The sequence below is a fragment of the Jingyaoa shaoxingensis genome, assembly GCF_014385005.1.
Taxonomy (GTDB): domain Bacteria; phylum Bacillota; class Clostridia; order Lachnospirales; family Lachnospiraceae; genus Marvinbryantia; species Marvinbryantia shaoxingensis.
This window is the reverse complement of record NZ_JACRSZ010000018.1, coordinates 1-57,671: the sequence shown is the minus strand read 5'-3', so window position 1 is coordinate 57,671 and position 57,671 is coordinate 1. Positions and strand designations below refer to the sequence as shown.

General features: G+C 44.3%; 54 protein-coding genes, 1 rRNA gene and 1 other RNA gene (1 of these 56 running past the window's edge). 50 read left to right on the top strand and 6 right to left on the bottom strand.

Annotated features, from left to right (window positions below):
- From H8716_RS14740 to rnpB, 7 genes are all read left to right on the top strand, one after another.
- Nucleotides 1-189, top strand: partial view of a DNA internalization-related competence protein ComEC/Rec2 gene (locus H8716_RS14740; RefSeq protein ID WP_249309795.1) — the 3' end only. 2,010 nt of this gene lie to the left of the window's left edge; 189 of the gene's 2,199 nt are visible here — the last part of the coding sequence; its start codon lies beyond the left edge, outside the window; the stop codon is at nucleotides 187-189.
- Entirely contained in the window at nucleotides 170-1,204 is a 1,035-nt protein-coding gene (locus H8716_RS14735; RefSeq protein ID WP_330606651.1) for a deoxyguanosinetriphosphate triphosphohydrolase, read from the top strand. Before H8716_RS14740 ends, H8716_RS14735 begins: the two co-directional genes overlap by 20 nt.
- Before the next feature lie 160 nt (nucleotides 1,205-1,364).
- A complete protein-coding gene (gene dnaG, locus H8716_RS14730; protein WP_249309794.1) occupies nucleotides 1,365-3,134 on the top strand; it encodes a DNA primase in 1,770 nt (589 codons plus the stop codon).
- Between the two features lie 72 nt (nucleotides 3,135-3,206).
- The gene (locus H8716_RS14725; RefSeq protein ID WP_249309793.1) at nucleotides 3,207-3,899 is read left to right on the top strand and encodes a tRNA (adenine(22)-N(1))-methyltransferase; all 693 of its coding nucleotides are present in this window, start codon (nucleotides 3,207-3,209) and stop codon (nucleotides 3,897-3,899) included.
- Nucleotides 3,896-4,684 carry a Nif3-like dinuclear metal center hexameric protein gene (locus tag H8716_RS14720; protein ID WP_249309792.1) on the top strand — a complete coding sequence of 263 codons (789 nt, stop codon included), beginning with the start codon at nucleotides 3,896-3,898 and terminating at the stop codon, nucleotides 4,682-4,684. Before H8716_RS14725 ends, H8716_RS14720 begins: the two co-directional genes overlap by 4 nt.
- 18 nt (nucleotides 4,685-4,702) lie before the next feature.
- Entirely contained in the window at nucleotides 4,703-6,370 is a 1,668-nt protein-coding gene (locus tag H8716_RS14715; protein WP_249309791.1) for a TGS domain-containing protein, read from the top strand.
- A 54-nt stretch (nucleotides 6,371-6,424) separates the two neighbouring features.
- An RNA gene (gene rnpB / locus H8716_RS14710) (RNase P RNA component class A) lies at nucleotides 6,425-6,767 on the top strand.
- 72 nt (nucleotides 6,768-6,839) lie between these two features.
- Here rnpB and H8716_RS14705 read toward each other — a convergent pair.
- The 3 genes from H8716_RS14705 to H8716_RS14695 form a co-directional block, all read right to left on the bottom strand.
- Nucleotides 6,840-7,268, bottom strand: coding sequence for an aspartate carbamoyltransferase regulatory subunit (locus H8716_RS14705; protein ID WP_249309790.1), 429 nt, complete (start codon nucleotides 7,266-7,268; stop codon nucleotides 6,840-6,842).
- Between the two features lie 22 nt (nucleotides 7,269-7,290).
- Nucleotides 7,291-8,211 (bottom strand): aspartate carbamoyltransferase, encoded by a 921-nt coding sequence (pyrB, locus tag H8716_RS14700; RefSeq protein WP_249309789.1) that lies wholly within the window; start codon nucleotides 8,209-8,211, stop codon nucleotides 7,291-7,293.
- A gap of 70 nt (nucleotides 8,212-8,281) precedes the next feature.
- A complete protein-coding gene (locus tag H8716_RS14695) occupies nucleotides 8,282-8,659 on the bottom strand; it encodes a putative ABC transporter permease (RefSeq protein WP_249309788.1) in 378 nt (125 codons plus the stop codon).
- A 266-nt stretch (nucleotides 8,660-8,925) separates the two neighbouring features.
- On the opposite strand from H8716_RS14695, the gene H8716_RS14690 reads away from it, so the two are divergent.
- From H8716_RS14690 to H8716_RS14670, 5 genes are read left to right on the top strand one after another with little or no spacing between them, the layout of a single operon-like run.
- Nucleotides 8,926-10,218: a bifunctional folylpolyglutamate synthase/dihydrofolate synthase gene (locus tag H8716_RS14690; RefSeq protein ID WP_249309787.1), complete on the top strand. Its 1,293-nt coding sequence runs from the start codon at nucleotides 8,926-8,928 to the stop codon at nucleotides 10,216-10,218.
- A 3-nt stretch (nucleotides 10,219-10,221) separates the two neighbouring features.
- Complete coding sequence (gene pheA / locus H8716_RS14685) at nucleotides 10,222-11,352, top strand: prephenate dehydratase (protein WP_249309786.1); 1,131 nt, start codon at nucleotides 10,222-10,224, stop codon at nucleotides 11,350-11,352.
- A gap of 59 nt (nucleotides 11,353-11,411) precedes the next feature.
- The gene (locus H8716_RS14680; RefSeq protein WP_249309785.1) at nucleotides 11,412-12,695 is read left to right on the top strand and encodes an ATP-binding protein; all 1,284 of its coding nucleotides are present in this window, start codon (nucleotides 11,412-11,414) and stop codon (nucleotides 12,693-12,695) included.
- A gap of 18 nt (nucleotides 12,696-12,713) precedes the next feature.
- Nucleotides 12,714-14,228 carry a Ppx/GppA phosphatase family protein gene (locus H8716_RS14675; RefSeq protein WP_249309784.1) on the top strand — a complete coding sequence of 505 codons (1,515 nt, stop codon included), beginning with the start codon at nucleotides 12,714-12,716 and terminating at the stop codon, nucleotides 14,226-14,228.
- Between the two features lie 12 nt (nucleotides 14,229-14,240).
- Nucleotides 14,241-16,370: an RNA degradosome polyphosphate kinase gene (locus H8716_RS14670; protein WP_249309783.1), complete on the top strand. Its 2,130-nt coding sequence runs from the start codon at nucleotides 14,241-14,243 to the stop codon at nucleotides 16,368-16,370.
- A 75-nt stretch (nucleotides 16,371-16,445) separates the two neighbouring features.
- Here the strand turns inward: H8716_RS14670 and H8716_RS14665 are convergent, their stop codons facing one another.
- Nucleotides 16,446-17,729 (bottom strand): fibronectin type III domain-containing protein, encoded by a 1,284-nt coding sequence (locus H8716_RS14665; protein ID WP_249309782.1) that lies wholly within the window; start codon nucleotides 17,727-17,729, stop codon nucleotides 16,446-16,448.
- Between the two features lie 167 nt (nucleotides 17,730-17,896).
- On the opposite strand from H8716_RS14665, the gene H8716_RS14660 reads away from it, so the two are divergent.
- From H8716_RS14660 to H8716_RS14540, 25 genes are all read left to right on the top strand, one after another.
- Nucleotides 17,897-20,599 (top strand): YfhO family protein, encoded by a 2,703-nt coding sequence (locus H8716_RS14660; RefSeq protein WP_249309781.1) that lies wholly within the window; start codon nucleotides 17,897-17,899, stop codon nucleotides 20,597-20,599.
- Nucleotides 20,583-21,362, top strand: coding sequence for an ABC transporter substrate-binding protein (locus tag H8716_RS14655; protein ID WP_249309780.1), 780 nt, complete (start codon nucleotides 20,583-20,585; stop codon nucleotides 21,360-21,362). The genes H8716_RS14660 and H8716_RS14655 overlap by 17 nt, the downstream gene beginning before the upstream one ends.
- A gap of 151 nt (nucleotides 21,363-21,513) precedes the next feature.
- Nucleotides 21,514-22,812: a bifunctional folylpolyglutamate synthase/dihydrofolate synthase gene (locus H8716_RS14650; protein WP_249309779.1), complete on the top strand. Its 1,299-nt coding sequence runs from the start codon at nucleotides 21,514-21,516 to the stop codon at nucleotides 22,810-22,812.
- Entirely contained in the window at nucleotides 22,805-22,951 is a 147-nt protein-coding gene (locus H8716_RS14645) for a hypothetical protein (RefSeq protein ID WP_249309778.1), read from the top strand. The genes H8716_RS14650 and H8716_RS14645 overlap by 8 nt, the downstream gene beginning before the upstream one ends.
- Before the next feature lie 12 nt (nucleotides 22,952-22,963).
- Complete coding sequence (locus H8716_RS14640; protein WP_249309777.1) at nucleotides 22,964-24,607, top strand: tetratricopeptide repeat protein; 1,644 nt, start codon at nucleotides 22,964-22,966, stop codon at nucleotides 24,605-24,607.
- A gap of 140 nt (nucleotides 24,608-24,747) precedes the next feature.
- Complete coding sequence (locus H8716_RS14635; RefSeq protein ID WP_249309776.1) at nucleotides 24,748-25,062, top strand: STAS domain-containing protein; 315 nt, start codon at nucleotides 24,748-24,750, stop codon at nucleotides 25,060-25,062.
- Between the two features lie 49 nt (nucleotides 25,063-25,111).
- The gene (spoIIAB, locus tag H8716_RS14630) at nucleotides 25,112-25,549 is read left to right on the top strand and encodes an anti-sigma F factor (RefSeq protein ID WP_249309775.1); all 438 of its coding nucleotides are present in this window, start codon (nucleotides 25,112-25,114) and stop codon (nucleotides 25,547-25,549) included.
- Nucleotides 25,550-25,551: 2 nt separating this feature from the next.
- On the top strand, nucleotides 25,552-26,271 hold the full coding sequence (locus H8716_RS14625) for a SigB/SigF/SigG family RNA polymerase sigma factor (RefSeq protein WP_249309774.1): 720 nt from the start codon (nucleotides 25,552-25,554) through the stop codon (nucleotides 26,269-26,271).
- 73 nt (nucleotides 26,272-26,344) lie between these two features.
- Nucleotides 26,345-26,971 (top strand): stage V sporulation protein AA, encoded by a 627-nt coding sequence (locus tag H8716_RS14620; RefSeq protein WP_249309773.1) that lies wholly within the window; start codon nucleotides 26,345-26,347, stop codon nucleotides 26,969-26,971.
- Between the two features lie 10 nt (nucleotides 26,972-26,981).
- The gene (locus H8716_RS14615; protein ID WP_249309772.1) at nucleotides 26,982-27,398 is read left to right on the top strand and encodes a stage V sporulation protein AB; all 417 of its coding nucleotides are present in this window, start codon (nucleotides 26,982-26,984) and stop codon (nucleotides 27,396-27,398) included.
- Between the two features lie 11 nt (nucleotides 27,399-27,409).
- A complete protein-coding gene (locus H8716_RS14610; RefSeq protein WP_249309771.1) occupies nucleotides 27,410-27,853 on the top strand; it encodes a SpoVA/SpoVAEb family sporulation membrane protein in 444 nt (147 codons plus the stop codon).
- Between the two features lie 109 nt (nucleotides 27,854-27,962).
- Complete coding sequence (locus H8716_RS14605; RefSeq protein WP_249309770.1) at nucleotides 27,963-28,448, top strand: Na+/H+ antiporter subunit E; 486 nt, start codon at nucleotides 27,963-27,965, stop codon at nucleotides 28,446-28,448.
- Nucleotides 28,432-28,782: a monovalent cation/H+ antiporter complex subunit F gene (locus H8716_RS14600; RefSeq protein WP_249309769.1), complete on the top strand. Its 351-nt coding sequence runs from the start codon at nucleotides 28,432-28,434 to the stop codon at nucleotides 28,780-28,782. The genes H8716_RS14605 and H8716_RS14600 overlap by 17 nt, the downstream gene beginning before the upstream one ends.
- The gene (locus tag H8716_RS14595; protein ID WP_249309768.1) at nucleotides 28,769-29,143 is read left to right on the top strand and encodes a cation:proton antiporter; all 375 of its coding nucleotides are present in this window, start codon (nucleotides 28,769-28,771) and stop codon (nucleotides 29,141-29,143) included. The genes H8716_RS14600 and H8716_RS14595 overlap by 14 nt, the downstream gene beginning before the upstream one ends.
- Nucleotides 29,143-29,424: a hydrogenase subunit MbhD domain-containing protein gene (locus H8716_RS14590; protein ID WP_249309767.1), complete on the top strand. Its 282-nt coding sequence runs from the start codon at nucleotides 29,143-29,145 to the stop codon at nucleotides 29,422-29,424. The genes H8716_RS14595 and H8716_RS14590 overlap by 1 nt, the downstream gene beginning before the upstream one ends.
- Nucleotides 29,421-30,380 (top strand): hydrogen gas-evolving membrane-bound hydrogenase subunit E, encoded by a 960-nt coding sequence (mbhE, locus tag H8716_RS14585; RefSeq protein WP_249309766.1) that lies wholly within the window; start codon nucleotides 29,421-29,423, stop codon nucleotides 30,378-30,380. Before H8716_RS14590 ends, mbhE begins: the two co-directional genes overlap by 4 nt.
- A 4-nt stretch (nucleotides 30,381-30,384) precedes the next feature.
- The gene (locus tag H8716_RS14580; RefSeq protein WP_249309765.1) at nucleotides 30,385-30,768 is read left to right on the top strand and encodes a sodium:proton antiporter; all 384 of its coding nucleotides are present in this window, start codon (nucleotides 30,385-30,387) and stop codon (nucleotides 30,766-30,768) included.
- Entirely contained in the window at nucleotides 30,768-32,282 is a 1,515-nt protein-coding gene (locus tag H8716_RS14575) for a complex I subunit 5 family protein (protein ID WP_249309764.1), read from the top strand. The genes H8716_RS14580 and H8716_RS14575 overlap by 1 nt, the downstream gene beginning before the upstream one ends.
- Nucleotides 32,283-32,294: 12 nt before the next feature.
- Nucleotides 32,295-33,773 (top strand): complex I subunit 5 family protein, encoded by a 1,479-nt coding sequence (locus H8716_RS14570; protein ID WP_249309763.1) that lies wholly within the window; start codon nucleotides 32,295-32,297, stop codon nucleotides 33,771-33,773.
- Nucleotides 33,770-35,245 carry a complex I subunit 5 family protein gene (locus tag H8716_RS14565; protein WP_249309762.1) on the top strand — a complete coding sequence of 492 codons (1,476 nt, stop codon included), beginning with the start codon at nucleotides 33,770-33,772 and terminating at the stop codon, nucleotides 35,243-35,245. Before H8716_RS14570 ends, H8716_RS14565 begins: the two co-directional genes overlap by 4 nt.
- Before the next feature lie 15 nt (nucleotides 35,246-35,260).
- Entirely contained in the window at nucleotides 35,261-37,423 is a 2,163-nt protein-coding gene (locus H8716_RS14560) for a complex I subunit 5 family protein (RefSeq protein WP_249309761.1), read from the top strand.
- Between the two features lie 11 nt (nucleotides 37,424-37,434).
- Nucleotides 37,435-38,445 (top strand): asparaginase, encoded by a 1,011-nt coding sequence (locus tag H8716_RS14555; protein WP_249309760.1) that lies wholly within the window; start codon nucleotides 37,435-37,437, stop codon nucleotides 38,443-38,445.
- Between the two features lie 137 nt (nucleotides 38,446-38,582).
- Nucleotides 38,583-38,993, top strand: a complete 411-nt coding sequence (locus tag H8716_RS14550; RefSeq protein ID WP_249309759.1) for a hypothetical protein — start codon at nucleotides 38,583-38,585, stop codon at nucleotides 38,991-38,993.
- A gap of 257 nt (nucleotides 38,994-39,250) precedes the next feature.
- Nucleotides 39,251-40,261 (top strand): stage V sporulation protein AD, encoded by a 1,011-nt coding sequence (locus H8716_RS14545; protein WP_249309758.1) that lies wholly within the window; start codon nucleotides 39,251-39,253, stop codon nucleotides 40,259-40,261.
- Nucleotides 40,262-40,292: 31 nt separating this feature from the next.
- On the top strand, nucleotides 40,293-40,649 hold the full coding sequence (locus tag H8716_RS14540; RefSeq protein WP_249309810.1) for a SpoVA/SpoVAEb family sporulation membrane protein: 357 nt from the start codon (nucleotides 40,293-40,295) through the stop codon (nucleotides 40,647-40,649).
- Between the two features lie 74 nt (nucleotides 40,650-40,723).
- Here the strand turns inward: H8716_RS14540 and H8716_RS14535 are convergent, their stop codons facing one another.
- On the bottom strand, nucleotides 40,724-42,430 hold the full coding sequence (locus H8716_RS14535) for a hypothetical protein (protein ID WP_249309757.1): 1,707 nt from the start codon (nucleotides 42,428-42,430) through the stop codon (nucleotides 40,724-40,726).
- Nucleotides 42,421-43,320 carry an AAA family ATPase gene (locus H8716_RS14530; RefSeq protein WP_249309756.1) on the bottom strand — a complete coding sequence of 300 codons (900 nt, stop codon included), beginning with the start codon at nucleotides 43,318-43,320 and terminating at the stop codon, nucleotides 42,421-42,423. Before H8716_RS14530 ends, H8716_RS14535 begins: the two co-directional genes overlap by 10 nt.
- Before the next feature lie 305 nt (nucleotides 43,321-43,625).
- On the opposite strand from H8716_RS14530, the gene H8716_RS14525 reads away from it, so the two are divergent.
- The 13 genes from H8716_RS14525 to H8716_RS14465 form a co-directional block, all read left to right on the top strand.
- Complete coding sequence (locus tag H8716_RS14525) at nucleotides 43,626-44,183, top strand: helix-turn-helix domain-containing protein (RefSeq protein ID WP_249309755.1); 558 nt, start codon at nucleotides 43,626-43,628, stop codon at nucleotides 44,181-44,183.
- Nucleotides 44,184-44,323: 140 nt separating this feature from the next.
- On the top strand, nucleotides 44,324-45,763 hold the full coding sequence (locus H8716_RS14520) for an ABC transporter ATP-binding protein (RefSeq protein WP_249309754.1): 1,440 nt from the start codon (nucleotides 44,324-44,326) through the stop codon (nucleotides 45,761-45,763).
- Nucleotides 45,764-45,772: 9 nt separating this feature from the next.
- Nucleotides 45,773-46,567, top strand: coding sequence for an ABC transporter permease (locus H8716_RS14515; protein ID WP_249309753.1), 795 nt, complete (start codon nucleotides 45,773-45,775; stop codon nucleotides 46,565-46,567).
- A complete protein-coding gene (locus tag H8716_RS14510; protein WP_249309752.1) occupies nucleotides 46,567-47,367 on the top strand; it encodes an ABC transporter permease in 801 nt (266 codons plus the stop codon). The genes H8716_RS14515 and H8716_RS14510 overlap by 1 nt, the downstream gene beginning before the upstream one ends.
- A gap of 1 nt (nucleotide 47,368) precedes the next feature.
- Nucleotides 47,369-48,895, top strand: coding sequence for an extracellular solute-binding protein (locus H8716_RS14505; RefSeq protein WP_330606649.1), 1,527 nt, complete (start codon nucleotides 47,369-47,371; stop codon nucleotides 48,893-48,895).
- Between the two features lie 16 nt (nucleotides 48,896-48,911).
- Nucleotides 48,912-50,396, top strand: coding sequence for an AAA family ATPase (locus H8716_RS14500; RefSeq protein ID WP_249309751.1), 1,485 nt, complete (start codon nucleotides 48,912-48,914; stop codon nucleotides 50,394-50,396).
- 77 nt (nucleotides 50,397-50,473) lie between these two features.
- Nucleotides 50,474-51,082, top strand: a complete 609-nt coding sequence (locus H8716_RS14495) for a cytidylate kinase-like family protein (protein ID WP_249309750.1) — start codon at nucleotides 50,474-50,476, stop codon at nucleotides 51,080-51,082.
- A gap of 70 nt (nucleotides 51,083-51,152) precedes the next feature.
- Entirely contained in the window at nucleotides 51,153-52,049 is an 897-nt protein-coding gene (locus H8716_RS14490) for an alpha/beta hydrolase (RefSeq protein WP_249309749.1), read from the top strand.
- Between the two features lie 11 nt (nucleotides 52,050-52,060).
- Nucleotides 52,061-52,987, top strand: coding sequence for an alpha/beta hydrolase (locus tag H8716_RS14485; RefSeq protein WP_249309808.1), 927 nt, complete (start codon nucleotides 52,061-52,063; stop codon nucleotides 52,985-52,987).
- Nucleotides 52,987-54,795, top strand: a complete 1,809-nt coding sequence (locus H8716_RS14480) for a DUF6320 domain-containing protein (RefSeq protein WP_249309748.1) — start codon at nucleotides 52,987-52,989, stop codon at nucleotides 54,793-54,795. The genes H8716_RS14485 and H8716_RS14480 overlap by 1 nt, the downstream gene beginning before the upstream one ends.
- A gap of 2 nt (nucleotides 54,796-54,797) precedes the next feature.
- A complete protein-coding gene (locus H8716_RS14475) occupies nucleotides 54,798-55,808 on the top strand; it encodes a LacI family DNA-binding transcriptional regulator (protein WP_249309747.1) in 1,011 nt (336 codons plus the stop codon).
- 470 nt (nucleotides 55,809-56,278) lie between these two features.
- Nucleotides 56,279-57,049 (top strand): SDR family NAD(P)-dependent oxidoreductase, encoded by a 771-nt coding sequence (locus H8716_RS14470; RefSeq protein ID WP_249309746.1) that lies wholly within the window; start codon nucleotides 56,279-56,281, stop codon nucleotides 57,047-57,049.
- Nucleotides 57,050-57,449: 400 nt separating this feature from the next.
- A 16S ribosomal RNA gene (locus tag H8716_RS14465) occupies nucleotides 57,450-57,671 on the top strand; the annotation flags it as partial.

Sequence of the window (57,671 nt, the reverse complement as noted above, 5' to 3'; positions counted from 1 at the left end):
GATACAATTGGTGCGAAAGTGGCAGTGATTTCCTGCGGAAAGGGGAACCGTTACGGGCATCCCCATCGGGAACTGCTGGATCGGCTGGAAAAGAACGGATATCAGATACATCGTACCGATCTGGAAGGTATGATCCGGTTTACTCTCAAAAAAAGAAAGGAAGACAGTGATGCAGGCAGGCGGATATAAAAAAATGTTCACTATTCGGGAACAGGCGGAAGCAAGAGAAAAGGCAATGCTTAGTCCTTATGCTTCCCTGAGTGTGAATACCAGAGGAAGAGAACGGAATGAAAAACCCTGTGAGATACGTCCGGCATATCAGAGAGACCGTGACCGTATTCTGCACTGTAAGGCGTTCCGAAGGCTGAAGCATAAGACGCAGGTATTTTTGTGCCCGCAAGGGGATCATTACCGTGACCGGCTGACCCATACGCTTGAGGTATCTCAGATTGCAAGAACGATCAGCTGCGCATTGTCTCTGAATGAGAGTCTGACAGAAGCCATTGCCTTGGGGCATGATCTTGGACATACGCCGTTTGGACATTCCGGGGAACATGTGTTGAATCAGCTAAATCCGGGCGGTTTTATCCACTGTGACCAGAGTGTGAGAGTGGTGGAGATTCTGGAGAAAAAAGGGCAGGGTCTGAATCTGACCTGGGAGGTGCGTGACGGAATACGCAATCACCGTACCAGTGGGCATCCATCCACGCTGGAAGGCAGATGTGTTCAGCTTGCGGATAAGATTGCTTATATTAATCATGATATTGATGATGCGGAACGGGCAGGGATTCTGAAAGAAGATGATATTCCGGAAGAATACCGCAGAATTCTGGGAAGTTCCACGAAAGAACGGCTCAATACTATGATCTGTGATATTGTAAAGAACAGTATCGGAAAGTCACAGATCAATCCCACCGGAGATATTGAATGGGCAATGAAGAATCTCCGTGCATATATGTTTCGGAACGTATATACCGGCAGTATAGCCAAATCCGAAGAGGGAAAGGCGGAGTCAGTAATCCGTTCCCTGTACGATTATTATACAGAGCATCTGGAAAGTTTGCCGGAGGAATATCTGGTTATGATTTATCATAGAGGAGAAGGCGTGGAGCGCGTTGTCTGTGATTATATTTCAGGCATGACAGATCAGTACGCCATGGCAAAATATACCGAATTATTTATACCTAAATTATGGCAGTTCTGAAGTAATTGTTTACAGTTTATGTCCTGCGAGGTGTTTTTTGTGAGCGTAGGTCACAGAAAACCCGAGACATACCGCGCGACATCATGCATCTGCATGATGTCTGTGCATTGCGAAGCATGTTGCTGTGAACGAAGTGAACTGTAACGCTTGAGGAGTTATTATGTTTTATGCAGAGAGCCTGATTGAAGAAGTCAGAATGAAAAATGATATCGTGGATGTGGTATCAGGATATGTGAAGTTACAGAAAAAGGGAAGTTCTTATTTTGGACTGTGCCCGTTTCATAATGAAAAGTCACCATCGTTTTCTGTATCCCCATCTAAGCAGATGTATTATTGCTTTGGATGTGGAGCAGGGGGCAATGTGCTGACTTTTATTATGGAATATGAGAATTATTCCTTTCCGGAGGCATTGAAGTATCTGGCTGACCGGGTGGGAGTGGAACTTCCACAGCAGGAAATGAATGAAGAAATGAAGCGGCAGCAGGATCTGCGCAGCAGAATCCTTGAGATGAATAAAATGGCGGCGAAATATTACTACTATCAGTTGCGCAGCGAGCACGGAATTCAGGCCATGAATTACCTGAAGGGCAGAATGCTCAGTGATGAGACAATTCATAAATTTGGCCTTGGATATTCCACAAAATACGGGAATGACCTGTACAAGTATCTGAAGAGTAAAGGGATCAGTGATGAGCTTCTCGCCCAGTCCGGACTGATGAACGTGGATGAAAAGCGGGGAATGTATGATAAATTCTGGAACCGCGTAATTTTCCCAATCATGGATGTGAACGGAAGGGTAATCGGATTTGGAGGCCGTGTCATGGGAGATGGTAAACCGAAATACCTGAATTCGCCGGAGACGAAAGTGTTTGACAAGAGCCGGAACCTGTATGGATTGAATATTGCCCGTACATCCCGAAAAAAATATATGCTGGTCTGTGAAGGCTATATGGATGTAATCTCTATGCACCAGGCAGGCTTCACCAATGCGGTGGCATCTTTGGGAACGGCACTGACTTCCCAGCATGCCAGCCTGCTGAAGCGGTATACAGATGAGGTTATACTGACCTATGACAGTGATGAAGCAGGGGTGAAGGCAGCCTTACGTGCCATTCCACTGCTGAAAGAGGCGGGGGTGGCAACCAAAGTATTGTCTATGCTGCCATATAAAGATCCGGATGAATTTATCAAGGCACTTGGAACAGAAGAATTCCAGAAGCGGATAGATGAGGCACAGAACAGTTTTCTGTTTGAGATCGATATCCTTCAGAGAAATTATGATATGCAGGATCCTCAGAGTAAAACTGCATTTTATGAGGAGACAGCAAAGAAGCTGATGGCATTTGACCAGGAACTGGAGCGAGAAAACTATATCGAAGCAGTTGCCTCCAGGTATGGCGTGGGATTTGATGCTCTGCGCAAGCTGGTGAACCGTATGGCAATGAAGAATGTACCGATTCCGAAGACACCGGTAAAGATCCGGCAGGCACGGCAGGAGAAGGACGAAGGCGTAGTGAAGTCACAGAAGCTGATGCTGACCTGGCTGATTGAATATCCGTCTCTGTATCCGGTGGTAAAGAAATTCCTGAAGAAAGAAGATTTTTCTACCGAGCTGTACGAGACAGTAGCAGGACTCTTGTTTGAACAGTATGATGCAGGAGAACGAAATCCTGCAAGAATTATCAATCATTTTACAGAGCCTGAGGAGCAGAGAGAAGCAGCGTCCCTGTTTAATACGACGATCCAGGTAGAAACAAATGCAGACAGGGAGAAAGCATTTAAAGAGACGCTGGGAAAGATCCTGTCCCATAGTCTGGAGCAGCGAACTGCAAGTCTGGATCCGACGGATATGAAGGGACTGCAGGAGATGATTGCAGACCGAAAGAAGCTGGCACAGATACAGAAAATCCAGGTGAAGTTTGGCGAATAGTAAATGCTGCATTCATACCTGTGAAGGTACTGAACAGATGCAGTAAAAATAAGAACAGAAATGGAGCATAGTATGCAGTTATCAAAGAGACTGGAAGCAATTGTAAAACTGGCAGGAACATGCCACTGTGTGGCGGATGTGGGAACCGATCACGGATATATCCCCATCTATATGACAGAACATCATCTGACAGAAAAAGCAATTGCCATGGATGTGAATAAGGGCCCGCTGGAGCGGGCACAGAGAAATATCCGTGCATACCGGATGGAACAGCAGATTACCACAAGACTGTCTGATGGAGTGGCGAAGCTGAAGGCCATGGAGGCTGATTGCGTGATCATTGCAGGTATGGGAGGGCTTCTCACGATACGGATTCTGGAAGCCGGAAAAGAGATACTGACAACTGTCCCGACGATGATCCTGCAGCCACAGTCTGAGATTGGTCAGGTTCGTAAGTTCCTGGCAGAACATGGTTATCGAATTACAGCAGAGGACATGGTGTTGGATGAAGGAAAGTATTATCCTATGATGCGGGTGGAACATGGTAGTCAGGAAGAATGGACTGAGCAGGAATATGCTTTTGGAAAATATCTGATTGTATCCGATAATCCGGTATTGCTGGAATTCTTGGAAAAAGAAGAGAAGCTTTGCGGGGAGATTCTACAGTCACTGAAAGGAAAAAGTGGTGAACATATTGAAAAAAGGCGTGGAGAGATCCTGGAGCGGCAGGAGCTGGTACGTCTGGCAAAGGAGCAGATGAGATGACGATAAAAGAACTGACACATAAACTGGAACAGAAGTTTCCTCTGGAAAAAGCAGAAAGCTGGGATAACAGCGGTCTTCAGGTGGGACGAAAAAACAAGGCAGTACGAAAAGTACTGCTGGCACTGGATGCCACAGATGAAGTGATCGACGAAGCAGTACAGTGGCAGGCAGATCTGCTTCTGACCCATCATCCGCTGACACTGGATGGTGTACGTAAGATTCAGGCAGAGACCCTGACCGGGCACAAAATATTCAGCCTGATTTCCCAGGATATCTGTCACTATGCCATGCACACTAATTATGATGTGGTAGAAATGGGAGGCACGGCCGGCGAGATGATGAAACTTCGGCAGCCGGAGGTGCTGGAAGTAACAGGAACAGACAGTAAGACCGGAGAACCGGAAGGAATCGGAAGAGTCGGTTCTCTGGTACGGCCTGTGACAGTGGAAGAATGTGCGCAGATTGTCAAAAGAATTTTTGCGCTGGATACGGTAAAAATATTCGGAGATCTGGATCAGGTGATTGAGCGCGTTGCCATCTGTCCAGGATCCGGCAAGAGCATGATTGGGACTGCGATCCGAAAAAAAGCACAAGTGATAATTACCGGAGATATCGGACATCATGATGGAATCGATGCCGTAGATCAGGGAATCGCGGTGATAGATGCAGGACATTATGGACTGGAACATATTTTTGTGGACCATATGGCACAATATCTGAGGCAGCAGTTCCCTGAACTGGAAATCAAAAAGACAGGAAGCGGGAATCCGTTTCAGGTGATCTGAAGAAAGGAGAAACTTTATATGCAGGAAAAAATGTTACAGGTAAAAATCGACGGAAAAGAAGTGACATACAGGGAAGGAACCCGTTATCTGGATGCTGCAAAGGAGTTTCAGAAAGATGCAGACAGTAAAATAGTGTTGGCATCTGTGAATGGAAAATTAAAAGAACTGACAAAAAAGATCAAAGACCAGGATCAGATAGTCTTCCTGACCATAAAGGATAAGAATGGCTTTATGACTTATCGCAGAAGCATGATTCTGCTTATGCTCAAAGCAATCTACTCGGTAGGCGGATTTGAACTGGTAGACCGGGTAGGCATTCATTATTCCGTGGGAAATGGTTTTTATGTAACAGTAAAAGGACAGAAAAAAGTAGAAAATTCTTTCCTGGAGCAGGTAGAAAAAACCATGCATGAAATGGTGGAGAAGAAGCTTCCGATTACCAAGACATCTGTTTCCACAGATGATGCCATAGATCTGTTTCACAGGCTTGGAATGGAAGATAAAGAAAAGCTGTTCCATTACCGGATCGCTTCCAAAGTCAATATTTATGATCTGGCAGGGTTCAAAGACTATTTTTACGGTTACATGGTGCCGGACACCGGTTATCTTGACCGATTTGTATTGATTCCGTATGATGAGGGATTTGTACTCCAGATGCCGAACAGAATGCAGCCGGAATTGGTACCGGAGTTCCGTGCAGATGCCAAACTGTTTCAGGTTCAGAAGGAGTCTCTCAAGTGGGGCGAGATGATGAATATCCGCACAGTAGGAGACTTAAATGAACGGATTGTGTCAGAAAGTGTGCATGACCTGATGCTGGTGCAGGAAGCACTGCAGGAGAAGAAGATCAGTGAGATTGCTTCCATGATAGCAGCACAGCCGGAGAAAAAGCTGATTATGATTGCAGGTCCTTCTTCTTCCGGAAAAACGACATTTTCCCACAGACTTTCCACTCAGTTGTCTGCCAACGGGATGAAGCCACATCCGATTCCAATGGACAATTACTTTGTGGAGCGGGAAGATACACCAAAAGACGAAGATGGCAATCCGGATTATGAGTGTCTGGAAGCCATTGACATTGAACTGTTTAACCGGAATATGACAGATCTGCTGGCTGGAAAAGCGGTGGATATGCCGATCTTTAATTTTAAGACAGGAAAGAAAGAGTATAAGGGCAATATTCTTCAGCTGGGAACGGATGATGTACTGGTCATTGAGGGGATTCACGGATTGGATGACCGGCTTTCCTATACACTGCCAAAGGAAAGTAAGTTCAAGATCTATATCAGCGCTCTGACACAGTTAAATATTGATGAACATAACCGAATCCCGACTACTGATGGAAGACTGCTTCGCCGGATTGTCCGGGATGCCAGAACAAGAGGAACATTGGCAAAAGATACCATAGCTATGTGGCCGTCTGTACGCAGAGGAGAAGAAGCACACATTTTCCCATATCAGGAAGAAGCGGATGTAATGTTTAATTCGGCACTGATCTATGAACTGGCAGTTCTGAAGGTGTATGCACAGCCACTTCTGCTTGGAATTCAGCGAAATGAGCCGGAATACCAGGAAGCGAAGCGTCTGCTGAAGTTCCTGGATTACTTTGTCAGCATTCCAAGCGAGAACATTCCGCTGAATTCGCTTTTAAGAGAATTTGTGGGAGGAAGCTGCTATCAGGTATAAAGATCATAAAATTTGTTTGACAAAAATGAAAGGATAGGATATAGTATCATCTTGTGAGTAAGGTAAATGATCGCGGCTGGCAGGCCGAAAGGTGCCAGACGAGGAAAGTCCGGGCTTCACAGGGCAGGATGCCGGATAACGTCCGGTGGAGGCGACTCCAAGGATAGTGCAACAGAAATGTACCGCCTCATTAGAGGTAAGGGTGGAAGGGCAGTGTAAGAGACTACCGCCTGGCTGGTAACAGACAGGGCATATGTAAACCCCATTCGAAGCAAGACCGAATAAAAGCATATGGCGGCCCGTCAGCTTTAGGTAGGTCGCTTGAGCCTGGTGGCGACATCAGGCCTGGATAGATGATCATTCACGACATAACCCGGCTTATCGCTTTGCTCACATAAAAAGCACATGACAGCAAAAAAGACGTTCCGAAACAATAATGGTTGTTTCGGAACATCTTTTTAAGATTTCATTATAATTCTTTATATTTCTGTTCGCAGTATTTGCAGCGGTATACTTCTTTTTCTGGGTCGGTCAGAGTAAAGATCTGATCCAGTCCCTGTTCGATTGAAGTGATACACCTTGGGTTCTTGCATTTCAGGATATTGACAATTTTCTTTGGAAGTGTCAGCTCTCTTTTTTCTACGATTTCTCCGTTTTTGATGATATTTACGGTAATGTTGTGGTCAATGAAGCCGAGAATGTCGATGTTCAGCATATCGATTGGACATTCTACTTTGATGATATCTTTTTTGCCCATTTTATTACTGGTTGCATTCTTAATGATGGCAACGGTACAGTCCAGCTCATCCAGCTTCAGATAGTGGTAAATGGTCATGCATTTGCCGGCTTCGATATGATCCAGAACAAATCCTTCATGTAACTGTCCTACATTTAACATAATTTTATACTCCTTTTTTGAATTACTGGTCACGCCATTTCAGCAGTGTAAGAATCAGTGCCATTCGTGCATAGACGCCATACTGAACCTGCTTGAAATAAGCAGCTCTTGGATCATCGTCTACCTCTACAGCAATTTCATTGACACGAGGAAGCGGATGAAGTACCAGCATATCCTGTCCTGCCAGTTTCATTTTTTCTTTGTCCAGAATATAGAAGTCTTTCATTCGTACATAATCCTCTTCGTTGAAGAAACGCTCCTTCTGTACACGGGTCATGTACAGCAGATCCAGTTCCGGAAGTGCATCTTCCAGACGAACGACTTCTTTATAAGGAACATTATTTTTGGCAAGAACATCTTCACGGATGTAGCTCGGTACGCGAAGCTCTTCCGGGGATATCAGTACAAAGCGCACATTCGGGTAACGGATCATGGCGTGGATCAGAGAGTGAACCGTACGTCCAAACTTCAGATCACCACAGAATCCCACGGTCAGGTTATCCAGATGTCCTTTCAGGGAACGGATGGTCAGTAGGTCGGTCAGTGTCTGGGTAGGATGTTGATGTCCGCCGTCACCTGCGTTGATAACGGGAATGGAAGACTTGGTAGAAGCTACATAGGCAGCACCTTCTTTTGGATGACGGATGGCACAGATATCTGCATAGCAGGAAATCATGCGGATGGTGTCGGCAACACTTTCACCCTTGGTTGCGGAACTGCTTGCGGCCGAAGAAAAACCAAGTACCTGACCACCCAGATTGATCATAGCAGCTTCAAAACTGAGTCGTGTTCGTGTACTTGGTTCATAAAATAAAGTAGCAATTTTAAGGCCATCACATTTATGTGAATACTTGGAAGGATTGGCTTCAATGTCATTGGCAAGATCAAGAATACCGTCGATTTCTTCTACGGTAAGATCCAGAGGGTTCATCAAATGTCTCATCTAATTATCTCCTTTTCGTATACTCTGCTAAACAGTATACACGAAAAGAAAAAAATAGCAAGAAAAAAAATCAGGGTTTTAGAACTTTTTCAAAAAAGAGTCCGGTGACAAACCAGACCGGTGCATAGTCCAGACGAATGACGCCACGTAAGTTCAAGGGTGCGTCACTGTAATCCCATGGACACATATTTTTCTTTTTCAGAAGAGAACCGGTCAGATATTCCATGCTGAAAATTCCATTCATGTAGATCAACCCACGAAGAGCCATATTTCTGTTTTTCAGTTTCGTTGACAGAGGACCGATGACAGCAGCCATGCCATAGATCGGAAACATCCAGATGGAGGAATGACCGATCAGTTTATAATCCCGGCGGAGTAGGGAATGCAGGCTGGTCCAGAGCAGTTCCAGACACCAGCCACAGATACCGCATTTCATAAAATTTTTCATATTTCAAGTATGCCGCATACAGAAAAAAATATACCAGATATGAAAAATTGCAGTAACTGTTCAGAATCCATTGTGAAGGTACTGAACAGTTACAAATGGCACAGGAGTTTCTGTCGGAAAAGAAGAAATATGCATCACGTTACTGTGGAAAAGTGCCTTGAAAAAAAGCATAGGTATGGTATACTAAAAACGGTACGCCATGACAGGAAAATATTTGTTTTAAAAGTACTGGCGGGAATGTTAAAGGGATTAAATGAGGAGAAAATATGACATACGAAGAAGCGAGAAGCTATCTAGATTATATTAACAGAACCGGAATTGTTCTGGGGCTTGAGAGTATGGAACATTTGCTGGAGGAACTGGGGAATCCTCAGAACCGGCTGAAGTTTATCCATATTGCAGGAACCAACGGAAAGGGATCCGTACTAGCATATGTATCCACGACTTTAAAAGAAGCAGGATATCGTGTCGGACGCTACATTTCACCGACTCTGTTTTCTTATCGGGAGAGGATTCAGGTAAATGAGGAATATATCAGCCGTGAGGCGGTAGGCAGTTATGTGGAAAAAATAAAACTGGCAATTGGCAGGATGCAGGAAAAGGGCATGTCTGTACCGACCATTTTTGAGGTGGAGACAGCCATGGCATTTCTGCATTTTGTGGATCAGAACTGTGATATAGTAGTGCTGGAGACCGGCATGGGAGGAGATACCGATGCTACTAATGTGATCCGTACCACGATAATGGAAGTGATTGTATCCATAAGTAAAGATCATACCGCATTTCTGGGAAATACACTGGCAGAGATTGCCGGACATAAGGCAGGCATTATCAAGCCTGAGACCGTGGTGGTGTCAGCCAGACAGGTACCGGAAGCTATGGACGTGATTGAAGAGAAAGTCAGACAGTGTGGAGCGTCTCTGAAAGTAGCTGACTGGGAACAGGCAGAAGAGATCACTTATGGACTGGAGGAACAGAAGTTCTCCTTTGGCAGTGACCGGGACATCTGTATCCATCTGGGCGGCAGCTATCAGATCAAAAATGCAGTGATTGCGCTGAACTGTATATATGCACTGCGTGAACTGGGATACCAGATCAGTGATGCACAGATGAGAGCAGGATTTGCAAAGACATGCTGGAACGGAAGATTCACTGTATTGCAGAGGGATCCGATGGTGATCATCGACGGAGCACATAACCCGGACGGGGCAGCAGAACTGGAAAAGTCTATTCTGCAGTGCCTGCAGGGGAAGCAGATCTATGGCATCTGCGGAGTGTTTAAGGATAAGGAATATGACAAAGTGCTGCATGCGATTCTTCCTCATATGAAGGAAGTGACGACCATTCAGACACCGGGCAATCCAAGAGCACTTCCGGCAGAAGAACTGGCAGAAGCAGCACAAAAGTATTGTCCGCAGGTACATGCTGAAAAAGATATTGCGAAGGCTGTACAGGCAGCCATACAGAAGGCAGGAGAGAAAGACGGCGTGGTACTGGCATTTGGTTCACTGTCCTTCCTTGGAGAAATACGAAAAGCAGTAAAACATACACAGGAGTAGATCATGATTGATTTATCAGAATTAAGAAATCAGATTGATGCCATTGACCGTCAGATCGTAGAGTTATACGAGAAGCGTATGGCTGTCAGCAGTCAGGTGGCAGAATACAAGATTGAGACAGGAAAGAAGGTCTTTGACAAAGAAAGAGAAGACTCCAAGCTGGAGACATTAAAGGGACTGACCCACAATGATTTTAACAGCCATGGAATCGAGGAACTGTTTCAGCAGATTATGTCCATGAGCCGTAAACTGCAGTACCAGCTTCTGACTAAGAAAGGCGTTGTGGGAAGACTGCCCTTTACTCAGGTAGAAAAGCTGGAAAAAAAGAATGTCCGTGTGGTATTCCAGGGCGTGGAAGGTGCCTACAGCCAGGCTGCAATGAAGGCCTTCTTTGGTGACGGTGTGACTTCCTTTCATGTAAAGCAGTGGAGAGATGCCCTGGGAGCTATTTCAGAGGGAATGGCAGATTTTGCAGTGCTGCCAATAGAGAATTCTACGGCAGGTTTTGTCAGCGAGATCTATGATCTTCTGATGAAATATGATGATTATATTGTGGGAGAGCAGACAATCCGCATTGAGCATAAGCTGCTGGGATGCCCGGGGGCAAAACTGGAAGATATCCGCAGCGTTTATTCCCATGAACAGGGACTGATGCAGTGTGAGCAGTATCTGAATCGTCACCGGAACTGGGCACAGACCGCACTGGAAAATACAGCGGCATCAGCGAAGAAAGTAGCCCAGGATCAGGATAAGTCCCAGGCAGCCATCGCCAGTGCTATTGCCGGGGAAGCATTCGGACTGGAAGTACTGGATGAGAACATTTGTGAAAATGATGTGAATTCTACCAGATTCATTATTGTTTCTAACCAGCGTATTTTTGAAAAAGATGCGAAGAAGATCAGTATCTGTTTTGAACTACCGCATCACAGTGGATCGTTGTATAATATTTTGTCTCATTTCATTTATAACAATCTGAACATGAGTAAGATTGAATCCCGTCCGCTTCCGGGGAGAAACTGGGAATACAGATTCTTTGTGGATTTTGAGGGAAATTTGAATGACAGTGCAGTAAAAAATGCCATTCGTGGAATTACAGAGGAAGCTGCCAATATGAAAATACTTGGAAATTACTAGTAAGTTATGTGGTACAGTTATTTGCAGTATGATGTACTAGAGAGATGAGGAAGACAAGAATGACTAGAACAGAAGAATTGATGATCTATAGAACATTTGAAGATGGAAGAATTTTTGAAGATATGGTCTGGATTCTGGATCATTATGAGGAAGAGGAGACAGATCTTCTGAAAGATATGTATTATGAGACGGCCCACGGACTGATTGACATGGCAGGCAACTATGGATTTGCCGGTAATCTCTGGCACAATTATCTGACCTATCTGCTGGTAAACAATGAGAATGTATTTAGTACTTCCTGTGAGATTGTGGGAAAAGTGGATGGAACCATTAATGAATTGGTAAAGCATGATTTTGCGATTTTTCGTGATCTGTACCAGTTTGATTTCCGAAAACTGGATGAAAAACTGGGTGTCACCGGTATGCAGTATCTGAGAGAATATATGAACAGCGGATCCGGAAAGCAGTTTAATGAGAGAATCCGTGACCGGATCGATACATTGACCCGTGAACTGGAAATATCTGATAGTGTAGAAGATTTTATGGATCATATGATCCACTTTTATAAAGAATTCGGTGTTGGCAAGTTGGGGCTTCACAAGGCGTTCCGTATCGAACATGGAGATGAAGGCGTGAAGATTGTGCCGATTACCCGAATCGCCCATGTATGTCTGGAGGATCTGGTTGGCTATGAGAATGCCAAGCAGAAGCTGATTGATAATACAGAAGCATTTATCAAAGGCAAGAGAGCGAACAACTGTCTGCTTTTTGGCGATGCAGGAACAGGAAAGTCTTCCAGTATTAAGGCAATTTTGAATAAATACTATGATCAGGGACTTCGCGTTATTGAGGTATACAAGCACCAGTTCCAGGACCTGAATGAAGTAATTGCCCAGGTGAAGAACCGTAATTACAAGTTTATTATTTATATGGATGATTTATCTTTTGAGGATTTTGAAATTGAATATAAGTACCTGAAAGCAGTGATTGAAGGCGGACTGGAACGCAAGCCGGATAATATTCTGATCTATGCAACTTCTAACCGCAGACACCTGGTAAGAGAGAAATTCAGTGACAAGGAAGACAGAAGAGATGATCTGCATTCTTCTGATACGGTACAGGAGAAGCTGTCACTGGTGAATCGTTTTGGCGTACAGATCTTCTTCTGTGCACCAAGCAAAAAGGAATTCCAGAATATCGTGAAGACACTGGCTGAGAAGAACAATGTAGTCATGGACGAAGAGGAACTGCTTCTGGAAGCAAATAAATGGGAACTGTCCCATGGAGGACTGTCAGGAAGAACTGCTCAGCAGTTCATCGATTATCTGCTCGGAAAGATGTAAGCAAAAGGAGAAAAAGAGATGGCTGTCACACTATTTTCCGCAATCAATGTGGGATCTTATGAAGTAGAAATGAAGATTTTTCAGTATGTGACGAGAAAGGAATTCAGGGAGATCGACCATGTAAGATACCGGATCGAACTGGGGAAGGATACCTATACCACTGGTAAGATCGGGGTGGCGAAGATCGAAGAATTGTGCAAAGTACTGAATGATTTTGTCAAGATTATGAACGGTTACAAAGTGAAAGCATACCGGGCATGTGCTACCAGTGCTGTCCGGGAAGCAGAGAATCATCTGCTGATTGTAGAATATGTGGAACATATGACAGGAATTCATATTGAGATTCTGGACAATGCAGAACAACGATTCCTGGATTACAAGTCCATTGCCTTTGGAGAAAAAGACTTCTATAAGATTATCCAGAAGGGAACCGCTATTGTGGAAGTTGGCGGCGGAAGTGTGCAGGTATGCCTTTTTGATAATGACAAGCTGGTTACCACACAGAACATCCGAATCGGTAACTTACGTATTCGTGAGAAAGTGGCAGATTTTTCCAGAGAAACACTTCATACCGAAGAGATGGTGGAAGAACTGATTAATAACGATTTGGAAAGTTTTAAGAAGATGTATCTGAAGGACCGGAACATTAAGTACCTGATTATTACCGGAGATTATATTCTGGAACTGCTGAAAAGGAATCAGGTAACAGCCAGTGAGTTCCAGAAGATGTACGAGGGCATTATCTATAAACATCCGGAAGAGATTGCCAAGGAATATGGGATTCCATCGGAGAGTGCATCTCTGATTCTTCCTTCCGTGACCATCTATAAACGGATCATAGAGGAATTGGAGGCAGAGGCAATCTATCTGCCAGGAACTTCCTTAAGTGATGGAATTGCCTATGATTATGCACAGAAAATGCGCTATATCAAGCCGGAGCATCAGTTTAATGATGATATTATTGCGGCAGCAAGGATCATTGCCAAACGATATCAGGGTAACAAAGGTCATATCCATAATCTGGAAAACCTGGCGCTTCCGATCTTTGACAAGATGAAGAAGATATCCGGGCTTGGAGAACGGGAACGGCTGCTTTTGCAGATTGCAGTCATTTTACATGGATGTGGAAAGTATATTAATCTGTCGGACGCAGCCCAGTGTTCTTACAGTATTATTATGGCAACGGAGATTATCGGTCTGTCTACGGCAGAGAGAAGAATTATTGCCAATGTGGTAAAGTATAATACTGTAGAATTCACGCTGGAAGATGTTTTGGAGCAGCAGCTCAGGCAGGAGGATTATCTGGTAATTGTAAAGCTGGTGGCAATCCTGCGGGTTGCCAATGCACTGGACCGCAGCCACAAGCAGAAGTTCGAACAGGTACGTCTGACATTAAAAGATGCCCAGCTTGAGATTGTGGTAGATACCAGCGAAGACATTACCCTGGAAAAAGGGTTGTTTCCGCCCAAAGCAGACTATTTTGAAGAAGTATTTCATATACGGCCGTTGATTCGTAAGAAAAGAAATCTATAGGAGGGAAGCAGTGTGAACACAGAGTTTTACAAACCGGAATATTACAGAAACAGGGAAGACAGCTGGATCAGTTTTAACGAGCGGGTACTCAGCGAAGCACGGGATAAGAACATTCCGTTATTCGAACGTCTGAAATTCCTGAGTATTACTGCGTCTAACCTGGATGAGTTTTTTATGATCCGTGTGGCTTCTCTGAAGGACATGGTGCATGCCGGCTATACCAAGAAAGATATTGCAGGAATGACAGCTCAGGCACAGATTGATCTGATCCTGAAACGGGTACATAATATGGTGGATGTGCAGTACTCTACCTATGAGCGTTCTCTGGTACCAATGTTAAAACAGAACGGACTGGAGATTCTGGCAGCTCACGAAGACCTTACGGAGGAACAGAAAAAGTATGTAGACCGGTATTTTGATGAAAATGTATATCCTGTTCTGACACCGATGGCCATGGACTCTTCCAGACCGTTTCCACTGATCCGCAATAAGACATTGAATATCGGTGCATTGATTTCCAAGAAGGGCAGTAACGAGGAGCCACAGTTTGCTACTGTACAGGTACCGTCGGTACTGTCCCGTATCGTGGAGATTCCATCAGGAAAAGATAATGTCAGAACAGTTATTCATCTGGAACAGATTATTGAGCGGAATATTGGAAAACTGTTTCTGAATTATGATGTGGTATGCGCTCATCCATACCGGATTATGAGAAATGCGGATCTTACCATCGAAGAAGATGAAGCAGCAGATCTGTTAAAAGAAATTCAGAAACAGCTGAAAAAGAGACAGTGGGGAGAAGTCATTCGCCTAGAAGTAGAAGAGGGCATGGAGAAGCAGCTTCTGAAGATTCTGAAGAAGGAGTTTGACATTAAAAATGATGCAGTGTTTCTGATTAATGGTCCGCTGGATCTGACGTTTCTGATGAAGGTATATGGAATTGACGGATTTGAGAAATATAAAGAGAAGAAGTATATTCCGCAACCGGTGCCGGCGTTGATGGGGACAGAGGATATTTTTGAAGCAATCCGTAAGCAGGATATTCTGCTGCACCATCCGTATATGACCTTCGATCCGGTGGTGAATTTTGTAAAACAGGCGGCAAAAGACCCGGATGTACTGGCAATTAAGCAGACCCTTTATCGTGTCAGCGGTAATTCACCGATTATAGCAGCACTGGCGCAGGCGGCAGAGAATGGCAAGCAGGTATCAGTACTGGTAGAATTAAAGGCACGATTTGATGAAGAAAATAATATTGTATGGGCGAAGATGCTGGAGAAGGCGGGATGTCATGTTATCTATGGCCTTCTGGGATTAAAGACCCACAGCAAGATCACACTGGTAGTTCGCAGAGAAGCAGATGGAATCCGCAGATATGTGCATCTTGGAACCGGAAACTATAACGATTCTACTGCCAAATTATATACGGACTGTGGTCTGCTGACCTGTGCGGAACCGATCGGAGAGGATGCCACTGCGGTATTTAATATGCTGTCCGGTTATTCAGAACCGAAGAACTGGAACAAACTTTCCCTTGCGCCACTCTGGCTACGAGAACGTTTCACAGAATTGATACAAAGAGAGACCGAACATGCCAGAAATGGCGGAGAAGCACATATCATTGCCAAGATGAATTCTCTCTGTGACAGAGATATTATCGCATTGCTTTATGAGGCATCGGTAGCAGGAGTGAAGATTGAACTGATTGTGAGAGGGATTTGCTGTCTGAAAACCGGTATTCTGGGAGTCAGTGAAAATATCACGGTACATTCTATTGTAGGCAATTTCCTGGAACATGCCAGAATCTTTTATTTCCGCAATAATGGAATGGAAGAATACTATATGGGAAGTGCTGACTGGATGCCGCGTAATCTGGATAAGCGAGTGGAGATTCTCTTTCCGGTAGAAGATGAAAAGCTGAAAACGGAACTGGGACATATTCTTCAGATTCAGCTGGATGACAATGTGAAATCCCATATCCTGCAACCGGACGGAAGTTACGTGAAGGTGAACAGAAGAGGAAGAAAACGCCTCTGTGCACAGGAATATTTCTGCCAGGAAGCGGTGCAGAGAGCAAAAGTACCAAAGGATCCAGGAAAAGACAGAGTATTCATACCTGAAGAATCCGCCGGAGACGAATAGAAGAAGTTATTTCATATCTGATATTAAAAATAGCTGTCGAGTTGCGACAGCTATTTTAGATGTTATCAGTGATATTTAATATACAAATACAGTAGTTCCGGTTGGGCAGGTATTATACATATAGATTAAGGCACTTCTGCTCATACGGACACAACCGTGAGATTTGGCACCAGTGCGGTTGCCGTCAACATAATGATGGAAAGCACATCCGGTTGGATAGCTGGAGGTTCCCTGTCCTCTGGTAAAGGTAAGACACGGAGCACCATAACTTCCATAATATACTTTTCTGAGAATTCTATGAATGCCTCCGGAGGTACGATTCTGCCATCTTCCGATGATACACTTATAACTTTTTACCAGTTTCCATTTTCCGGTAGATCCCTTAAAGATGTTAGTTCTGTATGTGCGCTGGGATACCCAGATCAGACGGCTGGTTCTGCTTGAGATTCCACGCAGATTGATAAATTGTTCTTTTGTCTTTTTACTGTAATCTGCGGTAGAATCAAGCCCGGTATATTTCAGAGAAGAACGTCTGATTTTTATACGGCTGCCGGAGCTGGTATAAGCATTGACATAGCGGCCATGCTTGGATGTTGCCAGAATGCGGGTTCCTTTTTTCAGTGTAATTTTGCGTCCGTTCGAAGTAACCGTTACAGACTTCTTTAATTTGGTTGTGTAATATGGTCTCCGTATGGATTTCACTTCATCGGTAAGTGCGATTGCCGTTGCGGAAACGGTAGAAGACGGATTACTGTAAACTTTCTGGTTCGAAACGGTACGATAACTTCTGATACGGAATTTGTAAGTAGTATCTGCTGTTAACCGGGAAACAGTAGCTTCTCTCTGAGATTTGGAGGAGATGGTTTTTACTGTTTCATACGCTTTTGTAGTCGGATTGTAACGTTCAATAACATAACCGTTGGCTTTACCGCTGACTTTTGACCATTTGAAAGTGATGGATTTATTGCCCCTTGATTTTACGGTAAAATTCTTAGGTTTAGCAGGTCTGGCAGCTGTTGGCCTCACACCAACAACAGAAGAAAAAGCACCGCTTTGATTGGCAGAATTCAGGGCACATACCTTGTAATAGTAAGTAACACCCAGCACACCTTTGGTTCGATAAGTAGTAGAGGAAGTCTTTTTTACTAAGACAGCTTTAGAATGGTTCTTATCAACACGATAAATAGCATATTTAGATGCCTTTGCTGTTTTATGCCATGTGAGTTTGATAGAAGTTTCCTTTGCAGTTGCCTTCAGGCCTGTTACTTTTCCTGGTATAGATGCTGCTGTTACAGATGAACAGCAGAGAAGCAGAAAAAGACAGAGAAGCGGAAAAATCCGTTTAAGATGCTGTTTCATGTCATTCCCTTTCCTTAATTAATAATTTATGATATAGAAATATAGTCTATTATACTGTCAGCGGAAAAAGATGTCAAATGCTAAAGTATTGAAAGTTACCTTTCCTTGACACACTATTTTTTTTCTCATATAATTTGAATAAACATAGAAGAAATAAAGGAAAATTTATGACAGAAAACAGAGAATATAAAAAAGAACAGCATAGAACAGACAGAAAAAGAGCGGCAGGTTACATAGGCTGGTATACGCTCCTGTTTGCACTGGTTTCAACAGGAGTCTTTATATGGTTTATAATGAAGCAGAAAAGTTTCTGCTGGACGACAGATGTTTCGTCTCAGTATGTGCCGAAGGCATCCTATTTTATTACCAGCATGAAGGAGATGATAAAGAATCTCCTGAATGGAGAACAGGCTTTTCGGATGTATGATTTCCGCATTGGAATGGGGGATTCTGTACCACTTCATATGGAGCCATTGTACTGGTTATATTTGTTATTTGATGAGAGTCAGATTGAACTGGCATATGGATTCCTGATCGTGCTGAGATTTTATTTGGCAGGGCTGAGCCTGACTGCATTTTTAAGATACTTCCGTTATACAAAATTGCAGTGTCTGATTGGAAGTATGGTATATGTTTTTTCGGGTTATGGTCTGTTTGCCGGTATGCGTCACAGCCATTTTATTATACCAATGATAACACTTCCGCTATTACTCCTTGCCATGGAAGAGATATACCGGAAGAGGCGGTGGTATCTGTGTACTGTTTTTGTAGCTGTCAGTCTCTGGTGTGGATATTATTTTACTTATATGAATACGCTCCTGATGGGAGTGTATTTCCTGATACGTTTTTTTTGTGGAGAAGAGAAGAAGAGTATCAGGGAATTTTTCCTACGCATGAGAACAATTATCGGTTCTTATCTGCTGGGAATTGGAATTGCCAATATTACATTTTTTAATACCTTTGCAGATTACCTGACATCGTCCAGATCGGGAGTGACGGTAGAAAAGAGAATCTCACTTTGGAATTACGGAAGTAACTGGATTCAAAACTTTTACCAGAGCTTTCTTTCAGCAGAGATCTCACCGGGCAGATGGCTGTGGCTGGGCTTTATCCCATTGTCTTATATCTGCGTGGAGATTTTGTTTTTGCGCAAAGGAAATAAGACCCTGAAAGCAGCATTTCTGACGGGAACTTTATTCTGTATGATCCCGGTATTCGGATTTGTATTCAGCGGATTCGGGGCACTGAATAACCGCTGGTGTTATGCCTATGCCATGCTGATTGCGGTGATTACGGCAAAGATGTCAGAAGAGTTGAAAAATCTGTCCGGACGTGATCTGGCAGTCAGCTTTGTATGCATGCAGCCATATCTGTATCTGGGGATAGGGAAGATGCTTTTGCACCAGAAGTATGAACTTTCGGTTGTAGCAGCTGGTGTGGGACTTTTTGGAACCTGGGTGATTCTGCTGCTTCTGAACAGAAGAATCAACATACCTCAATGGATTCGCAGGAGTGCAATTCCTGTGACAGTGGTAATTTCTCTGTGGGTGACTGGGGCATATCGTTTTCGATTTGATGGAATGGTATATGAGTTTACGAACAGAGGGAAAGTTGTGGAGCAGGCAACGAATACTCCGTTGAAAGTACTGGATGAACTGGATGATACCGGATTTTACCGGTCTTATTCCAGAAAGAGCCAGTCTAATGTGCAGGGGGCATCTATGATGCTGGGGTATAAGGGTGTGGTTTATTATTCCAGTACATTGGCAAAGGCTATGATTGATTTTTATCGTGAAATGGGATTGTCTTCCTGGAGCCTGGTCAGAGTAAGGGGATTTGATGCAAGAGGTTTCCTGGACGCACTGGCATGCGTCAAATATCAGGTGCCTGAAAGTGATTCTGACAGTGAGATCCCGTATGGATATGAGAAAGTAAAAGAAGTACTGCGGGACGAGGTATATTATACCATCTATGAGAATCAGAATGTGCTTCCGCTGGGCTATGGATATGATAAGGTGATTTCCAGAGAAGAGCTTGAGCAGTTGGATACGGCAGCAAGGCAGGAAGCTATGCTTCAGGCCGCGGTAGTGGATGAAGTGACTGAGCAGGATCAGACAGCAGATATTAGCGAACTGACTATATCAGGGCAGAAAGTGCCGGTAAAGAAGATAGAATGCAGTGACGGAATCACTTTCGATGGTGGTAAGATACAGGTAAAAAAGAAAAATGCAACCATGACGTTATGGTTTGATGGACTGGATCAGTCAGAAACCTATATTAACCTGGAGTCACTGAGCATGAAAGGCGCCGGAAAAGTCTGGTTTTATTTTGAATCTGATGATGGAAGTTATGATATCTCGTATTGCTATCATGGAGATGCGAATGCATATAATACCAGGCAGGAGGATTATCTGTTCAATCTGGGTTATGCAGAAAAGGGAAAGACCTACTGTACTATCCGTTTTAATAAGAAGTGTACTATGACAGTGGATGATATTTCCGTATATTGCCAGCCTATGGAGAAACTGGATGAATATGTACAGCAGAGAAAGGCGTCATCTCTGCAGAATGTGAAAGAAGAACTGAATACAGTATCCGGAACGGTAGAAGCAGAGAAAGATCAGCTGTTGGTTCTGAGTATCCCGTATCAGAATGGCTGGAGTGCTTATGTGGATGGAGAAAAGGTGCCGATTCGAAAAGTGAATATTATGTATATGGGACTGGATCTCAAAGCAGGGACACATGCGGTGGAACTGCGGTATGAAATGCCGGGAATCAGGATCAGTATTGTGATTTCCATGATTTCTCTTGGAATCTTTGCAGCAGCGCTGTTTATAAGGAGGAAAAGAAAGTATGCAGAAAAAAAGTAAAAAGATTCTGACATTGACAGCTCTGGCGGCAGCAGCAATGCCGGCGGGGGCACGTGCTTCTTATACAGGAACATTAAGTGTGGCAACATGTGCGGACTTCCCGCCTTATGAATATTGTGATGATCAGGAGATTGTCGGTATTGACATGGAGATTGCCAGAATGATAGCAGAAGAACTGGGAATGGAACTTGAAATCTGTAATATGTCTTTTGATTCCATATTTGATGCCGTACAGTCAGGCAAGACACGGATTGCCATGGGAAGAGTGGTAAAACCGGAAGAAGAAACAGATACCATGCTTTTTTCAGATGGATATATGGATGTAAAATATGCCATCCTTATGGCAGGAGAACAGACGACAGAAGAATTTCAGAGGGAAGATCTACAGGGAAAGAAGATCGGGGCTGCCGATACACTTCAGGGGGAAACGCTGGCAGAAGAACTCAGCCAGGAAACTGCAACTGTATATGAAAAAGAAGGTGATGCGGTGAATGCTCTGGAAAAAGGAGAGATTGATGCCCTGATTTTAGATGAAAAAGCTGCCCGGTATTTTTGCTGCCAGTCGGAGAATCTGTATATCTGTGACAGCATATCTGATGGGCAGAACTTTGTAATTACAGCAAGTGCAGAGGATGAAGAACTGATGACAGATATCAATGATGCACTGGCAACAATGAAGGAGACAGGGGAGTTGGATAAAATGGTGGAAAAATATCTGGGAGAAGAGACGGAAGAAGAGTCCACAGAAGATATAACTGAATAAAATGAAAATGATCCGGAAGATTTTTATTACCGGATCATTTTCATAGCCAGAGCTTTTATGGCGAATTGTGCGAAAAATTTTACTTGCATTCAGAGTTTGAAGTATATATGATAGATAAGAAACAACTAAAGAGATTGGAAGATGAATGAATATGACATACAAAGAAGCGGAAGCTTATATTAATAGTGTACCGAAGTTTACATCAAAGAACAAACCAGAGAATACCATGGAACTGATTCGACGACTGGGGCATCCGGAACGTCACATGAAAGTGATTCACGTGGCTGGTACAAACGGAAAAGGCTCTGTCTGTGCATTTTTATCTTCGATGCTGACAGAAGGTGGAAAGAGGACCGGATTATTTACATCCCCTCATCTGGTTAAGATCAATGAGCGTTTTCAGATTAATAATGAACCGGTCAGTGATGAAATTTTTCTGGATGCGTATGAACGGGTAATGAAGCTGGTAGAAGAGATGCAGAAGGATGGCTTTTATCATCCGGCATATTTTGAACTGCTTTTTGCCATTGGTATGGTGATCTTTGAGAAAGCACAGGTAGAGTATCTCATTCTGGAGACAGGGCTGGGCGGCAGACTGGATGCTACGAATATAGTAGAAAAACCGGTTGTAACAGTGATTACATCTATCAGTCTGGATCATACAGAGATTCTTGGAGATACCATCGAAGAGATTGCAGGAGAAAAGGCAGGCATTATCAAACAGGGTATACCGATTGTGTATGATGGAAGAGAAAAGCGCGCAGAGAAAGTGATTCTGCAAAAGGCAGAAGAAGAGAATGCGAAAGCGGTTCCGTTGTATGAAGAAAAACTGAGTATACAGGGATCTACAGACCACAGTGTGGATTATCTGTTTGATGAATCATTTTATCAGGGACATGTGATTACCGTGCCATATCTTGCACCGTATCAGGTGAGAAACAGTGCACTGGCACTTCTTGCAATGGAAGAGATTGATCCGCAGCACGAGATCGGTCTTGAGACACGTCTTCAGGCAATCCGGGATACCAGATGGCAGGGAAGAATGGAGACAGTACTGCCAGGCGTGATCGTAGACGGTGCGCACAATGAAGATGGCGTCCATGAATTTGTACGTACGCTCAGACAGGTAGGAAGCAGCAGAAGAATCGTGATGCTGTTTTCGGCAGTAGTTGAGAAGAATTATGAAAAAATGGTACATACTATCTGTGACACCGGCTGTATTCAGGAAGTGGTCGTTACCGAGATTCACGGAAGCAGAATTGTTCCGGCAGAAGAACTGGCAGCAGTCTTCCGAAAGTTTACCAGTGTACCTGTCACTGCCATCAGCAGTATCGAAGAAGCTTTTGACACTGCTATGGTGAAAAAGGGAGACGGACTTCTGTTTTGCGTTGGATCCCTGTATCTGGTAGGCGAAGTGAAGAAAGTGATAGAGGAGAAGAAGCATGATTAATTACGAAGAGGAACTGAAGAAGTTTCATCCAAGCCTGGATGTGAATGAAGCTGAAGATGCAATCTATAAAAGAGATTTTACCGATGTTACTGATATTCTGAAAGAGATGATTCAGGAAGAAAAGAACAAGAAAAGATAAGGGGGACACGCTATGAGATGTATTTACTGCGGGACACCTTTATCTGCCATTGATTACTGTACCGGATGCGGAGCAGATGTGACACTTCAGAAGCGTATTGTCAGGATATCGAATCTTCTCTATAATGAAGGACTGGAAAAGGCAAGCGTCAGGGATCTGTCCGGAGCGATTTCCTGTCTGAAGAGAAGTCTGAAGTTCAACAAGGAAAATATTGACGCCAGGAATCTGCTGGGACTTGTTTATTATGAGACAGGGGAAGTGGTATCTGCATTAAGTGAATGGGTAATCAGCAAGAATACCGTAGAAGAAAATAATGCTGCAGACTTTTATATTGCAAAACTGCAGGCGAATAAGAATAAACTGGATACTATTAACCAGACGATCAAAAAATATAATCAGGCACTGCTGTACTGCAAACAGGATGATGAAGATATGGCTGTGATTCAGCTGAAAAAGGTTCTGTCACAGAATCCGAACCTGATCAAGGCATATCATCTTCTGGCACTGGTATATATGAAGCAGCAGGAATATGAAAAGGCAAGAAAGCTTCTGAAGAAGGCTGCTCAGATTGATACAACAAACACTACCACACTGCGGTATCTTCACGAGATCGAGGAAGCAACCGGTGTGGGAACCAACCTGAACAAAGGCGGCAAACGGTTCCGTAAGATGGTAGACGGAGAAGAAAAAGAACCACGTATGCTGGGACCTGTTTCCTATAAGAATGGGAACGATGTGATTATCCAGCCGACGACTTTCCGTGACAGTTCTGCCATGGCAACTTTCCTGAATATTTTTATGGGATTTGCTCTGGGGGCAGCACTGATCTGGTTCCTTGGAATTCCGGCCAATACCAGGAAGATTAACCAGGAAGCAAGCAAGTCTGTAACAGATGCCAATACCAAGCTGGCTTCAGAGACAGCAAAAGTGACCAGTCTGGAAAAAGAGATTGAGGATTACCAGGCAAAGGTAGATGATGCCAATAAGACAATGCAGGATGCACAGGATAAAGCAGATGGGTATGATACCCTTTTGAAAGCGGCAAATGAATTCCTGGCAGGAGATCAGAATACGGCGGGTGCTACTCTGGGGGATATTGAGGCAGACAGTCTGGAAGGGGAAGCCAAGACTCTGTATGAGACGATGACCAGCAATGTTAAGGGGGCTATGTACAGCACACTGTACAGTGAAGGAGCAACCGCATATTCTTCAGGAGATTATAAGAAGGCAGCGGAGGCCTTGAAAAAGGCAACAGAAGCGGATAACAGCCAGTATGACGCATGGTATTATCTGGCATTCTCTTATTACAATCTGAATGATACCGAGAATGCGGACAAGACCTTTGCAGAGATCATTGTTCGTTTTCCACAGTACGAAGAATTGCTTTCACCGTATATCACAGACAGTTCTGTTCTGACGGCAGCCAAGTCAGGTAAGAGTACGGGCGGCAAGAAGGACAGCACCACGGACAGTACGACAGATAGCGCAGAGACAGATGCACAGAACAGTACGGATTCACAGGATACTTCAGCCAGTCAGGACGGTGGTACTGTGGATGTATCCGACTATACTGATGGAACTGGTCAGGATAACGGCTACAGTGATACCACATCCGGTTATTACGATGAGAGTGGAAACTGGATACAGATTTATTAAAACTTAAACAAAAGAGGAACCTCTGAGTGTGGGGACTGCTGCAGTAATGCAGCGGTTCCTTTTTTGTATCTGTTCAGTACCTTCGCAGACAGTGGAACCTGAATAGTTATCATTTTTTATCATTGAAAAGGAGAGCATAGATGGAGCAGTATTTTGAAGTGGCAGGTACCGATTTGTTCATCTGCCTGCCAGAAGAGGTGGATCATTTTAATTCAGAAAAGATCCGAAGGGAGGCAGACCGGATTTTACAGAGCAGGAATATAAGAAGGATCATTTTTGATTTTTCCCAGACACAGTTTATGGACAGTTCTGGTATTGGAGTGATTATGGGACGCTATAAAAATATGCGTTTTATGGGAGGAACGGTCACAGCGGTACACGTTAATGAACGGATTCGCAGAATCCTTACTTTATCAGGTGTTTATAAGATGCTGGATATATCAGATATGAGATGACTTCCGCCTTTTCAGGTGGCAGGCAGCAAATTGTTTTAAGGGGGAAACCATGAGCGAGACGAATGAAATGAAACTGGAGTTTGACAGCCGCCCGTGCAATGAGAGTTTTGCCAGAGTAGCGGTGGCGTCATTTATGACACAACTGAATCCCACACTGGAAGAGGTGGCAGATGTGAAGACGGCACTTTCGGAAGCAGTGACCAATGCCATTGTACACGGATATCAGAATGAAGTAAAAAAAATACATATTGAATGCCATATTCAGGATCAGGTACTGGAGGTTAAAGTGACAGATTATGGAGTTGGAATTGAGGATGTGGAACTTGCCATGCAGCCAATGTATACAACAAAGCCGGATGAAGAACGATCTGGAATGGGATTCGCATTTATGGAAGCATTTATGGATGAACTGGAAGTAGAGTCAGCACCTGGAAAAGGCACAACTGTATGGATGAAGAAAAGAATAGGAAGATTTGAAAGGAAATAGGCATGGATCGTACCCTGTGGCTGATTGAATGTGCACACAAGGGGGATAAAAAAGCAAGAGAGACGGCAGTGCAGGAAAACATGGGACTGGTCAGGAATGTGGTAAAAAGATATCAGGGAAGAGGCGCAGAAAATGAGGATCTGATCCAGATCGGATGTATTGGACTTCTGAAGGCAATTGATTATTTTAACCTTGAACTGGAAGTATGTTTCTCAACATATGCTGTACCCATGATTGCCGGAGAAATCCGGCGTTTCCTGAGAGATGACGGGATGCTGAAAGTCAGTCGTTCTATGAAAAATACAGCATATCAGACGTCCAGAATCAGGGAGCAGCTGATTCATCAGCTGGGACGAGAACCGACCATTGATGAGATTGCACAGCAGGCCGATGTGCCAAGAGAAGAAATCATCATGGCAATGGAAGCATCTACGGAGATAGAGTCTTTGCAGACAGCCGTTTACCAGTCAGATGGAAATGAGATCTGTCTGGAGGACAGAGTGGAGGATAAAAAGGACTCTGTAAATGAACTGGTGAATCATGTCTTTCTTTGCAGTGTGCTGGAACAATTGGAACCGGAAGAACGAGATTTGATACAGATGCGTTATTTTGATGAAATGACACAACAGCAGATTGCAGAAAGGATGGAAAAAACACAGGTGCAGATATCCAGAATGGAGAAAAAGATACTGAAAAAAATGCGTTTATGTATAAAAGACTGATCTGTGGGAATGCTAGAAACAAAAGAAACAGAACATCCGAACGGATGCAAAAACACAGGAAAAGAGGATTCATGTGGCGAAAGAGACTTTATATCTGAAGATTGACGGTAATGTGCTGGTGCATCAGAAAAACCTTACGATAAAAGATATCGCACAGATTACATGTAGTAACACTTCTTTAAAGAACCGGATACAGGTACTGAAACTGAAAGATTTTCATCTGACCAGACCGGGAAGATATGTGAAGTCTGTTGTGGAAGTACTGGATATGATTCATGCCGAGTATCCTGAAGTAGAAGTGGAGAATCTGGGCGAGGCAGATTTTATTATTACTTACGAAGAAAAAAAGAAAAAAAGCAGGCCAATAGCATATCTGAAGACAGGAGCAGTCAGTGTTCTGAGTTTTTTCGGGGCTGCGTTTTCTATTATGACATTTAATAACGATGTGGATATACAGGGGCTGTTTTCGGATATCTATCAGCTGTTTACAGGTCAGACATCGGATGGATTCACAGTGCTGGAATTATCTTATTCATTTGGACTGGGAATTGGGATTATTCTCTTTTTCAATCATTTTGCCGGAAAACGAATCGAAACAGATCCGACACCGCTGGATGTGCAGATGCATACGTATGAACAGGATGTCAACCAGACGATTATGTCCGCTTATGCCGCACGAGAGCAGCAGAAAGAACAGTGAGGCATACAGAATGAATATACAGAATGTGATTATGGCGGTCAGTGCTTTCAGCTGTGGCTTTCTGGTGGCGGGAGGTGTCATTGCTCTGATTGTGGGACTTGGTATTGTAACACGGCTGGTGGGAATTACCCATACAGCAAAAGAAAACCGCTGGTATGAAAGTATGATATTTACAGGAGCTATTTTGGGAAACATGCTGACGGTTTACCGGATTCCGCTGTCTCTTGGCAGGCCAGGACTGCTGATACTGGGAGTATCCGCTGGCATTTATACAGGAGGCTGGATCATGGCACTGGCAGAAATGGTGCATATGTTTCCGATTTTTTCCAGAAGAATCGGGATTACCACAGGAATCAGTATGATTATCTGGAACCTGGCATTGGGGAAAATCCTCGGCAGCCTGTTGCAATTCTACATGAACTGGTAAAGGAGAAAAACATGGATAAAGAGCAACAAAGAAATCAGGCTTATCAGGAATATGTGAAAAAGGTAACTCCAAAACACAATGTGATTTTGAACTGTCTGAAAGCATTCGTGACAGGGGGAATGATCTGTACAGTGGGACAGGCAATCCTGAACGCAGGACAGGCACTTGGGATGGATACAGAGACTGCAGCAGGCTGGTGTGCCATGCTTCTGGTACTGATCAGTATTATTATGACTGCAATGGGCTGGTATCAGCCACTGGCAAAATTCGGGGGCGCTGGAACACTGGTTCCGATTACCGGTTTTGCCAATTCTGTGGCTGCACCGGCCATTGAGTTCCAGAAAGAAGGACAGGTATTTGGAATAGGCTGTAAGATTTTTAATATTGCAGGTCCTGTCATTCTGTATGGTATTTTTACAAGCTGGGTGTTGGGAGTAATATACTGGCTGATTTGAACAAAAACAAGAGGGTTCAGATGAAAAAAATATAATTATTGTAAAATGCAGTTTCACTTCTGTGGCAAACATGGTATAATTATCACCAGAAACTTGAGGAGTGAGGACAATGCTTTTATTATTTTTTCTTGTATGGATAATTTTTAACGGGGCGATTACAACGGAGATTCTGATCTTTGGAATTGTAGTTGCCTTTTTGATGTTTGGTTTTGTCTGCAAATTTATGGATTACAGCTGGCAGAAGGAGAGTCTGCTCATCCGGCGCAGCGGGTATTTTCTGCTGTATCTGGGCAATCTTCTGATTGAGATTGTAAGGGCAAATGTTGCTGTCTGCCATTTTGTATTGTCTGGGACAAACGAGGTCGAACCGATCATGGTGTCTTTCAGAACTACTTTGAAGTCTAATCTGGCAAAGGTGATTCTGACGAATTCGATTACGTTGACACCAGGTACGATTACGGTGTCGCTTCACGGAGATGAAGTGATTGTCCACTGTCTGGATCGTTCCCTGGCTTACGGAATGGAGGAATCGTCCTTTGTGAAAATGCTGGAACACATGGAAAGGATAGGTGAGACACATGGAAATCATGAGTAAATGTCCATGGCTGTTTGCTGTGATACTGATTTATCTGGCATGTCTGCTGTTTTTGTGTCTGCTCAGGGCAGTAAAGGGACCATCCATCGCAGATCGTCTGATGGCAGTCAATATGATGGGAACCATGGTTATGGTAATTATATCGATTTTAGCGCTGTACCTGCAGGAAGGATATTTGGTAGACATCTGCCTGATTTATGCCATGATCAGTTTCCTGGCGGTAGTTGTGCTGACGAAGGTATATACCGGAGTGTATCTGGAACGAAAGGAGCAGGAACAGAACCGGGAAGAAGTTACAGAAGAAAAGGAGGAGAAGGAACATGGTAATTCTTAGCTGGCTGCGTTTTGCACTTGGAGTGATTTTTTTACTGATTGGTATGTTCCTTTTCGGAATACAGATCATTGCGCTGTTTAAGTTTGACTATGTATTGAACAGAATGCAGGCTGCGGCAATGGGAGATACCCTGGGAATCGGCAGTTCCCTGCTGGGTTTGATGCTGCTGTCAGGATGGAATTTTACAACACTGAAGCTGGCACTGGTAGTGATCTTCCTGTGGTGTTCTTCACCGGTATCGTCGCATTTGATTGCCAGACTTGAGGCAGTGACGAACCCGGATGTGAAGCATCGGTGTGAGATGCCGGAGGAGATTTGTGAGAGCCTTGAAAAACAGAGTCAGCAGAGAGGAGAAGAGTGATGAAGATATTTGAATATATGCTGCTGGCATTTCTGGTTCTGTGCGCAGTATCCGTCAGCTTTTCCAGGAATCTGCTGAATTCTATTCTTATTTTTATGAGTTTCAGTCTGATTATGTCTATTATGTGGATTCTGTTACAGTCCCCGGATCTTGCTATTACGGAAGCTGCAGTGGGGGCAGGTGTAACGACCATTCTGTTCTTTGCCACGCTCAAAAAGATCCATGCCATGGATGAAGAAAAAGACCAGGATGAGACAGAGAGCAGGAGGAAAGAAAAATGAAAGGAACTGACAATCGCTGCGGAGGAATCAAAGCCTTCTGGCGTGCAGTATGGGAAAAGGACGAAAGTGATTCCCAGCCGGAAATACTAAAACTGGAACGGGAGTATATTCCGGATGAACATGCAATTTTGAAGCATCGCCGGGACCATGACAGAATGATAGAAAAGACATATGATATCGAACACAACCGGATCTATGGATTTTTCAGAAGATTTTACAGAGTGGCAGGGCTGCTGTGTGCCATGGCACTGATTCTCATTCTTTTGGTGCAGGTATCTTACCTGCCGCCTGTGGGAAATAGCCATAATCCAGGTAGCAATGAGGTGGCAGCAAAGTATATTGAAGATGGATTGCAGGATACGGGAGCTGTGAACATTGTAACCGGTATGATTCTGGATTACCGGGCGTTTGATACTTTTGGTGAGTCGAACGTGTTGTTTATTGCCACCTGTACAGTTTTGATTCTTCTGCGTAATGACAAGAAAAAAGGAAAAGACAGTGCAGAGGAAGAAGAGAAAAGAGACAGTTATTATGAACCGAAAAACGATGTGATTTTGCAGACGATTACCGGAGTACTGGTACCGATTATTTTCATTTTTGGAATATATGTAATTCTGAATGGCCATCTGTCACCGGGAGGAGGGTTTTCGGGTGGCGCCATTATCGGTGCCGGACTGATTCTGTATCTGAATGCCTTTGGATTTAAGAAGACAGAACGATTCTTTACGGAGAAGACCTATAAGTGGGTGAGTTTTAGCGCCCTGACATTTTACTGTCTGGCTAAAAGCTATTCTTTTTATACCGGCGCTCATCATCTGGAGAGTGGGATTCCCTTGGGAAAAGCGGGAGCCATTATCAGCAGTGGACTGATTCTTCCACTGAATATCTGTGTGGGAATGGTTGTGGCTTGTACTATGTATGCATTTTTTGCATTATTCCGGAAAGGAGGATTCTGATCTCATGATAGTTTTTGGAGCAAACTTTATTTCCAATATCGGAGAAGAGGTGGCGATGCTGCTGTTTGGTATCGGTTTTGCCAATCTTCTTTTTCAGAAAAATCTGATCCGGAAGATCATTGGTCTGAATATTATGGATTCATCGATTTATCTGTTTCTGGCAGAGAAAGGCTATATTGAAGGTCGTCTGGCTCCCATTGTGGTAAATGGCATTCAGGATGTAGATACCTATATCAATCCGATCCCAAGTGGGCTGGTGCTGACCGGAATCGTGGTATCCGTATCGGTTACGGCATTGATGCTGTCACTGACAGTACGGTTATATAAGAGATATCATACGCTGGATCTGGACGAGATATCAGCCAGACTGAAGAAGGAGGGACGTTAATGGCTTTTGTACAGAATGTGCCTTTCTTCTCTATTATTTTGTCCATGTTTTCAGGAATTATCAGTTCCGTTCTTCCGGAAAAACAGGCAAAATGGCTAAACACGGCAGTCATTACCCTGGTGGGGGCCATGTCAGCATGGCTGTTGTCTTATATGCTGAAGGTTGGTGGAAGCTATACATTCATGATGGGACATTTCCCTGCGCCGTGGGGCAATGAGATTCGTGCCGGTGCACTGGAAGCGTTGATGGCACTCATTTTTTCTATTATTATGCTGCTATCTCTTCTGGGTGGAAGAAAGAAACTGAAAGATGAAGTGGAGATTACCAAACACAATATTTATTATATCCTGACAGATTTACTGCTCAGTTCCCTGCTGGCACTGATTTATACCAATGACCTGTTTACGGCTTATGTATTTGTAGAGATCAACACCATCGCTGCATGCGGACTGATTATGATCCGGCAGAACGGACGGACCATTGTGGCAGCAGTGCGGTATATGATCATGAGCCTTTTGGGTTCAGGTTTGCTGTTGATGGGGATCTGTATGCTCTATGACCTTACAGGGCATTTGTTGATGTCTAATATTCAGGAGTCGGTACAGCAGATTATGCAGGAGAGCAGTTATCAGGTGCCGATGATGATTACCATCGGTCTGATTACAGTTGGACTTTCCATCAAAAGTGCTCTGTTTCCGTTTCATGCATGGCTGCCGGATGCCTATGGATATTCAACTGTATCTTCTGCAGCAATGTTATCCAGTCTGGTATCGAAAGGGTACATATTTCTGCTGATTAAGATCTTTTACCGTGTGATTGGAATTCATATTATCCGTGGCAGTCATATCCTGAACGTATTATTTGTATTTGGTCTTTGTGCTATGATATTTGGCTCAGTCAATGCAATCTGGGAAAACGATATTCGCAGGATGATCTCCTTTTCCTCTGTTGCACAGATTGGATATATCTATATGGGATTTGGACTGGGAACGGAAGCCGGGATGGTAGCAAGTGTATTTCATATTCTGATGCATGCTGCAACCAAGTCCATGCTCTTTATTTCAGCCATCGGACTGACAGATGCATCCAATGGAAGCCGACATTTTTCTGAACTGACCGGTTCCGGTTACCGTAATAAGATTGCAGGAGTGGGATTTACCGTGGGTTCTCTGTCTATGGTAGGGATTCCCTGCTTTGCCGGATTTGTGAGCAAGATCCTTTTTGCACAGGCGGCTGTAGCACATAATGCACCGGTGAAGATTTTCCCGACGGTCATTGTGCTTGCCATCAGCACAATTCTGAATGCAGTTTATTTTCTGAAAACCGTTATTCGGATCTATGTGCCGGAAAAACGTGCATATGAAAAGAAACAGGGATATCTGAGTTTCAGACTGTCAGAACAGAAGATGTATGGCATTACCATTATCTGTTTTATTTTGCTGAATCTGGTTCTGGGCATGATGTCCCAGCCGATTGTTCATATTATTGAGATCGGGCTGCAGAATTTTTCATAGGGGGAGTAGAAAATGTCTGATATCATTTTGCTTTTATTGAATATGTGTTTCCCCGTGCTGGCAGGACTGGAGATGCTTCTGAACCGAAAAGAAGGTTCACAAAAAGAACTGGCACGTAAGGCGTTGACAGCAATGATTATAGCGGGCTGTTTCCTGATTCTGAATGTGTCAGGCAAAGAGAAGTCTGTGCTGTTGTTTTCCATTGGAAGTGAACTGCCGGTGTATTTTCATATGGATGCCCTTGGCAGACTGTTGGCAGCAGTGGTGACGGTTGTCTGGACAGCATCCATCTGTTTTGCGGGAGAATATATGAAAAAAGAAGAAGACCAGAAACGTTTTTTCGGATTTTTTCTGGTGGTGTATGGGGTGTTGATGGCACTCTGTTATGCAGGTAATCTGGTGACCTTTTATCTGTTTTATGAAATGATGACACTGACCACAGTGCCGCTGGTACTGCATACCAGAACCAGAGAGGCAATTACGGCGGGCATCAAGTATCTGCTGTATTCCCTGTGTGGTGCTTACCTGGTATTATTCGGAACATATGTATTAAACCATTATACAACTTCTCTGAATTTTACTCCGGGAGGCACGTTGAACCTGGCAGCAGTAACAGGTCATGAGACGCTGATTCTTACAGCAGCATTTCTGATGATTCTGGGATTTGGTGTAAAAGCTGGTATGTTTCCACTGCACGGCTGGCTGGCAACTGCTCATCCGGCGGCACCTGCACCGGCAAGTGCGGTACTGTCAGGTGTGATTGTAAAAATGGGGGTGCTGGGAGTAATCCGTGTTGTATACGAGATTGTCGGAGCGGATTTTATACGTGGTACCTGGGTACAGAAGACATGGCTGACGCTGGCGCTGATTACTGTATTTATGGGATCTATGCTCGCTTACAGGGAAAATCTCCTGAAGAAAAGGCTCGCCTATTCTACGGTAAGCCAGATTTCCTATATTTTGTTTGGACTGGCACTTTTACAGCCGGAAGCTATGACAGGAGCCATGCTCCATGTGGTATTCCATGCATGTATCAAGTCCTGCCTCTTCCTGTGTGTGGGAGCAGTCATTTTCCGTACAGGAAAAACAAAAGCAGATCAGATACGTGGAATCGGAAAAGAAATGCCGGTGACCATGATCTGTTATACCATTGCATCACTGGCGCTGATTGGAATTCCGCCAGCGAGTGGATTTATCAGCAAATGGTATCTGGCAGAAGGGGCACTGGATTCAGGCATATCTGTATTTTTCTGGCTGGGACCGGTAGTGCTGCTGATCAGTGCACTGCTGACAGCAGGATATCTTTTGCCGGTTACGATGAAAGGATTCCTGCCGGGTGATACATACGATTATGCACATCTGGAGAAAAAAGAACCTGTAAAAGCCATGGTAATACCGGTTGCAGTGCTGGCATGTCTGTCACTGCTTCTTGGAATATTCTGTGGTCCGCTGGTACAGTATGCGGGACAGATTGCGGAGGTTATGTTATGAGTCAATACTGGATGCTGATTGCAATATTGTTGCCGATTGTGGGGGGAATACTGGTAAAAGTGATTCCTTTTTCCGACCGGCGAATTATGAAGATTTATCTGGAATGTATCATGATCGTAACATCTGTGATCGTGTTTCTTCTGGCAGGAATGCGTCCGCAGGGAAAACTGGAAGTGGTGCATTTCATGCAGGATCTGTCTATTTCTTTTCGAATAGATGGCATGTCCATGGTATTTTCCGTGCTAGTGGCGGCGCTCTGGCCTCTTGCCATGCTGTATTCCTTTGAATATATGGAACATGAGAAACACCAGAGAGTTTTTTTCATGTTTTATTCCATTACGTATGGGGTAACACTGGGTATCTCCTATGCGTCGGATATGCTCAGTATGTATTTCTTTTATGAACTGCTGACTCTGGTAACTGTGCCATTGATTTTGCACAGTCTTAGTCGTCAGGCCATTCATGCGACAAGGAAATATCTGTATTATTCCCTTGGAGGAGCAGCATTTGCTCTGATTGGTATCGTTTTTCTGATGGTATATGGGAATCAGCTTGACTTTGTCATGGGTGGAGTGCTAAATCTGGAGAAGATCGGAGATAAGAAGCAGGTGCTGTTGGTAGTGTATCTCATTGCCTGTATGGGATTTGGTGTAAAAGCCGCCATGTGGCCGATGGGATCCTGGCTTCCGGATGCAGGTGTGGCACCAACGCCGGTAACAGCACTGCTTCATGCAGTAGCAGTGGTAAAAGCAGGAGTATTTGCCATTATCCGTCTGACCTATTATAGTTTTGGAACAGAATTCCTGCGTGGCACCTGGGTACAGGCGGTTGTGATGGCTTTTGCTATGTTTTCTATTGTATATGGCTGTACCAGGGCTGTTATGGAGCGACATATCAAGAGACGTCTGGCATATTCAACGATCAGTAATCTTTCGTATATTATTTTCAGTGCGGCAATTATGACACCTCTGGGACTGGTTGGAGCGTTGACGCATATGATATGTCATGCCTGCATGAAGATCTGTTCTTTTTTGTGTGCGGGTGCAGTGATGCATCAGACTGAAAAAATGTATATTGATGATCTGAATGGTTATGGCAGAAAAATGCCTGTGGTATTTGGCTGTTTTACGGTATCTGCATTGGGGCTGATGGGAGTTCCGGGACTGGCGGGCTTCATCAGTAAATGGAATATTGCAAAAGCGGCTGTTGCCAGTGAGCGTCTGCAGGCGTATCTGGGTGTGGGATGTCTGCTGATTTCTGCATTTCTGACTTCTATTTATATGATGTCCATTGTGTTCAGAGCTTATTTCCCGGGCAGGAATTTCCGTTATGAGGATATCGAAGAGGTAAAAGACCCTTCCTGGCGTATGTGTCTGCCATTGATGTTGTTTGCGCTGGCGGTGATCTGTCTTGGACTGTTTTCCGGTCCTCTGGTGAGATTTTTCACAGATGTAGCCAGTGGAATGTATTAGAAAGGAGGAAAGAAAATGGGAGAAACACAGATATATTTACTGGCATGGATCGTATTCTTTCCTCTTGCAGGAGCGGGAGTGACTTATCTGGCCGGAAGAACGGATAAACGTTTTCGCGACTATATGGCGTGTGCAGTTGCTGTGATAGAATTTCTGATGACGATGATCATACTGATCACCATGAAGGATCAGACGGCAGGTGTGGAGCTTCCGGGAATCTGTCAGATGGGACTGAAGTTTGAGACGGATGGTTTCCGTGCAGTATATGGAACTGTGGCAGCTTTTATGTGGATGATGACCACACTGTTTTCTACAGAGTATTTCCGGCATTACCGGAATCGAAACAGATATTATCTCTTTATGATTATGACACTGGGAGCAACAGAAGGAGTTTTGTTTTCCGCAGATCTGTATACTACCTTTATCTTTTTTGAAATGATGTCTTTTACTTCTTATGTCTGGGTTGCCCAGGATGAGAGAAAAGAATCCCTGCGGGCGGCAGAGACCTATCTTGCTATTGCCGTGATCGGAGGGCTGGTTATCCTGATGGGACTGTTTTTACTGTATCATCAGACCGGAACATTGATGATTGATGATCTGTATCAGGCATGCCAGGGAAAGAATGTGCTGGCAGCCTGTGTATGCATGTTTGTGGGATTTGGGGCCAAGGCAGGAGCCTTTCCGCTTCATATCTGGCTTCCAAAAGCACATCCGGTTGCACCGGCACCTGCCAGCGCGCTGCTTTCCGGTATCTTGACAAAGACTGGAATCTTCGGCATACTGGTAATCAGCTGTAAGATTCTCTTTCACGATGCAAGGTGGGGCACTTTTGTATTGCTGGTGGGAGTACTGACCATGGTAGCAGGAGCGGTTCTGGCGGTATTTTCCATTGATATCAAACGGACGCTGGCGTGTTCTTCTGTTTCACAGATCGGATTTATTCTGGTTGGAATCGGTATGCAGGGACTGCTGGGTGAAGAAAACATACTGGCAGTGAGAGGAACCATGCTTCATATGGTGAATCATTCCCTGTTTAAACTGACACTTTTCATGGCAGCGGGTGTGATCTACATGAATCTCCACAAGCTGGAGCTCAATGAGATCAGGGGATTTGGAAGAAATAAACCACTGCTGAAGCTGGCATTTTTAAGCGGAGCGCTGGGAATCGGCGGTGTGCCGCTTTTTTCCGGATATATCAGCAAGACACTGTTGCATGAAAGTATTGTAGAATATGCCGGCATAGCAGGAAAGAGTGACCAGATTCTTGGAGTTCCTGATATCAGGTTGGTGGAATGGCTGTTTCTGATCAGTGGCGGTTTGACGGTTGCTTATATGTTAAAACTGTTTATGGCAGTATTCGTGGAAAAAAACAAAGACCGGCAGCGTCAGAAGGCATATGATGACCTGAAGGGCAGCTATATGAATACAATGAGCAAGATCGTACTTGGAATTTGCGCAGTTCTGTTTCCACTTATGGGAATCCTGCCAGACCGTTTTATGAACTGGATGGCAGATCTGGGACAAACGTTTATGGGAGCAGAAGAGGCAGCAGAGCAGATATCCTGGTTTGGCATGACGAATCTTTCCGGAAGTCTGATATCTGTTTTACTGGGGGCAGCAGTATACCTGCTGGTGATCCGCGGATGGATGATGAAAAAACAGGCAGATGGGTCAAAAGAATATGTGAACTGCTGGCCGGCAGTTCTGGACCTGGAAGATTATCTTTACCGTCCGGTGCTGCTTCAGGTCCTTCCGGCTGTGGCAGGCGGTGTATGCAAAGTATTGGATAAACTGGTGGATGTATTCGCGAAGATCCAGCCGCTGGCGGCTTATGTCGAAGCAAGCTTTTTTAATACGATTCAGGATCCTGTCATTGTGGAAATGAAGAAAGACATTTATCATGGCAGTGAAGAGCCGGATGATCCGGAGGAGGGCAACCCGGTAACACATGTATTGGGAAGATGCTGCAATGCAGTAAAACATTTGCTCAATGCCACTATATGGAAGAAACATCCATGCAAGACGGATTTTAAACACAAGTTTGCACTTCGTTATGAACAGTTCCGTGAGAATATGATGCTAATAGGAAGAAGTATGTCATATGGACTGCTGCTGTTTTCTCTGGGACTGTGCATTACCCTGATTTATCTTCTGATCGCAGCGGTACGAATGGCTTAAGAGGAGAAATTATGAAAAAAATACTGTTAATTGCAACGGGTGGAACGATTGCATCAAAATACACAGAGAAAGGGCTGGCTCCCCAGATCGGAGCCAGTGAGCTTTTATCCTATGTGCCAGAGGCAAAGGAGTTCTGTGAGATTGACCATATTCAGCCTTTTAATCTGGACAGCACTAATATCTGTGCCAGACAGTGGATGGAGCTGGCTGCCCTGATTGAGAAAAAATATGAATATTATGACGGATTTGTCATTTGTCATGGAACAGATACCATGGCGTATACGGCGGCAGCCCTGTCCTATCTGATTCAGAACAACCTGAAGCCGATCGTGGTGACAGGAGCACAGAAGCCGATTGATCTGGCAATCACAGATGCCAGAGCCAATCTTCTGGACAGTCTGCGTTTTGCGGCACATCCGAAAGCACACGGGACCAATATTGTATTTGGCGGTTCTGTCATTGCCGGAACCAGGGCGAAAAAGGAGAGATCCAAGAGTTATAATGCCTTTTCCAGTATCAATTACCCGGATATTGCCGTGATCCAGGATCGGCGGATTGTATTTTACATTGATGACAAGAACCATGTGACAGACCGCATTCGTTTTTACCATGATCTGGATGAAAAAGTATTTTTACTGAAACTGATTCCTGGAAGTAACGCATCCATCATAGATTCTCTGTGTGACAGTGTGGATGCACTGATTATTGAATCTTTCGGAGTAGGAGGACTTCCGGATTATGGAGATGATGAATTCTATCAGGCAATCCGGCGCTTTGTGGAAAAAGGAAAGATTGTTATTATGGCAACTCAGGTGACTCATGAAGGCAGTGATATGACCGTTTATCAGGTGGGAAAAATGATCAAAAGAGAATTTTCTCTACTGGAATCTTATGACATGACACTGGAAGCGACGGTTGCCAAGACCATGTGGGCGCTTCATGAGAGTACGGATCAGAATACATTCAGGGAAAAATTCTATAAAAAAATCAATCATGATATGATGTTCAGTCCGGAACAATAGGAAATAAAATAGAATCCTGTTTCCAGGATTCTATTTCAGTTTTGTATTCGTTCTGTTCCCTATGAGCAGACATAAGCAGATAAATATAAGAAGAGATACCGCAAAAAGAGGCGAGACAGGAAAGGTAGGAAACAAATATGAAAAACAAAACAAATACCAAAAAGAAGAGTGCACATCATCAGACCGCAAAAAAGACTATGCAGCCGGAAAAACCTGTGAAAAAAATGCTTATAGATTATTATCTGATTCCACAGGAAGTATGTGCAACGCAGCTTGCAGAACTACTACCGGATTATCAGGAGAAGGCAGAAATCTGGCGTGAAATGGATCTGCTGGAACTGACATTAACACATGACACGATGGTATTTGAAGAGGCTGCAGAAGACTTTGAGAATCAGGAAGATCAGGTATACTTTGAAGAACACAAAATAAAGAAGGTATATGCGATCACCTATGATGCACTCGATGCAGAAGAAGTGAAACAGATTCTGGCAACGCTGCAGGAGAAACTTCAGGGAAGAGTCTGCAGAGAAGACGAGATACTGTAAGGTTCAAATAACATGTTCAGTTTGCGCACTGCTTTATTGGTGCTTACACTATATCATATGGGGAAAACTGAAAAATATGCCAGATATTTAAAAAAGAAGTGATTAAAAAATAACTGTTCAGAACCCACTGTATCTGTGAAAGCAATGAGCAGATACAAAATACAGGTAATCTGCTGTATAAAAAAAGAAAAAATGCACACACTTTTTCACAGATAGACATCCGGACTTACGGATGCAGTTGAAATGGAGGTTGTGACATGGATCAGACACAGGGCAGACAGAGCATCTGTTTTCAGAGGGCACCGCATTTAGTGGGGACTTCATCCGTAGTTGGAAAAAAGGAAGGAGAAGGACCGCTTGGCGGTGCTTTTTCTGTAGTTTCCCAGGATGATCTGTTCGGAGAAGACTGCTGGGAAAAAGCGGAAAGCGAAATGCAGAGGGAAGCGCTGGAACTGGCAATCCAGAACGCGGGAATTCCAAAAGAAAAGATCCGATATCTGTATGGCGGGGATCTGCTGGGACAATTGATTGCCACATCCTTTGGACTGGAGAGTTTTGAGATTCCGTGGTTTGGTATTTACGGGGCATGTTCTACCTGCGGAGAAGCACTGGCACTGGCTGCCATGACCGTTGCAGGAAATTACGGAGATTATACGGCGGCAGTGACATCCAGCCATTTTGCCAGTGCAGAGAAGCAGTTCCGTTTTCCCCTGGCATATGGCAACCAGAGACCGCTGTCAGCTACCTGGACTGTTACGGGAAGCGGCGCCTTTGTTTTGGGGAAAAATGGCGGTCATGTGAGAATTACCGGAATCACAGTGGGAAAAGTGGTGGACTATGGGGTACAAGATTCCATGAATATGGGAGCCTGCATGGCACCGGCGGCCAGCAACACTATTGCAGGCCACTTCCGGGACTTTGAAAATGGGCCGCTGGAGTATGACAAGATCATTACCGGAGATCTGGGATATGTGGGACAGGAGATTCTAATTGATCTGCTGAAAAAAGAAGGATATGACATCAGTCAGAAACATATGGATTGCGGAATTGAGATCTATGACCGGGAAAGGCAGGATACTCATTCAGGCGGAAGCGGATGTGGATGTTCGGCAACGGTACTTTCCGCACTGATTCTGCCGAAACTGGAAAAGGGGATCTGGAAAAGAGTGCTGTTTGTTCCTACTGGTGCATTAATGTCACCGGTTAGTTTTAATGAGGGACAGAGCGTTCCGGGAATTGCCCATGGAATTGTACTGGAGCACTGCTGATATAGGTGTGTTGATCGGAAAGGAGCAGACTATGGATTATATTCGTGCATTCTGGGTAGGAGGGCTGATCTGTGTACTGGTGCAGATCCTGATAGAGAATACCAAACTGATGCCGGGCAGAATTATGGTGATTCTGGTAGTGACAGGTGTGTTTCTGGGAGCCTTTGGAATATTCCCGTATCTGAAGGAATATGCCGGGGCAGGTGTGACAGTGCCTCTGCTTGGTTTTGGAAATAACCTGTGGGAGGGCGTAAAAAAAGCCGTGGATGAAGACGGCTTTCTCGGATTATTCAAAGGTGGTTTTACGGCAGCGGCGGTGGGCACCTCGTCGGCACTGATATTTTCTTATATTGCCAGTCTGGTAACTCAGCCGCGAATGAAAAAATAAGATGGTTGGTAACTGTTCAGAAACAACTATCTGTGAATGCTGAGGCATTCTTGAATGAACAGATACGATGGATGTTACTGTTCATGCATCTGATCCAGCATGCGCATGAGAAGACTGGATACAGCGTCCGGGAACTGCTGGATCTGTTTAATACGGATAAAAGAATCCCCGTAGATACGCCGCAGACCGGAGATGGCATAATCACCGCCCCAGAAAATAGCTGCCACAGAGATGCCATCCGACCTGAGAGAACGTATGGCATCACGGGTATCTTCTACGGCAAGCTCTTCTCGGTAATCCTTACTGTGAAAAAGGCTGTTTTCCAGCCAGGCTTTTCTGGAATCAGAAGGCATGGCATCCGTCAGAATCAGCACAATCCGTTTGGTGTGCAGGTGATCAGGCCGTTCCATGAGAGCACGGATTGCCTGAAATGCCAGACCGTCACGGTTATTTCCTGCTGTGAAGTAGTGAAAGATGCCATCTGCAGACGCATCTTCATAGGTCTTCAGAGACTGAAGTATGGTGTAACCGCGGATGCTGCGAAAACTGGTTACCTGCACCGGAATCTGCAAAGAAAGAAAGCTTGCAGCAATCAGATAAGCCTGAGCGGCAATAGCTTCCTGCTCATTACAGCGAGAACTGGATGCGTCCAGAACCAGATCCACGGAAAAATCGGGAACCGGCCAGATGATTTCTCGGTAAAAAACAGACAGGTCATACATGGCGGGAATCCGGTATACCTGTCCGGGATTCAGACGTCCACTCTGCACGCGTACCAGATCAGGTTCCTGCTGTTCTTCCAGTACCTGTTTCAGATGTTCGGTAATCTGGTGAATACTGCGGTCATAGTAGCGTTTATCCTTCTGGTAGTAAGCCAGATTTTTTTTATGCTGTGTTTCCTGTTCTTCACCGAATACCAGGTCAGGGGAAGTGGCACCGGCATACCAGAGACTGCTTTTTGCGTGATACCTGGTGCAGAAGCGTGTTTGTATCTGCTCCATCTGTTCAGGCGAAAACAGGCAGGGACCGAAAGTGTGAAGTATAAAATCCCGGTCTTCTTTGGCAGTAGTCTGGCTGAGCAGGTGTTTGCCGGCTATATAGAGACGGGCAGGAAACGTCTTTTTCCCTTCAGCATCGGCATCGGATACCCGGATATGAAAGTCACCGGAGAAGATCTGGCCAAGAACAACGAGAAAAAGACCTGCACCCACGAATTTGGCAGTTTCAGACTTGCGGGCTGCCAGCGGCTGATAATAAAAATATTTTCGGAAAATGGATTTCATTTCTTTTACCAGTTCTTCATCGGTAAGTATAGCTGCCTTTTCCATGGCATCAGCCAGATCCAGTTCTCTTTTGGAGAAACCGGCCAGATCCATATGCAGCACACGCTGCCAGTGAATCAGAGCCTGGCGTTCCCATCCCAGTTCCTGATAGCGGGAAGTTGGGAGAAATTCAGTCAGATGCACCCTGGCATAATCTTCCCTCAGAGAAATAAGAGACGGGCGCTGGTGGAAGTGTCTGTGAAAAACTGTCTGTTCCAGTACAAGCTGGGCCAGGGAGCGGAACTTTTTCGGCTTGCGTCCAAAGTCCAGCCCTTTGAGAAAAGGCATCAGAATATCCTCTGACATGGAAGCATAGCCCAGACCCTCCAGCGTATTCAGATAGAGAACCGGTTCGTTATTACCATGGAAAAACAGATACAGGGGCTCAAAATCATAACGGCCTGCAGCAGTCCATACCATATTGGAAGCTCTTTTTTTGACAGATTGATTCAGTTCCATGACTTTGGGACCCTCGCTGCAATGACATCGTGAACAATGGCTCGTTCCGTAGAATCAAAAACCTTGTTGGACAGTCCCATATCGCAGGCATCCAGAGGGGAAAGTCCAAGCTTCATCAGGGCAACAGCATCAAGAAGTCCACGAAGATCCACAGCTCGCGGACTGATTTCTGCATTTTCTGCCTTGCCATCCAGCTCATAAAAGATAGCACAGAGCTGACGGCACATAGCTTTGCTGATTTCCGGATATTCTGCCTTTAACAGATGAGTCAGTTGTTTTTCAGTTATCACAGGCATCTGGAGAACCAGAAAACGAGATCCCAGAGCCTCATTTAATTCTCTGGTTCCGGCATATCCGTAATTCATGGTGCCGATAAAACGAGTGGCAGGATGCAGGGTGATCCGGTCGTAGCCTGACACTTCCAGAATCCGGCGGTAATCCAGTGTGGCGTGAAGTACAGCCATAGCTTCGTTTTTTGCCATGTTGATTTCATCCAGAATACTAAATCCCCCATATTGCGCACACTGATAAATAGGACCTGGACGGAAGACTACTTTTTCCCCGTCGAAGGTATCCGTTCCGATCAGATAAGAGGCATCCACATTCACATGAAAGGACACATTCCAGCTGGGACGCCCGAAGATCCAGGCAAGATTTTCTGCCAGCACATTTTTTCCGGTTGCCTTTGGTCCTGCCAGAAGCAGATTCTTTTCACACAGCAGCGCACAGATTGCCTTTTCTAATATCTCCTTTCCCAGGTAATGGAAACGGGGAGGCTCCTGCACCCCTCGTATTCCTTCCGGAACAGATTCTTTATCAAAACGCTTTCGGAAGCGTTCCATTTCGTTTTGCAGTTCAGGGCTGACACCGGCCTGATCCATCCAGTTCATATATCCAATCTCCTTTGTAATGCGTAATTGTGAAAAAACAATTACTGCCAAGTATTCATAGTCAGGATCATTATACCCCTGTTTTTTTAATTCGAAAAGACGAGATGCGCAAGAGTGTAAAAAGGAAAATGCAGATATCGGAAGATATATAGTATTGTACTGAAATAAATACAAGAACAAGAGCCTGGGAATCATATTAATAATTGACAGAAAGTTTATTAGTAGTATAATTTCTTCTTGGAGAAAAGTTTAGTAAAAACATATTTTAAGTTTAGCAAAGAAAAATCGGAGGCGAACATTTCAGAATGGAACTGGAATATATTAACGAGAAGATCGGAAGAAAAATCCGGGACCTGAGAAACCGCAACGGACTGACCCAACAGGAACTGGCAGACCGCACAGAACTGACCAAGGGATTTATTTCCCAGCTGGAAAGAGGACAGGTTTCTCCGTCGGTTGTGACCCTTTTGGATCTGATCGAGTGTCTTGGAACCACTGCTGCAGATTTTTTCAAAGAAACGGAAGAAGAACAGGTGGTATTTTCTGAAAAAGGATATTTCGAAAAAATCGACGATGCAGGGAATAGCATTCAGTGGATCGTGCCGACTGCCCAGCGTTACCGCATGGAACCACTGCTGGTAGTAGTCCAGCCACATCAGACACTGGAAGAAGACAAGCCTCATGACGGAGAAGAATTCGGATACGTCATGTCAGGGAGACTGAATGTGATCCTGGGAGATCAGATCTATCATGTCAAGGCTGGAGAGAGCTTCTATTATCCCGCCAAGAAGATACACCGCATTGAGAATCCGGGACAGCGGCCGGCAAAGTTTATCTGGATCAGTACACCACCAATGTTCTGATTATAGGGCTATGTGCCAGCAGCACAAGCCTTGCACCGACCGAAGTGGAACGGAAAGATGAGAGCGCGAAGCATGTAACAATCCGTGTAATCTAAATGTTGACATTTTAGCAATTATTAAGAAAGAAGAGAGGGAGCCAAATGGGAACATCAGAAAATATCATTGAACTGAAGCATATTACCAGAACCTACGAGGATGGGTTCTCGGCGGTAGAAGATTTTAATCTGGAAGTAAAACGGGGAGAGTTTGTTACATTCCTTGGTCCTTCCGGATGTGGAAAGACAACAACTTTACGAATGATTGCAGGATTTGACATCCCGACATCGGGAGAGATTTTATTAAATGGGAAGCCAATCACGAATCTTCCTCCGAATAAACGGCCAATCAATACGGTATTCCAGCGTTATGCCTTATTCCCACATATGAATATTTTTGAGAATATTGCGTTCGGGCTGAAGCAGAAAAAAACACCGAAGGATGTGATTGAAAAAAAGGTGAAAAAGGTGCTGGCACTGGTAGATCTAGAAGGGTTTGAGAATCGTAGTGTGTCTACGCTTTCCGGTGGACAGCAGCAGAGAATTGCCATAGCAAGAGCACTGGTAAACGAGCCGGAAATACTGCTTTTGGATGAACCGCTGGGTGCGCTGGATCTGAAGATGAGAAAAGAGATGCAGATCGAGTTAAAAGCTATGCACGATGAACTTGGAATTACCTTCATCTATGTAACTCATGATCAGGAAGAAGCACTGACCATGTCAGATAAGATTGTGGTTATGTCAGAAGGAAAAATGCAGCAGATCGGTACACCGGAAGATATTTATAATGAGCCAAAGAATGCTTTTGTGGCTGACTTTATCGGAGAAAGTAATATCTTTAATGGTATCATGACCGGTAAGTTGAAAGCACGTTTCTGTGGCGGTGAATTTGAATGCGTTGATGATATTGAACAGGGAACTCATATTACAGCAGTTGTCCGTCCGGAAGATGTGGAACTGACCCCGCCGGGACAGGGAATTATCTCGGGAGTGGTAGATTCTGTGATCTTCAAGGGCATGCATTATGAGATTACCGTGGTTTCAGGTAAGAATGAAATGGTGATTCAGTCTGTAAAGTCTGCTGCACCGGGAGAACGGGTAGGCATGAAGGTAGATCCTCAGAATATTCATATTATGATTGCAGAAGACCATACCAATATCTTTTCAGCAGATATTAACCAGGACTTCCACCTGGAATACAATGGCCATATTCTGGATACCAGCGTGACAAAGATTATCAAAGGAAGCAGAAGAACAGAGGATGGAACGCTTCTGGATGCTCATGGAGAAGTAATTGATCCGAAGAAAACCAAGATCATGGTTTCTATCCAGCCTTCCGATATTCATATGACAGACAATATGGAAGAAGGAATTGTACAGGGATATATCAGCAATCTGATCTATAAAGGTGACCATTACAGCTATGTCATTCATACAGATCTGGAACAGGATTTCATAGTCAATGATGAATACCTGTGGAACATGGATGACCAGGTAGGACTTCTCATGCCGGTAGATAAGATGAAGTTTGCATTAAAGAGATAGGAGACGGATATGCGTAAATTTTCATTTTCCAGAAAAAGTCTCGGAGTTCCTTATGCATTATTTTTATTTGTATTTGTGATTGCTCCGCTGCTTGTATTATTTTATTATGCGTTTACAGATGGACAGGGGCAGTTTACCATTGCCAATCTGACTGGATTCTTCACGAATCCAAATACGCTTGGAACCTTGTGCTACAGTTTTGCCCTGGCAATTGTGACTACAGCAGTATGTCTTTTGCTGGCCTATCCGATTGCCTATATTCTGGCATTCAGCAATATTAAAAGTAAGTCCGTGATTCTGATGCTGTTTGTTATGCCGATGTGGATCAATTTTTCACTGCGTATTACGGCATTAAAAGAAGTACTGACTGTGCTGGAAGGCAATCTTGCCATGCATCCGTTTCTGAATGCGGTGATAGGTATGACCTATGACTTCCTGCCATTTATGATCCTGCCGATCTACACCACCATATCAAGGCTGGATAAGGCACTGCGGGAAGCGGCCATGGATCTTGGCGCTAATGAATTTGAAACATTTTTGAAAATCACACTGCCGTTATCCGTACCAGGTATTATCAGTGGTGTGTCCATGGTATTTTTACCGGCGATGACCAACTATGTAGTACTGGATATGCTGTATAACAGCACTTACATCATGGGCAGCTTGATTGGCAGCTATTTTGCAGCCTACAACTGGCACGGCGGATCCATGATTGCACTGATCCTGCTGGGAATTATCTGTCTGTTTACTTTACTGACAGGCGGCTCAGAGGAAGAAAATACGAGAGGAGGTGCCCTGTTATAATGAGAAAATATATCAAAGGAATGTTTCTTGGGCTTGTACTGCTGTTTCTTTACCTGCCGATTTTTATCCTGGCAGTATACAGCTTTACAGATGCCACCAATATAGGTGCGATTCGAGGCTTCTCCCTTCATAATTATGTGACCTTATTTACCACACCGGAGCTTTTGGGGATGATTGGCGGAACGATTCTTCTTGCACTGGGAGCAGCGTTTCTGGCTACCCTACTTGGAACCATGGGTGCCATCGGTGCCTTTTATTCCAAAAAGAAGACGACAAAGGTGATCTCCACCATGAATCAGGTGCCGGTAGTTAATGCAGATGTAGTAACCGGTTTTTCCCTGTGTATTTTACTGGTAGTGGTACTGGGAGTAAGCAAAGATACCTTTGTACCGCTGGTAGTAGGACATGTGATTCTGTGCGCTCCTTTTGTTTATCTGTCAGTTATGCCAAAGATCCGGCAGATGGATCCAAGTATCTATGAAGCGGCGCTTGACCTTGGGGCAACCCCTTTTGTGGCGCTGATACAGATCGTGATTCCACAGATCCTGCCGGGTATTATCTCAGGATTTGCCCTAGCAGTGACACTGTCTCTGGATGATTATTTTGTTGCCACTTATACCAAGCCGGCCACCTTTGATACCATCAGTACCTATGTGGTAAATGCGACGAAGGGGGCTCAGACTACCATCAAAACAGCGCTATGGGCATTGTCCACAGTGATTTTCCTGATTGTGCTGGTACTTGTGGCTGTAATGAATCTGCGGGCGAACAAGAATGGCTCAGAAAGGGTGGATGCGTAAGATGAAAAAGAAAATCAGAACCGGTATGACGCTGGCGGCAACTGTAGCCCTGGCTGTGTCTGGATATCCTTATGCATCTCTGACGGGAAGTTATGCTTTTGCAGAAGAAAAAGATACCAGTGCAAAAGAAGTGACTCTGCGTGTATGCAACTGGGAAGAGTATATTGACCTGGGTGACTGGGATGAGGATGAAACGATTGATCTGGAAAGCGGAGATATCATTGGTGAGAATTCCATGGTGAAGGATTTTGAAGAATGGTATTATGAAACTTACGGCGTAAAGGTGAATGTAGAGTATTCTACGTTCGGAACCAATGAAGACCTATACAATATGCTGACATTGGGAGATGTATATGATCTGGTCTGCCCGTCTGAATATATGATTATGAAGCTGATGGCAGAGGACAGACTGGTTCCACTGTCAGATCATTTCTTTGACGAGACAGACGAGAACAATTATTACAGCAAAGGCGTTTCTCCTTACATCCGAAATATTTTCGAAAATAATGAAATCAACGGAGAAACATGGGGAAAATATGCGGCTGGATATATGTGGGGACTGACCGGTATTGTATACAATCCGGAAGAAGTCAGCGAAGAGGATGCCAGAAGCTGGAAGATCCTTGACAATCCGGATTATAAACGTCAGGTAACGATCAAAGATAATGTGAGAGATTCCTATTTTGCAGCAGTTGGTGCACTGAAATCCGATCTGCTTACGTCAGACAGTTTTCGTAATGATCCGGATTACAGGCAAAAGCTGGTGGATGAGATGAATGACACCTCGCCGGAGACCATTCAGGCAGTTCAGGATTATCTGCAGGATGTTAAAAATAATGCCTATTCCTTTGAAACAGATTCCGGAAAAGCAGATATGATTACCGGAAAGGTGCTGGCGAATTATCAGTGGTCCGGTGATGCGGTCTACACCATGGATCAGGCAGAAGAAGATGGCGTATTTTTGGATTATGCGGTACCGGAAGAATCGACCAATATATATTTTGACGGATGGGTCATGCTGAAAAGCGGTATCGGAGAAGATAAAGACAAGCAGCAGGCGGCAGAGGCATTTATTAATTTTAATTCCAGACCGGACAATGCTATCCGGAATATGTACTATATTGGCTATACTTCTGTCATTTCCGGAGGGGACGACCCAAGAGTCTTTGAGTATGCCGACTGGAATTATGGGGCAGAAGATGAGGAAGAAGAGACAGTAGACTATGATCTTGCGTATTTCTTTACGGAAGATACAGACAGCGAAGATTATGTGATTACTGCACCGGCAGAACAGGCGAGACGGCAGCTGTATGCCCAGTATCCGGATGCAGATGCCATGGAGAGATCATCCATCATGATTTATTTTGATGATGCACAGAACCAGGCAATCAATCAGATGTGGGTCAGTGTCCGCTGCTTTAATATTCACGATGTTCCGGCATGGATATGGACAATTACAGCTATTCTTGTTATAGTAATACTGGTATGTCTGATTCGTAATATGAAGAAAAAACATACACAGAATTAAAAAGAGGAAAATATATATGCCAGTATTTGATTTTAGCGGTGCATCTGAGAGTAAAAAGATTACAGAGTGCACTTATGAAGTATTTTATTCGGATAATTCAAGCCCAACACCACAGCAGCCGATTATGGTGCTGGATAACAGTAAGAACAAATGGAAACACCATTCCTGCGGTATCTTTTTAAATCCAACGAAGAGAACCGCATTTGAGTTTAAAGAAGATGATGAGACTATCCGGGCAGATATTCTGAAGATTGATGCGAGATTTGTCAGTCTTCTGCGCTGGCTGGGAGAGAATCATATCAATGTGTGTCTTTCAGGGGAGAATCTGGAAGAAGGATACGCAGTCTATAAGATTCGTGAGATCGCATTTGGAGGCGGAACCAAGTTATCAGCGGAAGACGGATTCTTACAGTTCATGATTGAACGTCTTCTGGAAAGCAGTGCGCCGGAAGATGAAGTAGAAGAGGAAGACCGGGAAGAGACAGGAGATGAAATGAAGCTGACCAGCATACAGAGCATCACCGATTTTATGACCTGTGCCGGTCGAACTATGCCGGATAACATTCGCCTCTGGGCAAGAAGAAATCTGGCAGTGGCCAGATCCCATGAGGTGTCTCAGGAGGAACGGCGTCATGCGCAAAGAGCTTTGTCTATTATGATGAATATTCAGTGGAAGAATAATTATTTTGAAGCGATTGATCCGCAGGAAGCCAGAAGAATTCTGGATGAGGAACTGTATGGTATGGAGCGGGTAAAGCAGCGTATCATTGAGACCATTATCCAGATCAACCGTACCCATACCCTTCCGGCATACGGACTTCTCCTGATCGGACCGGCAGGTACCGGAAAGTCCCAGATTGCCTATGCAGTTGCCCGGATTTTAAAGCTTCCGTGGACCACGTTGGATATGAGCTCAATCAATGATCCGGAACAGCTTACCGGAAGCTCCAGAATCTATGCCAATGCCAAGCCGGGTATTATCATGGATGCATTTTCCATGGCAGGGGCGTCCAATCTGGTATTTATCATCAATGAGCTGGATAAAGCAAATTCCGGAAAAGGCAACGGCAATCCGGCAGACGTACTGCTGACCCTTCTGGATAATCTGGGATTTACAGATAACTATATGGAATGCATGATTCCAACTGTGGGTGTATATCCGATTGCCACAGCCAATGAAAAGGATCAGATCAGTGCACCGTTGATGTCCCGTTTTGCAGTGATTGAGATCCCAGACTATACTACAGAAGAGAAGAAGGTCATTTTCTCAAAATTTGCACTCCCAAAGGTTCTCAGACGCATGAGCCTGAAGGAAGAAGAATGTATTGTGACAGAGGATGCGCTGGATGCGGTAATTGACCGATACCGTGATACTTCCGGTATCCGTGATCTGGAGCAGGCAGCAGAACATATTGCAGCCAATGCACTGTATCAGATAGAGGTAGATCATGTACCGCAGGTGGTATTTGACAAAGATATGGTCAATGCACTACTGGACTAAATTTATTTTGAGCTTCGGAGAGATTCATGCTATACTGTATGAAGAGAAAGTTGGAAAACATACGGGAGGTATTTACTATGAATAAAGTGATCACAATCAGCCGTGAATATGGTGCAGGTGGACATTCCATCGGAACAAAGGTGGCAGAGACACTGGGGATTCCGTTTTATGACCGTGATATTGTCCGCGCAACGGTAGAAGAGAGCGGTTTTGAGAAGAAATTGATTGAAAAAGAAGAGGAAGACCGTTCTACAGGTGATGATATCTGGAAAAAGATCAGTTCCATTTCCAGCTCTTATTTTAATGATTCACAGGATGCCATTCATGAGATCCAGAAAGCCATCATCATTAAGATGGCACAGAAGGGACCTTGCGTCATTCTTGGACGCTGTGCGGATGTGATTTTAAAAGAAGCTGAGATCGACACGCTGAATGTATTCATTCATGCAGATGAACTGCACAGAGGCGTGCGTGTGACAGAACTGACCGGTACGAAGAACGCTACCGAGATTCAGAAGATGCTGTCCAAGAGAGACCGTGCCAGACACAATTACTACAATCATTACAGCAATGGCCGTAAATGGGGCGACAGCCACAACTACGATATGACACTGGACAGTGGTAAGCTGGGCTATGATTTGTGTGTGAAACTGATCGTGGAAGCAGCATCTGAAGCAGAAGAATAGAAAAAACGGGCATGGAGATGGGATTTCCATGTCCGTTTTTGCATATAGGAAATGAAGGGGGAGACGGAATATGTCAAAGACCAGTGAAAGAGTAAGAAAAGAATGGAAAATCGGGGATGCAAAAAGAGATGCAGGGCTGACTACCCCGGAAGATATTGAACGTTTTGACAATATTGCTTACGGATCAGATCCGGTATGGAACCTTCTGGATGTTTACCGGCCAAAGGAGCAGAAAGGGAAACTGCCGGTGATTGTCAATATCCATGGCGGTGGCTGGGTATACGGAAATAAGGAAATCTATCAGTTTTATGGAATGTCTCTTGCACAGAAAGGGTTTGCCGTAGTGAATTTTAATTACCGCCTGGCACCGGAGAATCAGTTTCCGGCACAGCTCTGTGACGTCAACTCAGTGGTAGAATGGATGTATCAGAATCAGGATACCTATGGACTGGATATGGAGAGAGTATTCATGGTGGGAGATTCAGCAGGAGCCCACCTGTGTGGTCTGTACAGTGCCATCTGCACAGATGCAGACTATGCTGCAGAGTATCCTTTTACCGTGCCACGTCGATTTGTGCCGACCGCAGTGGCATTAAATTGTGGAGTATACTGTCCGCTGGGTGAGAAAAATGTGATAGGAAGCGAAGATGACAAGGATTTGATGGAAGATCTTCTACCGGAAAAGGGATCGGAAAGGGAGAGAAAGATGGTCAATGTGACGGATCATGTGAATCCTCATTTTCCACCGGTGTATCTCATGACCTGTGTGGGGGATTTCTGTTATCCACAGGCTTTTCTTCTGGAAGAGGAATTGAAAAAACAGGGAGTAGAATATACTTTCCGGATCTATGGTACAGAGGAAAAACCATTGTATCACGTATTTCATGTGAATATGAAGGAACCTGCAGGAGCTGAATGTAATACACAGGAATGTGAGTTTTTTCACAGAAAGGGGTTGAATGATTGATTTCAAAAACCATGCATGCGCTGCTGCATGCCTTATCATATGGTAATATAGACGTAGAATCATCCAGGAGACTGGCAGATCTGAAAAAGCTGGATGCCCTTCGGATTTTTCTGAAAAAACTGGATACCGGAATCTATAACGGAGATTATGAAGTACCGGTCAGACTATATTTCCCGACAGAAGAAGATATGAAGCTGGAACCGGAGGAGCGAAGCAATCTGTCTGTGTTGCTCTTTTTTCATGGCGGCGGCTGGGTGACAGAGAGTGTAGAGACTTATAACCGTGTCTGTGCACGAATGGCGCAGTCAACGGGATGTATTGTAGCCTCGGTAGAATACCGCCTGGCACCGGAGTATCGTTTTCCGACGGCATTTGAGGACTGTTATGCAGCGGCGAAGGCATTGTATACGAATCATAGTATTCTGAAAATTCATCCTGATCAGATCACGATTATGGGGGATTCTGCAGGGGGTAACCTGACAGCGGCAGTCTGTCTGAAGGCAAGAGATACAGGAGACTTTACACCAAAACGTCAGATCCTGATTTATCCGGCATTGAATAATTGCTATACAGAAGAGTCACCATACCCTTCCGTACAGGAAAATGGTACGGACTATCTTCTGACCTCTGTGAAGATGGAAGATTATCTGAAGCTGTACGAGAGTAGTCCGCAGGACCGGCAGAATCCGTATTTTGCACCGCTGATGGCAGAAGATTTTTCCGGCCTTCCAAGAACCCTGATCCTGACGGCAGAACTGGATCCGCTCAGAGATGAGGGCGAGGATTACGGGAAAAAGCTTCTGAACGCCGGAAACGAAGTGGACGTACACAGGATTGAAGGAGCCTTTCATGGCTTCTTTGCCCTGGGAATCCTTTTTCTGCATGTGCAGGAGAGTTTTACATATATCAATGCATTTCTGAAGGGAAGCGAAGAATAATGGAAACAGGCTATTCGAGGTGGAGAAAGCTGGATAATGCGGCACTGGCATTTCCGCTGGTGACCGGAAAAAATGATACCAGGGTATTCCGGTTTTACTGTGAATGCAAGGAAAACGTAGATCCGGAGATTTTGCAGCAGGCTCTGGATGAGACTATGAAAAGATATCCATTGTTTCAGGCAGTACTGCGTAAAGGCCTGTTCTGGTTTTACCTGGAGCGCAGGGATATTCTTCCGGTGGTGAAGGAAGAAAAGAAACCTCCGTGCAGCAGCTTATATATTCCGGATAAAAAGACCCTGCTTTTTGAAGTGACTTATTATAAAAAACGTATCAATTTTGAAGTTTATCATGCGCTGACAGACGGCACCGGAGCCATGCATTTCCTGCAGGAACTGGTGCAGAATTATTTGATATTACTTCATCCGGAAGAAGAGCTGAGTAAGATCTGTCTGGATGAAGTGAGTACGCCTGGAGATCAGGAAGAAGACAGTTTTTCACAGTATTATACGGCAGAGAGCGGCAGGGCAGAGAGAAAGTCTCATGCTGTGCGCCTGAAAGGCGAAAAGCTGCCTCATGAGGATATGAAGATTACCGAACTGAATATTCCGGTGAAGGAGATCCATAAGAAAGCGAAATCTTATGGAGTGTCCATTACCATATTTCTGGCGGCGGTTATGCTCTGCGCCATTGGAGAAGAGATTCCAAGGAACAAAAGAAAAAGACCGGTTGCATTGATGATTCCGGTAAATCTCCGCAATTATTTTCCGTCCCAGTCTATGACAAATTTCTTTGGATGGATTGAGGTGGGACATACCTTTACAGAAAACACGACTTTAAAAGAAGTGGTGGATCACGTAAAAGTACAGTTTGAACAGGGACTGTCAAGAGAGAATGTAGCACAGCGAATGAGTGGATATGTCCGGCTGGAGAAGAATCCGGTAATACGTGCAGTACCGTTGGAGATAAAAAAATATTTCCTGATGCTGGGGGCGTCTCTGGGAAGCCGGAGTATTACCGCCGTTTATTCTAATATTGGAATTGTTCGGTTCTCGCCTGGATATGAAAAATATATAGATCATTTTGGTATTTTTGCCAGTACGAATATTCTGCAGCTGTGTTCCTGTTCATATCAGGATCAGATGCTGCTTGGTTTTACTTCCAAGCTGCCGAATGACAATATCCAGAGAAATTTCCAGAAAATTTTAAGAGAAGAAGAGGTTGGTTTCAGGGAAGAAGAGCAGGATTTTCCGGGAAGAAACCAGGAACTGGAAAAAGAAGGAAAGCAGATTTTCCGTCTGTTTACATTTCTGTGTCTTGTGGCAGTGGTTGCAAGTGCAGTGCTGGATTATCTGATAACCGGAGATTTGAACTGGTTCTGGTTTGTGGCGGCAGGAACAGTGTGCACTTGGCTGCTGGTAGCAGTGGCTTACAGTAAGCGGCGCAATATTCTGAAAAATGAGATGTGGCAGCTTCTTCTGGTCACCATACTGGCAGTGTTGTGGGATCATTATACGGGCTGGATTGGCTGGTCACTGGATTTTGTACTGCCGATCGGTGCATTGGGCGTGCTGTGTTCCATGGCAGTGATTGCCAGAGTACAGCATCTGGAAAGAGAAGAATATCTGTTTTATCTGGTTCAGGCAGCCATGGCGGGATGTATACCGGTGATACTGACATTTTTGAACTTAACGACCTTTGTGTATCCGTCAGTGATCTGTTCCGGAATCAGCTTTCTGGTATTGGCAGGACTTCTGATTTTTCAGAAAAAAGATACACTCAGAGAATTTCATAAGAAATTGAGGATGTGAAAATGACAATTTATGATATTGCACGGGAAGCGGGGGTTTCTGCCAGTACGGTTTCCCGCGTTATCAACAAACGTCCGGGTATCAGTGAGAGCACCCGAAAAAAGGTGCAGAAGATTCTGGATGAATATCACTACATTCCGGATGTCGCAGCCAGAGGGCTGGTAACACAGGCATCCCGGTTTATTGGTATATTGATTGAAGATATCAGGGTATCACACCATACAGAGTCTGCCTATGTCATTGAACAGGAGATGACGCGGCAGGGATATACCTGCATTACCTTCAGTACAGGTGGTGACAGCAAAAAGAAGGCACAGTATATACAGATTCTGGAACAGCGGCGTGTGGAAGGAGCTATTTTTATCGGTTCTATGTTTGAAATCGAGGAAGTGAAGGAGAGCGTAAAGCAGCACCTTTCTAATATTCCGATTGTAGTAATGAATGGAGATCTGGATCTGCCCAATACCTACAGTGTTCAGACAGATGAGGAACGGGGCATAGAGGAAGCGGTTGCGCTGCTGGCGCAAAAGGGACGGAAGAATCTGGCATATCTTATGGATGTGGCAAATCCGGCAAATAAAAGAAAGCAGCGTGGGTTTACCACGGGGATGTTGCGTCTGGGAATGGAAGGCGCAGAGAGAATGATTTTTGCAGAAGTGGACGGAACGGCAGGTCCCAGAAGCTCTGTAGAACGCGGCCGAATGGAGACTGTTGAACTGCTAAAAAAAATGCCGGCTGTGGATGGCATTCTCTGTGAGACAGATATGCTGGCAGTAGGCTGTATGAAGGAACTGAAAAGACAGGGGATCCGAATACCGGAGCAGACAGCGATTATAGGAGTAGACAATACGCTGTATGGACAGGTCTGTTCGCCGACACTGACAACGATAGATAACAAATCGGGAGATATGAGTCTGGCAGCGGCAAACACGCTGATGGATGTACTGCAGGGACGCCCGGTAAACCACCGGATGATACTTCCGGCAGAAGTGATCCGGAGAGAAAGTACATAAAAGAGAATGAGAAAGAGACAGTGATTTCATGGAAGCATGGAGTTGCTGTCTTTTGAGATATAGAAAGAAATATTTCGTATCTGTTCAGTACCTTCACAGATACGAAGCCAAAATTCAATAAAATCGCCTTTGGCGATAGAATTTTGGCGTGAATGTTTCGGGATTTTGGCATATTCATGCCAAAACACCTCGCGGAACAGTGGGTTCTGAACAGTTACAAATATTCCATAAAGACGCAGAGCTATTTGCCGGTGAACAGTTGTTTTGTGCCGGCCGGAACGAAGAAAAGATGCGCGGGATGAAATCGATTGCAATAAGATAACAGGAGGATAAAGCGTATAAAAATATATGATAAATATAAGAAAAATTATAAAATATGTATATTGCCAAAATAGTTTATAAATGATAATATATGAAACATAACAATGCAATCGATTGCAAATAAGGATATCTTAATTCACGGAGGAAGCATGATGAGAAATTTTACAGATCTGACAAGAAGAAAAGCAATTGTAACAGGTGGTACCAGAGGTCTGGGACACGGTATGGCAGAAGGTCTGATGGAAGCGGGGGCAGAAGTAGTAATTGTAGGATCCTCTGATAAAGTATATACAGTAGCAGAAGAATTTATCAAAAAGGGATACCAGTGTCATGGCGCAGTTGTCAATCTGGGAGATCCACAGGATCGCGCCAGAGGATTTGAAGAGGCAGTGGCAAAACTGGGAGATCATCTGGATATTCTGGTGAATGCTGCGGGAGTACAGCGACGTCATCCGAGCGAAGAGTTTCCTGTAGAAGATTATAACTATGTAATAGAAGTAAACCAGAATGCAGTTTTTGACTGGTGCCAGCGAGCAGCAAAGAAATTCATAGCACAGGACAGCAAGGGAAAGATCATTAATATTGCATCCATGTTATCCTTCTTTGGTGGCTATACAGTTCCGGCATATGCAGCATCCAAGGGAGCGGTGGCACAGCTTACCAAAGCATTCTGCAATGAGTGGGCATCTAAGAAGATTAATGTAAATGCACTGGCACCTGGGTATATGGATACCGAGATGAATACGGCACTGACTGATCCGTCAAATCCAAGGTGTGCAGAGATCACCGGACGTATTCCGGCACATGTATGGGGAACTCCGGAAGATATGAAAGGCCCGTGCGTATTTCTGGCATCTGACGCATCGGATTACCTCAATGGGGCAATCATCCCGGTAGATGGCGGATATCTTGTAAAATAATGAGCAGTAACAATATTCTTTTGGTAAGATTAAATTCCACAGAAGTGTGGGATTTAATCTTGCAAATGGGGTTTTTGAAAAAAAGTCGAAAAAAATTGAAAAAATGTGTTGACAAATACTGGCACGGGTGCTAATATAATAGAGTTGTCTGACAGAGACAGTGAGAAACACAAAACTTCAATCGAAAGATTGAAAAAGTTGAAAAAGTTGTTGACAAACTTCTGAAACAGTGATATGATATCAAAGTTACTGTTGAGAGACAAAACAACAAAGAACCTTGATAATTGAACAGTGAAACAACCTTGAAAGATTCTAAAAGTTAATTCAAGGAACTGACCTTATAAAACAGTAAAAGGGATAGATTAGCTAGACGTTAATTTTGATCCCGGAATCAAACATTTATTTTGAGAGTTTGATCCTGGCTCAGGATGAACGCTGGCGGCGTGCTTAACACATGCAAGTCGAGCGAAGCGCTTAAGAAAGATTCTTCGGAGGAAATCTTATGTGACTGAGCGGCGGACGGGTGAGTAACGCGTGGGTAACCTGCCTCATACAGGGGGATAACAGTTAGAAATGACTGCTAATACCGCATAAGCGCACAGTGCCGCATGGCACCGTGTGA

Excerpts from the sequence above, each read along its gene's own strand:
- H8716_RS14490 (WP_249309749.1), top strand. The coding sequence starts at position 51,153 with ATGTCAAAGACCAGTGAAAGAGTAAGAAAAGAATGGAAAATCGGGGAT.
- H8716_RS14555 (WP_249309760.1), top strand. The coding sequence starts at position 37,435 with ATGAAAAAAATACTGTTAATTGCAACGGGTGGAACGATTGCATCAAAA.
- H8716_RS14525 (WP_249309755.1), top strand. The coding sequence starts at position 43,626 with ATGGAACTGGAATATATTAACGAGAAGATCGGAAGAAAAATCCGGGAC.
- H8716_RS14570 (WP_249309763.1), top strand. The coding sequence starts at position 32,295 with ATGTCTGATATCATTTTGCTTTTATTGAATATGTGTTTCCCCGTGCTG.
- H8716_RS14725 (WP_249309793.1), top strand. The coding sequence starts at position 3,207 with ATGCAGTTATCAAAGAGACTGGAAGCAATTGTAAAACTGGCAGGAACA.
- H8716_RS14635 (WP_249309776.1), top strand. The coding sequence starts at position 24,748 with ATGGAGCAGTATTTTGAAGTGGCAGGTACCGATTTGTTCATCTGCCTG.
- H8716_RS14560 (WP_249309761.1), top strand. The coding sequence starts at position 35,261 with ATGGGAGAAACACAGATATATTTACTGGCATGGATCGTATTCTTTCCT.
- H8716_RS14615 (WP_249309772.1), top strand. The coding sequence starts at position 26,982 with ATGAATATACAGAATGTGATTATGGCGGTCAGTGCTTTCAGCTGTGGC.
- H8716_RS14470 (WP_249309746.1), top strand. The coding sequence starts at position 56,279 with ATGATGAGAAATTTTACAGATCTGACAAGAAGAAAAGCAATTGTAACA.
- H8716_RS14735 (WP_330606651.1), top strand. The coding sequence starts at position 170 with ATGCAGGCAGGCGGATATAAAAAAATGTTCACTATTCGGGAACAGGCG.
- H8716_RS14625 (WP_249309774.1), top strand. The coding sequence starts at position 25,552 with ATGGATCGTACCCTGTGGCTGATTGAATGTGCACACAAGGGGGATAAA.
- H8716_RS14640 (WP_249309777.1), top strand. The coding sequence starts at position 22,964 with ATGAGATGTATTTACTGCGGGACACCTTTATCTGCCATTGATTACTGT.
- H8716_RS14705 (WP_249309790.1), bottom strand. The coding sequence starts at position 7,268 with ATGTTAAATGTAGGACAGTTACATGAAGGATTTGTTCTGGATCATATC.
- H8716_RS14540 (WP_249309810.1), top strand. The coding sequence starts at position 40,293 with ATGGATTATATTCGTGCATTCTGGGTAGGAGGGCTGATCTGTGTACTG.
- H8716_RS14675 (WP_249309784.1), top strand. The coding sequence starts at position 12,714 with ATGGCTGTCACACTATTTTCCGCAATCAATGTGGGATCTTATGAAGTA.
- H8716_RS14550 (WP_249309759.1), top strand. The coding sequence starts at position 38,583 with ATGAAAAACAAAACAAATACCAAAAAGAAGAGTGCACATCATCAGACC.
- spoIIAB (WP_249309775.1), top strand. The coding sequence starts at position 25,112 with ATGAGCGAGACGAATGAAATGAAACTGGAGTTTGACAGCCGCCCGTGC.
- H8716_RS14720 (WP_249309792.1), top strand. The coding sequence starts at position 3,896 with ATGACGATAAAAGAACTGACACATAAACTGGAACAGAAGTTTCCTCTG.
- H8716_RS14515 (WP_249309753.1), top strand. The coding sequence starts at position 45,773 with ATGCGTAAATTTTCATTTTCCAGAAAAAGTCTCGGAGTTCCTTATGCA.
- H8716_RS14475 (WP_249309747.1), top strand. The coding sequence starts at position 54,798 with ATGACAATTTATGATATTGCACGGGAAGCGGGGGTTTCTGCCAGTACG.
- H8716_RS14485 (WP_249309808.1), top strand. The coding sequence starts at position 52,061 with ATGCATGCGCTGCTGCATGCCTTATCATATGGTAATATAGACGTAGAA.
- H8716_RS14505 (WP_330606649.1), top strand. The coding sequence starts at position 47,369 with ATGAAAAAGAAAATCAGAACCGGTATGACGCTGGCGGCAACTGTAGCC.
- pyrB (WP_249309789.1), bottom strand. The coding sequence starts at position 8,211 with ATGAGACATTTGATGAACCCTCTGGATCTTACCGTAGAAGAAATCGAC.
- H8716_RS14480 (WP_249309748.1), top strand. The coding sequence starts at position 52,987 with ATGGAAACAGGCTATTCGAGGTGGAGAAAGCTGGATAATGCGGCACTG.
- H8716_RS14605 (WP_249309770.1), top strand. The coding sequence starts at position 27,963 with ATGCTTTTATTATTTTTTCTTGTATGGATAATTTTTAACGGGGCGATT.
- pheA (WP_249309786.1), top strand. The coding sequence starts at position 10,222 with ATGATTGATTTATCAGAATTAAGAAATCAGATTGATGCCATTGACCGT.
- H8716_RS14690 (WP_249309787.1), top strand. The coding sequence starts at position 8,926 with ATGACATACGAAGAAGCGAGAAGCTATCTAGATTATATTAACAGAACC.
- H8716_RS14520 (WP_249309754.1), top strand. The coding sequence starts at position 44,324 with ATGGGAACATCAGAAAATATCATTGAACTGAAGCATATTACCAGAACC.
- dnaG (WP_249309794.1), top strand. The coding sequence starts at position 1,365 with ATGTTTTATGCAGAGAGCCTGATTGAAGAAGTCAGAATGAAAAATGAT.
- H8716_RS14600 (WP_249309769.1), top strand. The coding sequence starts at position 28,432 with ATGGAAATCATGAGTAAATGTCCATGGCTGTTTGCTGTGATACTGATT.
- H8716_RS14590 (WP_249309767.1), top strand. The coding sequence starts at position 29,143 with ATGAAGATATTTGAATATATGCTGCTGGCATTTCTGGTTCTGTGCGCA.
- H8716_RS14680 (WP_249309785.1), top strand. The coding sequence starts at position 11,412 with ATGACTAGAACAGAAGAATTGATGATCTATAGAACATTTGAAGATGGA.
- mbhE (WP_249309766.1), top strand. The coding sequence starts at position 29,421 with ATGAAAGGAACTGACAATCGCTGCGGAGGAATCAAAGCCTTCTGGCGT.
- H8716_RS14545 (WP_249309758.1), top strand. The coding sequence starts at position 39,251 with ATGGATCAGACACAGGGCAGACAGAGCATCTGTTTTCAGAGGGCACCG.
- H8716_RS14655 (WP_249309780.1), top strand. The coding sequence starts at position 20,583 with ATGCAGAAAAAAAGTAAAAAGATTCTGACATTGACAGCTCTGGCGGCA.
- H8716_RS14565 (WP_249309762.1), top strand. The coding sequence starts at position 33,770 with ATGAGTCAATACTGGATGCTGATTGCAATATTGTTGCCGATTGTGGGG.
- H8716_RS14695 (WP_249309788.1), bottom strand. The coding sequence starts at position 8,659 with ATGAAAAATTTTATGAAATGCGGTATCTGTGGCTGGTGTCTGGAACTG.
- H8716_RS14645 (WP_249309778.1), top strand. The coding sequence starts at position 22,805 with ATGATTAATTACGAAGAGGAACTGAAGAAGTTTCATCCAAGCCTGGAT.
- H8716_RS14650 (WP_249309779.1), top strand. The coding sequence starts at position 21,514 with ATGACATACAAAGAAGCGGAAGCTTATATTAATAGTGTACCGAAGTTT.
- H8716_RS14580 (WP_249309765.1), top strand. The coding sequence starts at position 30,385 with ATGATAGTTTTTGGAGCAAACTTTATTTCCAATATCGGAGAAGAGGTG.
- H8716_RS14665 (WP_249309782.1), bottom strand. The coding sequence starts at position 17,729 with ATGAAACAGCATCTTAAACGGATTTTTCCGCTTCTCTGTCTTTTTCTG.
- H8716_RS14500 (WP_249309751.1), top strand. The coding sequence starts at position 48,912 with ATGCCAGTATTTGATTTTAGCGGTGCATCTGAGAGTAAAAAGATTACA.
- H8716_RS14595 (WP_249309768.1), top strand. The coding sequence starts at position 28,769 with ATGGTAATTCTTAGCTGGCTGCGTTTTGCACTTGGAGTGATTTTTTTA.
- H8716_RS14610 (WP_249309771.1), top strand. The coding sequence starts at position 27,410 with ATGGATAAAGAGCAACAAAGAAATCAGGCTTATCAGGAATATGTGAAA.
- H8716_RS14495 (WP_249309750.1), top strand. The coding sequence starts at position 50,474 with ATGAATAAAGTGATCACAATCAGCCGTGAATATGGTGCAGGTGGACAT.
- H8716_RS14660 (WP_249309781.1), top strand. The coding sequence starts at position 17,897 with ATGACAGAAAACAGAGAATATAAAAAAGAACAGCATAGAACAGACAGA.
- H8716_RS14510 (WP_249309752.1), top strand. The coding sequence starts at position 46,567 with ATGAGAAAATATATCAAAGGAATGTTTCTTGGGCTTGTACTGCTGTTT.
- H8716_RS14575 (WP_249309764.1), top strand. The coding sequence starts at position 30,768 with ATGGCTTTTGTACAGAATGTGCCTTTCTTCTCTATTATTTTGTCCATG.
- H8716_RS14530 (WP_249309756.1), bottom strand. The coding sequence starts at position 43,320 with ATGAACTGGATGGATCAGGCCGGTGTCAGCCCTGAACTGCAAAACGAA.
- H8716_RS14535 (WP_249309757.1), bottom strand. The coding sequence starts at position 42,430 with ATGGAACTGAATCAATCTGTCAAAAAAAGAGCTTCCAATATGGTATGG.
- H8716_RS14715 (WP_249309791.1), top strand. The coding sequence starts at position 4,703 with ATGCAGGAAAAAATGTTACAGGTAAAAATCGACGGAAAAGAAGTGACA.